General features: G+C 59.2%; 50 protein-coding genes, 1 tRNA gene and 1 pseudogene. 38 read left to right on the top strand and 14 right to left on the bottom strand.

Annotation, left to right across the window (positions count from 1 at the left end; genetic code table 11):
* Positions 1–50 precede the first annotated feature (50 nt).
* The 6 genes from LOM8899_RS20990 to adh all read left to right on the top strand — a co-directional run bounded on the left by LOM8899_RS20990 (position 51) and on the right by adh (position 7235).
* Positions 51–127, top strand: a tRNA-Met gene (locus LOM8899_RS20990).
* A 357-nt stretch (positions 128–484) separates the two neighbouring features.
* The gene (locus LOM8899_RS20985) at positions 485–991 is read left to right on the top strand and encodes a 2Fe-2S iron-sulfur cluster-binding protein (RefSeq protein WP_093994209.1); all 507 of its coding nucleotides are present in this window, start codon (positions 485–487) and stop codon (positions 989–991) included.
* Complete coding sequence (locus tag LOM8899_RS20980) at positions 988–1974, top strand: FAD binding domain-containing protein (RefSeq protein WP_093994208.1); 987 nt, start codon at positions 988–990, stop codon at positions 1972–1974. Before LOM8899_RS20985 ends, LOM8899_RS20980 begins: the two co-directional genes overlap by 4 nt.
* Entirely contained in the window at positions 1971–4160 is a 2190-nt protein-coding gene (locus tag LOM8899_RS20975; protein WP_093994207.1) for a xanthine dehydrogenase family protein molybdopterin-binding subunit, read from the top strand. Before LOM8899_RS20980 ends, LOM8899_RS20975 begins: the two co-directional genes overlap by 4 nt.
* A gap of 464 nt (positions 4161–4624) precedes the next feature.
* Complete coding sequence (locus tag LOM8899_RS20970; protein WP_211096245.1) at positions 4625–5584, top strand: helix-turn-helix domain-containing protein; 960 nt, start codon at positions 4625–4627, stop codon at positions 5582–5584.
* A gap of 127 nt (positions 5585–5711) precedes the next feature.
* Entirely contained in the window at positions 5712–7235 is a 1524-nt protein-coding gene (gene adh / locus LOM8899_RS20965; protein ID WP_093994206.1) for an aldehyde dehydrogenase, read from the top strand.
* Positions 7236–7367: 132 nt separating this feature from the next.
* Here adh and pcaG read toward each other — a convergent pair whose 3' ends face one another.
* From pcaG to pobA, 4 genes are read right to left on the bottom strand one after another with little or no spacing between them, the layout of a single operon-like run.
* On the bottom strand, positions 7368–7967 hold the full coding sequence (gene pcaG / locus LOM8899_RS20960) for a protocatechuate 3,4-dioxygenase subunit alpha (RefSeq protein ID WP_093994205.1): 600 nt from the start codon (positions 7965–7967) through the stop codon (positions 7368–7370).
* Between the two features lie 2 nt (positions 7968–7969).
* The gene (gene pcaH / locus LOM8899_RS20955; RefSeq protein WP_093994204.1) at positions 7970–8689 is read right to left on the bottom strand and encodes a protocatechuate 3,4-dioxygenase subunit beta; all 720 of its coding nucleotides are present in this window, start codon (positions 8687–8689) and stop codon (positions 7970–7972) included.
* Positions 8686–9069 (bottom strand): 4-carboxymuconolactone decarboxylase, encoded by a 384-nt coding sequence (gene pcaC, locus LOM8899_RS20950; protein WP_093994203.1) that lies wholly within the window; start codon positions 9067–9069, stop codon positions 8686–8688. Before pcaC ends, pcaH begins: the two co-directional genes overlap by 4 nt.
* A gap of 25 nt (positions 9070–9094) precedes the next feature.
* Complete coding sequence (gene pobA, locus LOM8899_RS20945; protein ID WP_093994202.1) at positions 9095–10264, bottom strand: 4-hydroxybenzoate 3-monooxygenase; 1170 nt, start codon at positions 10262–10264, stop codon at positions 9095–9097.
* Between the two features lie 93 nt (positions 10265–10357).
* Between pobA and pcaQ the strand changes: the two genes are divergently transcribed.
* Complete coding sequence (gene pcaQ, locus LOM8899_RS20940) at positions 10358–11275, top strand: pca operon transcription factor PcaQ (protein WP_093994201.1); 918 nt, start codon at positions 10358–10360, stop codon at positions 11273–11275.
* A gap of 176 nt (positions 11276–11451) precedes the next feature.
* Here the strand turns inward: pcaQ and LOM8899_RS20935 are convergent, their stop codons facing one another.
* The gene (locus tag LOM8899_RS20935) at positions 11452–12999 is read right to left on the bottom strand and encodes a YjbH domain-containing protein (RefSeq protein ID WP_133065083.1); all 1548 of its coding nucleotides are present in this window, start codon (positions 12997–12999) and stop codon (positions 11452–11454) included.
* 292 nt (positions 13000–13291) lie between these two features.
* Here LOM8899_RS20935 and paaA point away from each other — a divergent pair, with 292 nt between their 5' ends.
* The 5 genes from paaA to LOM8899_RS20910 are packed head-to-tail and all read left to right on the top strand — an operon-like array spanning position 13292 to position 16855.
* The gene (gene paaA / locus LOM8899_RS20930) at positions 13292–14269 is read left to right on the top strand and encodes a 1,2-phenylacetyl-CoA epoxidase subunit PaaA (protein WP_093994199.1); all 978 of its coding nucleotides are present in this window, start codon (positions 13292–13294) and stop codon (positions 14267–14269) included.
* Entirely contained in the window at positions 14266–14553 is a 288-nt protein-coding gene (gene paaB, locus LOM8899_RS20925) for a 1,2-phenylacetyl-CoA epoxidase subunit PaaB (protein ID WP_093994198.1), read from the top strand. The genes paaA and paaB overlap by 4 nt, the downstream gene beginning before the upstream one ends.
* A complete protein-coding gene (paaC, locus tag LOM8899_RS20920) occupies positions 14553–15314 on the top strand; it encodes a 1,2-phenylacetyl-CoA epoxidase subunit PaaC (RefSeq protein ID WP_093994197.1) in 762 nt (253 codons plus the stop codon). Before paaB ends, paaC begins: the two co-directional genes overlap by 1 nt.
* Before the next feature lies 1 nt (position 15315).
* The gene (gene paaD, locus LOM8899_RS20915; RefSeq protein WP_093994196.1) at positions 15316–15774 is read left to right on the top strand and encodes a 1,2-phenylacetyl-CoA epoxidase subunit PaaD; all 459 of its coding nucleotides are present in this window, start codon (positions 15316–15318) and stop codon (positions 15772–15774) included.
* 13 nt (positions 15775–15787) lie between these two features.
* Positions 15788–16855: a 2Fe-2S iron-sulfur cluster-binding protein gene (locus LOM8899_RS20910; protein WP_093994195.1), complete on the top strand. Its 1068-nt coding sequence runs from the start codon at positions 15788–15790 to the stop codon at positions 16853–16855.
* Here the strand turns inward: LOM8899_RS20910 and paaK are convergent.
* The 3 genes from paaK to paaG are packed head-to-tail and all read right to left on the bottom strand — an operon-like array spanning position 16852 to position 19402.
* Positions 16852–18162 (bottom strand): phenylacetate--CoA ligase PaaK, encoded by a 1311-nt coding sequence (gene paaK, locus LOM8899_RS20905; protein WP_093994194.1) that lies wholly within the window; start codon positions 18160–18162, stop codon positions 16852–16854. The genes LOM8899_RS20910 and paaK overlap by 4 nt on opposite strands.
* A 27-nt stretch (positions 18163–18189) precedes the next feature.
* Positions 18190–18615: a hydroxyphenylacetyl-CoA thioesterase PaaI gene (gene paaI / locus LOM8899_RS20900; protein WP_093994193.1), complete on the bottom strand. Its 426-nt coding sequence runs from the start codon at positions 18613–18615 to the stop codon at positions 18190–18192.
* Between the two features lies 1 nt (position 18616).
* Positions 18617–19402: a 2-(1,2-epoxy-1,2-dihydrophenyl)acetyl-CoA isomerase PaaG gene (paaG, locus tag LOM8899_RS20895; RefSeq protein ID WP_093994192.1), complete on the bottom strand. Its 786-nt coding sequence runs from the start codon at positions 19400–19402 to the stop codon at positions 18617–18619.
* Between the two features lie 95 nt (positions 19403–19497).
* Here paaG and paaZ point away from each other — a divergent pair, with 95 nt between their 5' ends.
* From paaZ to LOM8899_RS20865, 6 genes are all read left to right on the top strand, one after another.
* A complete protein-coding gene (gene paaZ, locus LOM8899_RS20890) occupies positions 19498–21534 on the top strand; it encodes a phenylacetic acid degradation bifunctional protein PaaZ (RefSeq protein WP_093994191.1) in 2037 nt (678 codons plus the stop codon).
* Between the two features lie 46 nt (positions 21535–21580).
* The gene (locus LOM8899_RS20885; RefSeq protein ID WP_093994190.1) at positions 21581–22348 is read left to right on the top strand and encodes a PaaX family transcriptional regulator C-terminal domain-containing protein; all 768 of its coding nucleotides are present in this window, start codon (positions 21581–21583) and stop codon (positions 22346–22348) included.
* Between the two features lie 205 nt (positions 22349–22553).
* Complete coding sequence (gene purU, locus LOM8899_RS20880; protein WP_093994189.1) at positions 22554–23438, top strand: formyltetrahydrofolate deformylase; 885 nt, start codon at positions 22554–22556, stop codon at positions 23436–23438.
* A gap of 173 nt (positions 23439–23611) precedes the next feature.
* Positions 23612–24586, top strand: coding sequence for a LysR family transcriptional regulator (locus LOM8899_RS20875; RefSeq protein WP_093994188.1), 975 nt, complete (start codon positions 23612–23614; stop codon positions 24584–24586).
* Positions 24587–24696: 110 nt separating this feature from the next.
* Entirely contained in the window at positions 24697–25524 is an 828-nt protein-coding gene (locus tag LOM8899_RS20870) for a DUF481 domain-containing protein (protein ID WP_093994187.1), read from the top strand.
* Positions 25525–25781: 257 nt separating this feature from the next.
* The gene (locus tag LOM8899_RS20865) at positions 25782–26021 is read left to right on the top strand and encodes an Lrp/AsnC family transcriptional regulator (protein WP_093994216.1); all 240 of its coding nucleotides are present in this window, start codon (positions 25782–25784) and stop codon (positions 26019–26021) included.
* A 7-nt stretch (positions 26022–26028) separates the two neighbouring features.
* Here the strand turns inward: LOM8899_RS20865 and kynU are convergent, their stop codons facing one another.
* Positions 26029–27219, bottom strand: coding sequence for a kynureninase (kynU, locus tag LOM8899_RS20860; RefSeq protein WP_211096244.1), 1191 nt, complete (start codon positions 27217–27219; stop codon positions 26029–26031).
* A gap of 397 nt (positions 27220–27616) precedes the next feature.
* Between kynU and LOM8899_RS20855 the strand changes: the two genes are divergently transcribed.
* From LOM8899_RS20855 to LOM8899_RS20790, 14 genes are all read left to right on the top strand, one after another.
* On the top strand, positions 27617–28624 hold the full coding sequence (locus tag LOM8899_RS20855; RefSeq protein WP_093994186.1) for an ABC transporter substrate-binding protein: 1008 nt from the start codon (positions 27617–27619) through the stop codon (positions 28622–28624).
* 56 nt (positions 28625–28680) lie between these two features.
* A complete protein-coding gene (locus tag LOM8899_RS20850) occupies positions 28681–29469 on the top strand; it encodes an ABC transporter ATP-binding protein (RefSeq protein WP_093994214.1) in 789 nt (262 codons plus the stop codon).
* Entirely contained in the window at positions 29469–30227 is a 759-nt protein-coding gene (locus tag LOM8899_RS20845; RefSeq protein ID WP_093994185.1) for an ABC transporter permease, read from the top strand. Before LOM8899_RS20850 ends, LOM8899_RS20845 begins: the two co-directional genes overlap by 1 nt.
* A gap of 218 nt (positions 30228–30445) precedes the next feature.
* On the top strand, positions 30446–31513 hold the full coding sequence (locus LOM8899_RS20840; protein ID WP_245820671.1) for a LacI family DNA-binding transcriptional regulator: 1068 nt from the start codon (positions 30446–30448) through the stop codon (positions 31511–31513).
* A 31-nt stretch (positions 31514–31544) separates the two neighbouring features.
* Positions 31545–32897 carry an ABC transporter substrate-binding protein gene (locus tag LOM8899_RS20835; protein ID WP_093994184.1) on the top strand — a complete coding sequence of 451 codons (1353 nt, stop codon included), beginning with the start codon at positions 31545–31547 and terminating at the stop codon, positions 32895–32897.
* 104 nt (positions 32898–33001) lie between these two features.
* Positions 33002–34246 (top strand): carbohydrate ABC transporter permease, encoded by a 1245-nt coding sequence (locus LOM8899_RS20830; RefSeq protein WP_093994183.1) that lies wholly within the window; start codon positions 33002–33004, stop codon positions 34244–34246.
* Complete coding sequence (locus LOM8899_RS20825) at positions 34243–35451, top strand: carbohydrate ABC transporter permease (RefSeq protein WP_093994182.1); 1209 nt, start codon at positions 34243–34245, stop codon at positions 35449–35451. The genes LOM8899_RS20830 and LOM8899_RS20825 overlap by 4 nt, the downstream gene beginning before the upstream one ends.
* Before the next feature lie 4 nt (positions 35452–35455).
* On the top strand, positions 35456–36715 hold the full coding sequence (locus tag LOM8899_RS20820; RefSeq protein WP_093994181.1) for an MGH1-like glycoside hydrolase domain-containing protein: 1260 nt from the start codon (positions 35456–35458) through the stop codon (positions 36713–36715).
* Positions 36715–37740 carry an ABC transporter ATP-binding protein gene (locus LOM8899_RS20815; protein WP_093994180.1) on the top strand — a complete coding sequence of 342 codons (1026 nt, stop codon included), beginning with the start codon at positions 36715–36717 and terminating at the stop codon, positions 37738–37740. The genes LOM8899_RS20820 and LOM8899_RS20815 overlap by 1 nt, the downstream gene beginning before the upstream one ends.
* 179 nt (positions 37741–37919) lie before the next feature.
* Positions 37920–39011 (top strand): HD domain-containing phosphohydrolase, encoded by a 1092-nt coding sequence (locus LOM8899_RS20810; RefSeq protein WP_245820669.1) that lies wholly within the window; start codon positions 37920–37922, stop codon positions 39009–39011.
* 7 nt (positions 39012–39018) lie between these two features.
* Positions 39019–39519 (top strand): putative pterin-binding protein, encoded by a 501-nt coding sequence (locus LOM8899_RS20805; protein WP_245820667.1) that lies wholly within the window; start codon positions 39019–39021, stop codon positions 39517–39519.
* 84 nt (positions 39520–39603) lie between these two features.
* Positions 39604–41700 carry a response regulator gene (locus tag LOM8899_RS20800; protein WP_093994178.1) on the top strand — a complete coding sequence of 699 codons (2097 nt, stop codon included), beginning with the start codon at positions 39604–39606 and terminating at the stop codon, positions 41698–41700.
* Positions 41701–41850: 150 nt separating this feature from the next.
* Positions 41851–43011, top strand: a complete 1161-nt coding sequence (locus LOM8899_RS20795; protein WP_245820665.1) for an HWE histidine kinase domain-containing protein — start codon at positions 41851–41853, stop codon at positions 43009–43011.
* A gap of 4 nt (positions 43012–43015) precedes the next feature.
* Positions 43016–43387 carry a response regulator gene (locus LOM8899_RS20790; RefSeq protein WP_093994176.1) on the top strand — a complete coding sequence of 124 codons (372 nt, stop codon included), beginning with the start codon at positions 43016–43018 and terminating at the stop codon, positions 43385–43387.
* Between the two features lie 130 nt (positions 43388–43517).
* Here the strand turns inward: LOM8899_RS20790 and LOM8899_RS20785 are convergent, their stop codons facing one another.
* From LOM8899_RS20785 to LOM8899_RS20770, 4 genes are all read right to left on the bottom strand, one after another.
* Positions 43518–44798 (bottom strand): TRAP transporter large permease, encoded by a 1281-nt coding sequence (locus LOM8899_RS20785; protein ID WP_093994175.1) that lies wholly within the window; start codon positions 44796–44798, stop codon positions 43518–43520.
* 3 nt (positions 44799–44801) lie between these two features.
* A complete protein-coding gene (locus LOM8899_RS20780; protein WP_245820663.1) occupies positions 44802–45416 on the bottom strand; it encodes a TRAP transporter small permease in 615 nt (204 codons plus the stop codon).
* Positions 45417–45433: 17 nt separating this feature from the next.
* Complete coding sequence (locus LOM8899_RS20775; RefSeq protein ID WP_093994174.1) at positions 45434–46426, bottom strand: TRAP transporter substrate-binding protein; 993 nt, start codon at positions 46424–46426, stop codon at positions 45434–45436.
* Positions 46427–46824: 398 nt separating this feature from the next.
* Entirely contained in the window at positions 46825–47487 is a 663-nt protein-coding gene (locus tag LOM8899_RS20770) for a GntR family transcriptional regulator (RefSeq protein WP_093994173.1), read from the bottom strand.
* Between the two features lie 86 nt (positions 47488–47573).
* Here LOM8899_RS20770 and LOM8899_RS20765 point away from each other — a divergent pair, with 86 nt between their 5' ends.
* From LOM8899_RS20765 to LOM8899_RS20740, 6 genes are all read left to right on the top strand, one after another.
* Positions 47574–48755: a mandelate racemase/muconate lactonizing enzyme family protein gene (locus LOM8899_RS20765; RefSeq protein ID WP_211096243.1), complete on the top strand. Its 1182-nt coding sequence runs from the start codon at positions 47574–47576 to the stop codon at positions 48753–48755.
* Between the two features lie 29 nt (positions 48756–48784).
* Complete coding sequence (locus tag LOM8899_RS20760) at positions 48785–50005, top strand: ABC transporter substrate-binding protein (RefSeq protein ID WP_093994172.1); 1221 nt, start codon at positions 48785–48787, stop codon at positions 50003–50005.
* 115 nt (positions 50006–50120) lie between these two features.
* The gene (locus tag LOM8899_RS20755) at positions 50121–50996 is read left to right on the top strand and encodes a carbohydrate ABC transporter permease (RefSeq protein WP_093994171.1); all 876 of its coding nucleotides are present in this window, start codon (positions 50121–50123) and stop codon (positions 50994–50996) included.
* Between the two features lie 19 nt (positions 50997–51015).
* Positions 51016–51849: a carbohydrate ABC transporter permease gene (locus LOM8899_RS20750; protein WP_093994170.1), complete on the top strand. Its 834-nt coding sequence runs from the start codon at positions 51016–51018 to the stop codon at positions 51847–51849.
* A 2-nt stretch (positions 51850–51851) separates the two neighbouring features.
* The gene (locus tag LOM8899_RS20745; protein WP_093994210.1) at positions 51852–52940 is read left to right on the top strand and encodes an ABC transporter ATP-binding protein; all 1089 of its coding nucleotides are present in this window, start codon (positions 51852–51854) and stop codon (positions 52938–52940) included.
* The gene (locus LOM8899_RS20740) at positions 52937–53266 is read left to right on the top strand and encodes an L-rhamnose mutarotase (protein WP_093994169.1); all 330 of its coding nucleotides are present in this window, start codon (positions 52937–52939) and stop codon (positions 53264–53266) included. The genes LOM8899_RS20745 and LOM8899_RS20740 overlap by 4 nt, the downstream gene beginning before the upstream one ends.
* A gap of 29 nt (positions 53267–53295) precedes the next feature.
* Here the strand turns inward: LOM8899_RS20740 and LOM8899_RS20735 are convergent.
* Positions 53296–53472, bottom strand: a pseudogene (locus LOM8899_RS20735) (transposase); the annotation flags it as partial.

Raw genomic sequence — 53472 nt, 5'->3', positions numbered from 1 at the left:
CGTTCAGAGCAAAATAAGCTCTGTTATTCTCTCTATCGATGACATCCTGTCGCGGGATGGAGCAGCCCGGTAGCTCGTCAGGCTCATAACCTGAAGGTCGCAGGTTCAAATCCTGCTCCCGCAACCAAAGCCTCGAAGCAGCCTCGGTTCAAAGCCGGGGCTTTTTGCTGTCAAAACCCCAGAAAAAACTAAGTCTGTGCTGCATCAAAAGCCAGAAAGACGCCCACTACGAGGGCACGAGCAGAAAAACGTGTGATCGGGCTCCAGAGGGTCAGCCGCTAAAGAGCGGTTTGCGGGATCGACAAGTGTGGCCGACACATTGTGCACGTCGCATTGATACACCTCCTCCAAATTGGGATGCACTCGAACCGGTGTCCGGGCAGGCACTAACCACGATTATCGCCTCACTATCATTCACAAGCACGGAACCATGGAGCCGCGCGCCGGTTAGTCCAGCGAGCTTGGCTATTTTGAGAGGTTTCCCGTGCAGACACATCTGACAATTAACGGCACGCAGCGACGATTGGACCTCGATCCAAGGACGACGTTGCTCGATGCTTTGCGTCATCATCTTGGTCTGACCGGTAGCAAGAAGGGCTGCGATCATGGTCAGTGTGGCGCATGCACTGTCATGGTCAACGGGAGACGGATCAATGCCTGTCTGACGCTTGCGTGCATGCATGACGGCGACGAGGTCACGACGATCGAAGGGATCGGCCAGCCGGACGACCTTAGCCCATTGCAGCAGGCGTTCGTCAGCGAAGACGGTTTCCAATGTGGCTATTGCACCCCCGGCCAGATCTGTTCGGCCACGGCGATGCTGCAAGAGATCAGCGATGGCTGGCCCAGTCATGTGACAAGCGACCTCGCGGGAGAGGCAGAGCTCACTTCTGACGAAATTTCGGAGCGGATGAGCGGTAATCTTTGCCGGTGCTCGGCCTATCCAAATATCGTGCAGGCGATCCACAAAGCCGCGGGGAAAAACGCATGAGACCTTTCGACTATAGACGCGCAGAGAGCATCGAGGCCGCGCCTCGCCAAGCCGCAGCCGGCGCCGCATTCATCGCCGGTGGCACCAATCTGCTGGATCTGATGAAACTCGAGGTCATGGCCCCTGAGACCTTGATCGACATCAACCGGCTTGAGCTCAACCAGATGGAGGACACTGCCGACAATGGCCTGCGCATCGGCGCGTTGGTGACCAACAGCGATCTTGCCAACGACCTTCGCGTCAGGCGCAACTGGCCGGTGCTCAGCCGCGCTCTGTTGTCGGGTGCGAGTGGCCAGTTGCGCAACAAGGCGACCACGGGGGGCAATTTGCTCCAACGGACCCGGTGCCACTATTTCCAAGACCGCACCATGCCCTGCAACAAACGCGAACCCGACTCCGGCTGTGCGGCGAGAGAGGGTGTCAATCGGGGCCTCGCCGTGCTGGGCACGTCTGAGCATTGCATCGCGACGCATCCCAGTGACATGGCCGTGGCCATGCGTGTGCTTGGGGCGGATGTGGAGACCCTGAAAGAGGACGGCACGACCCGTCGGCTCGATCTGGATGAACTCTACCTCCTCCCCGGCGACCGACCGGATCGCGAAACAGTGCTGGAGCCCGGGGAGCTGATCACCGCTGTCCTGCTGCCCCCGCCGATCGGCGGCCGTCAGACATACCGGAAGGTGCGCGATCGCGCGTCCTATGCGTTTGCCTTGGTGTCCGTTGCCGGGATTGTGGCCATGCAAGAAGGTCGCATCGCCGCGGCCAATCTGGCCTTTGGTGGTTTGGCTCCGAAACCCTGGCGAGATCCCGGAGTGGAGGACGTGCTCGTCGGCGAGACACCCTCCGAGGCGCTCTTCAACGAAGCAGCAGACATTTTGTTGTCCGAGGCTCAGGGCTTTGGCGGCAACGATTTCAAACTCCCACTCGCCCGCCGCACGCTCGTGTCGGTGGTGTCGGAGTTGACGCAGGAGACCCAATCATGACCGAGTATCTCAAGATGGATGCCCCGGCGACCGAGAGACGGCTGGACGATATGGCGCAAGGCCTCGTGGGTGCACCGCTCGACCGGCCAGAGGGGCCACTCAAAGTGACCGGTTCTGCAACCTACGCAGATGAATGGCAGATCGACGGCATGGTGCATGGCGTCATGGTCCGCGCGCCGGGCAACAGCGGTCGGGTTGTCCTGACCAACAGCGATGCCGTTGCAGAGATGCCCGGCGTTCTAGCGGTGATCCAGGACGACCGACTGCTGCGCAATCCCGCCCAAGGCACCGCCGACGCCGCCCCCATTCAAGGCGCCCGACACGCGGCCTATCATGGCCAGCTGATCGCCGTCGTGGTGGCCGAAACCTTTGAACAGGCCCGTCATGCGGCTCAGTCGCTGCAGGTGACGCTCGAGGATGCCGAGATGGTGCCTGTCGATCCGGCAACCGCCGCGACCGAGCCGCGGGAAAATCAGGCGTTGGATCAAGGTGATCTGGAAGCTGCCATGCAGCAGGCGGCCTGTCGCGTGGATGTGGTCTATACCACCCCATCGCATTCCAGCTCCGCGATGGAGCCGCACGCCTCGATCGCATCGTGGGACGGCGAGGAGTTGACCCTTCGCGGCAGTTATCAAATGCTGAAATACAATCGCAATGAGTTAGCGGATTCACTTGGTGTCCATCCTGACCGGGTCCGCATCGTTTCGCCCTATGTGGGCGGCGGTTTTGGCTCCAAACTGGGGCTGGCGCCGGAGGCCGTCGCCGCCTCCATCGCCGCGAAGCAACTGGGCCGGCCGGTCTCTGTGGCGCTGCAACGCCCGCAGGTCTACGAAGCCACGATGCGCCGGTCCGAAACCCGCCAGAGGGTGCGTCTGGCCGCCGATGCCGCCGGTCGTCTGATCGGCCTCGGCCACGATGCGCGGGTTTCGAACCTCCCCGGAGAGACCTTCGCCGAGCCGGTCCTGCAGGCTTCACATTTCCTGTATGCCGGGGCCAATCGCAAGATGTCGCTGGAATTGGCGCGCCTGCATCGGCTATGCGCCGGTTCGGTTCGGGCACCGGGCGAGGCGGTGGGCGTCACGGTTCTGGAAAACGCAATGGATGAACTTGCGCAGGAGATGGGAATCGACCCGGTCGAACTCCGACTGCGCAACATCCCCGACGAGGACCCGGAGAGCGGTAAGGCCTTTTCCTCCCGAAGATTCCGCGATGCGCTGGAAAGCGGGGCAGAGGCCTTTGGCTGGGCCGATCGCCCCGGTGTGAAGGAACGCCGTGAGGGCGAATGGCTGATCGGATATGGCATGGCGTCGGCGGCACGCATCAACGTGCTGAAGGAAAGCGAGGCCCGCGTGACCTTGTTGCCGGACGGCACAGCGCGGGTCGAGACCGATATGACCGATATCGGCACCGGCACCTATGCGATCCTCGGCCAGATTGCGGGAGAGATGCTCGGGCTGCCCTATGAGAAGGTCGATGTCCGCCTCGGCGATACCACTCTGCCACCGGCAGCCGGCTCTGGCGGCTCTTGGGGGGCGTCCTCCAGCGGGACTTCGGTCTACCTCGCCTGCGAAGCGATCCGCCGTCAACTGGCCGAGCGTCTCGATGTCAGCGAGCCGGACCTGATGCTGAAAGATGGTTGCGTCACCTATGCCAACCAGACCAAATCCCTGACCGAAGTGCTTGGGGGTGACGAGATCGCAAAGCTGGGACACGTCGTGCCTGGCGAGACCTCCAAGGCTGTCCGGCAGGCCACCTTTGGCGCCTACTTTGCCGAAGTGGCGGTGCATGCGGCCTCCGGCGAGACCCGCGTGCGTCGCATGCATGGCAGTTTCGCCGCTGGCCGCATTCTCAATGCCAAGACTGCGCGATCCCAGTGTCTTGGCGGCATGACTTTTGGCATTGGTATTGCGTTGACGGAGGAAATGGCCTTCGATCCGCGCGATGGGCATGTGACGAACAGCAACCTTGCCGAATACCACATCCCGGTGAACGCCGATGTGCCGCAGCTTACGGTCGAGCTGTTGGAGGAGCGCGATGACTGGGCAAGTCCGCTACAGGCCAAAGGCATCGGCGAGCTTGGCATCTGCGGCGCGGCGGCGGCGATCACCAATGCAATCTACAACGCCACTGGCGTGCGAGTTCGGGACTATCCGGCCACGTTGGACAAGGTCATTGCGGGGCTGTGACTGGTGGATGGGTCGGGCAGGCCCTGTATGCCGACCTGATACCGCCAATATTGACCGACCATTGCGACCGGCAATCTGGCGATGAGGTCCGGCTCAGGTGACACGGCGGCTTGACAGCTCTGTTTGGTGGTTTCTCAGTGGCGGTTTCCGACTGACCCGCGGTGCGCTTGTTGCTTTGCGGATCGGTCGGCCAAGCAGACACTCGAGCTGGGCATCATTAGCGATGGGGCGGACGCCGAGGATGCGTAAGCGGAAACCGTTTTACAGCGGACCCTTTGCGGCAGCGCCTTTGGCGCAGGTCGAGACGGCCTTGCCCACAGAGGCGGCAGTTTCGAACGACGGGGCTTTGTCTGGCGTTCGTCAAGTGGATCGGCGTGGGTGACAGGCACTCGTTGACGTGGTGTTGAAACACTCCGCACGACCACTATAGTCGAGAGACCCGGGGGGCGGAGCGAGGGCCGGTGATGTCTGACAAACGATCCCATACCGACAAGGTGCTAGAGGCGACGTATTCCTCGTCGGCAGCCGCATTGTCGCAGATCGCGGCGAGTTGGCATCGGTCCATCATGAAGCACGGCCTTACTCCGGACGAGCATCGCGCCCCGGAGCGGATCACACAATCCGAGCTGGATGAGCGCCGCAAAGTCCTCGACAAATTTCTCATGGTGGCTGCTCCGCGTCTGGATAGCCTCTTTTCGCTGGTGGGCCAGTCGGGCTGTGCCGTCCTGCTCACCGATGCGGATGGTGTGGTTCTGGATCAGCGCATGGCGGAAGCGGATGCACCCACCTTCGAAGCCTGGGGCCTCTGGGCCGGCACGGATTGGAGCGAGGAGCGCGAAGGCACCAACGGTATTGGCACATGCCTGACCGAACGACGCCGCGTGATCATCCATCAGGGAGAGCACTTCCACGCGCGCAACACCAATATGAGCTGCATCGATGCGCCGATCTATGGTGCGGACGGGCGCATCGTGGCGGCACTGGACGTGTCGTCCGCCCGTGCCGATCAGACGGAAGCGTTCAACCGGCTGATCGGGGCGCAGGTCGCACAGACGGCTCGGGCGATCGAAGAGGCCAACTTTCGCGCCGCCTATACATCTGCCCGGATCATCGTGGCCGAATGCGATGACGCGGAGGCCGCGAGCCTGTTGGCAGTCGACGACGACGACCTTGTCATCGGGGCAACCCGAGAGGCCCGCCGGACCTTCAACCTGGCGGGAACGGGCCCGCTCACCGCGCTTCCTGCGGCGGATATTCTCGGCCGTGAAGACGGGCCGACGGGGTTTGAGCGGGCGGAACGGGCTGCCGTGATTCGCGCTTTGGCACGGGCGGATGGCAACGTCTCGCAGGCGGCACGGCAGCTTGGGATCGGGCGAGCGACCCTTTATCGGCGGATGAAACGGCTCGGCCTCGACGAAAGCTGAGCAATCTGTCTCAGACCTGAGACACTTTCTCTCAACATTCGATTTCGGCCAGATGACGCAGCCGTTTCGTCGCGTCAGTTTCCTTCTCAATCCGGGTGGAGGACCCGGTGTCACAGGAGGACCCATCATGAAAGATCTCGCACATACCGAAGCCGGCACCTACACGTCGCCGTTCAAGACACGCTACGACAACTTCATTGGCGGCGCGTTTGTCGCCCCGGTGAACGGTCGGTATTTCGAAAACGTCACGCCGATCACCGGCGAAAAGATCAACGACTGCGCCAGATCCGATGCCGCTGATGTCGAGCTGGCGCTCGATGCCGCCCATGCCGCGAAGGCCGCTTGGGGTGCCACATCGTCGACGGAACGCGCCAACATCCTGCTCAAGGTTGCCGATGCCATCGAGGCGAACCTCGATCTGCTGGCAACGGCCGAAACATGGGACAACGGCAAGCCGATCCGCGAGACCACGGCCGCGGATATCCCGCTTTCTGCCGACCATTTCCGGTATTTCGCAGGCGTCTTGCGCGGTCAGGAAGGCTCCATGAGCGAAATCGACGCGGATACGGTGGCCTATCATTACCACGAACCGCTCGGCGTCGTGGGCCAGATCATCCCGTGGAACTTTTCGATCCTGATGGCGGCATGGAAGCTGGCACCTGCGCTGGCCGCCGGCAACTGCATCGTGATGAAGCCGGCAGAGCAGACCCCGGCCGCGATCATGGTCTTGGCAGAAATCCTCGCAGACATTCTGCCCGCCGGCGTCCTGAATATCGTCAATGGATATGGCTCTGAAGTGGGCGCTGCCTTGGCGACATCGAAACGCATCGCGAAGATCGCCTTTACCGGATCGACCGCAACCGGCCGCACCATCATGAAGGCCGCGACCGAGAACCTGATCCCGGTGACGCTGGAGCTTGGCGGCAAGAGCCCCAATCTGTTCTTCTCGGACGTGATGCGCGAAGACGATGCGTTTCTCGACAAAGCCGTCGAGGGCTTTGTCCTGTTTGCCTTTAACCAGGGCGAGGTCTGCACCTGCCCGTCGCGCGCGCTTATCCAGGAAGACATCTACGACGCGTTCATGGAGCGCGTGATCGCTCGGGTGAAGGCCATCAAGCACGGCGACCCACGTGATCCCGAAACCATGGTCGGCGCACAGGCCAGCAAGGCGCAGCAGGAGAAGATCCTGTCCTACTTCACCATTGGCCGCGAAGAAGGCGCCGAGGTTCTGATCGGCGGTGAGGCCGCTCAGTTCAACGGCGAGCTTGCTGGCGGCAACTACATTCAGCCGACGATCCTGAAAGGCCACAACAAGATGCGGGTCTTCCAGGAGGAGATCTTTGGCCCTGTGGTGTCTGTGACCACGTTCAAGGACGAGGCCGAAGCATTGGCGATTGCCAACGACACGATGTACGGCCTCGGGGCCGGGGTGTGGTCACGTGACATGAACACATGCTACCGGGTCGGCCGCGCGATCGAGGCTGGTCGCGTCTGGGTCAACAACTACCACGCTTACCCGGCTCATGCTGCCTTCGGTGGCTACAAGCAGTCGGGAATCGGTCGCGAGAACCACAAGATGATGCTGGATCACTACCAGCAAACCAAGAACCTCTTGGTGAGCTACAATCCCAACAAGCTCGGGTTCTTCTGAGCCGAGTGACGAAGGCCCCCGCGCGATGAGCGCGGGGGCCTTTTTACATGCCGTTGGTGAAACGTGCCGCGATTTGCATCGCTTTCAATCGCTCGAGTGCCGGGGGGCTTTCCCCGGCACCCGCATTTCCAATCACACGTCGAGAAACACCGTCTCGTTGTCGCCCTGCACCCGAATGTCGAACGTGTACGTGCTGCCATCGCGCGAGGCGATCATGGTGCTCCGCCGTTCTGGTGGACCCACGAGGTTGAGCACTTGATCCTCGGCGTTTGCGTCCGCTTCGTCCGAGAAATACATTCGGGTGCTGAGCCCGAGATTGATCCCTCGCGCCACGAGCCAAAGGCTGATGTGCGGTGCCATCAACTTGCCGTTGCGCCCCATGACGCGACCGGGTTTGACGGTCTCGAAGGTAAAGCGACCGGTATCGAAGTCCGAGATCGCACGACCCCAGCCGACAAAGCCCTCTTCGACGTCTCCGGCACCGGGATAGACGCCGTCGGCATTGGCCTGCCACGTCTCGATCAGGATGTCTTTGATCGGGGCACCGATCCCGTCGTAGACGATGCCTGTCACGGTGATCCGCTCGCCCTTGGCATTCGGGCCGGCGATGTCGTGCCCCAGCTCCTTGCGGTAGATGTCAAAGCCAGCCGCTCCCGGCGCCAGGCCGATGTGGACGTAGGGTCCAGCGGTTTGAGAGGCGGTTTCCTTGAGGTAATTGAGTGATTGCACCATGATCAGTTCCCCTCGGGCCGATTTTCAAAGAAGGTCGAGCGCTGGCCGCGCAGGACGATGTCGAATTTGTACGCGATGGTGTCGAGCGGAATGGTTTCGTTCAGATCGAGCGCGGCGACCAGTCCGTCGATGGCCCGCTGGTCGGGGATCGCATTGATGATGGCGCATTTGGGAATGAGCGGATCGCCTTCGAAATACATCTGAGTGATCAGCCGCTGAGCGAAGGCCGGGCCAAAGACCGAGATGTGGATATGCGCGGGCCGCCAGCTGTTGATCCAGTTCCGGAAGGGGTAGGCACCCGGCTTGATCGTCCGGAACATGTAGCGTCCTTCAGCATCGCTTAGGACCCGGCCGCAGCCCCCGAAGTTGGGGTCGATGGGCGCGAAGTAGGTGTCGTTCTTGTGCCGATAGCGGCCGCCGGCGTTGGCCTGCCAGACTTCGACCAGAGTGTGCGGAACAGGGCGGCCGTTTTCGTCGAGCACGCGCCCGTGCACGATGATCCGCTCTCCGATCGGATCGCCTGTCTTGGCATAATTGCGGATCAGGTCGCAGTCGATCGGGTCGATGACGTCGTGGCCGAAGCGTGGTGCGGTCAGCTCGCTTTGCGTCATTTCCAGTGACAACGGCGCCAGATTAGGCGACCGATTTACTGACGATTTGTAGTTTGGCGTGTAGGCAGGCGGCTGCCAGACGCGGTCGCGTTGAAAAAGTTCTGCGGTCATTGTCCGTTCCCTTCCATTTCGGCATAAGTCTTTTTGGCCAATTTGATGGCATGATTGGCAGCCGGCACGCCGGCGTAGATTGCCACATGTTGAAATGCTTCGATCACATCCTGCTTTGTCGCGCCGGTATTGGCGGTAGCCCGGATGTGCATTGGAATTTCTTCAAAGTTCTTGGTGGCGGCCAAGAGCGCCAGCGTCAGCATCGACCGGTCCCGCAGGGAGATTCCGTCCGAGGCCCAAACGGTGCCCCATGCGCTTTCCGTAATGAGAGATTGAAACGGCGTGTCGAAATCGCTCTTGGCGGCTTCGGCCCTGTCGACATGCGCGTCGCCGAGCACCTTGCGCCGAACGGCCATTCCGCTTGATTTCCGGTCTTGCATCTTTTGCTCCTTCGTAGAGGCGTGTTCAGTATGGCAGGCCGACGTAATTCTCGGCCATAGCCTTTTGCGCCGACGCATTCGTGCGCAGGAATTCCAGCTCGGCCACCTGCATCTTGATGTCGAATTCCGATTGATCCGGATAGCGATGCAGCAGCGAGGAGAACCACCAGCTGAAACGCTCGGCCTTCCAGACGCGGGCCAACGCCTTGGCGGAATAGCCGTCGATGCCGCTTGTGTCGCCGCTTTCGTAGAATTGCCTCAGCCCGTTGTAGAGGTAATGCACGTCGGAGGCGGCCGTGTTCAATCCCTTGGCCCCTGTAGGCGGCACGATATGCGCCGCGTCACCGCAGAGGAACAACCGCCCCCACCGCATCGGCTCTGTCACGAAGGATCGCAGCGGGGCGATGGATTTCTCGATGGTCGGGCCGGTAACAAGCGCCTCGGCGTATTTCTCGGGGATGCGCCGTTTGAGCTCTTCCCAGAAGGCGGTATCGGTCCAGTCACTGGGTTTGTCGGACAGCGAGCACTGGATATAGTAGCGGCTGAGATTTTCATTGCGCATGGAACACAGGGCAAAGCCGCGCTGCGATGTCGAATAGATCAATTCATGCGCTACGGGCGGTGTTTCGGACAGGACGCCGAGCCAGCCGAATGGGTAGACCTTTTCATATTCCCGACGCACGTCGAGCGGGATGGCTTGGCGGCTGACGCCGTGAAAGCCGTCGCAGCCGGCAATGAAATCGCAAGAGATCCGGCGCGTCTCGCCGCCTACGGTATAGCTGACCGAAGCATCATCCGTATCGGCGCCGTGGATCTGCACGTCGTCGACTTCGAATTCGATTAGACCGCCTGCTTCTTCGCGTGCTTTGTAGAGATCGCGCGTCACTTCGGTTTGACCGTAGACCATGACCGAGTGGCCCGTGTGTTCAGGGAAATCGATCCGGAATATCTCGTCGCCATAGGATATCAGGGTACCGTCGTGCGGGTAGCCTTCGGCCTCCATCCTGTCGGAAACGCCGGCTTCCTGCATCAGCGCGAGCAAGCCTCTTTCGAGAACGCCCGCCCGGATCCGGCTGAGCACGTAGGACTTGGTTTTGCGCTCCAGCACGATCGAAGAGATCCCGCGCACGTGCAGGAGCTGCGAGAGCAAAAGCCCCGACGGCCCTCCGCCGATGATGACCACCTGAGTTTCCAATTTGCATCCTCCCTTTGGCGTCGACTATTCAGCTTTCCAAATGGTAATGTAAAATGACATAATGATGCTTTTAGTTGCCCTTTTGGAAAGTTGATGGACCGAAGGATCAAATTCCGCCATTTGGAGGCCTTCGTGGCCATCGCCAGGGCCAAGAGACTGAACCGCGCGGCGGAGCAGTTAAACCTGACCCAGTCTGCGATTTCGAAGACCTTGAAGGACCTCGAAGACATTCTGGGGGTCACATTGATCCTGCGCGGTCGAGCGGGAGTGAGCCTTACGGATCAGGGTGAAATTTTTCTGCAATACGCAGAGCAGAGCACTGGTGCCTTGCGGCAGGGGCTGAACAGCATTGCCAAACTGGACGCCGGCGGTGCCGCGACCCTGCGCGTGGGTGTCTTGCCCAGCATTGCGGCGAGCGTGGTGCCATTGGCGACGGAACGCTTTCGCGCCCAATCTCCCGACACCGAGTTGAGTATCCAGGAAGGCGCTCATGCTACCCTGACCGACAGGCTCCGCGCGGGCGAGCTGGATCTGGTCGTCGGGCGCTTGGGCCGGCCGGACACAATGGTCAGCCTGTCCTTCTCTCAACTCTATTCTGAAACCGTCGTCGTCGTCGTCGCACCTGATCATCCGCTGATCCATGCGACCTCGCTCGACCAGTTGTCGGAGACTTTGGTCATTTATCCTCCCAAGGACGCGGCTGTGCGCCCGCTTCTGGCGCGGGCGATGATCGCGGCTGGCCTGCCGCTGTTTCAGAACCGCATCGAAAGCGTATCCGCCGCGTTCGGGAGGGCGATGGCCTTGGGGCCGTTGCGGGCGGCGTGGTTTATCTCGCGGGGGGTGGTGGCAGAGGAACTCGCGCAAGGAACTCTGATCGCCTTGCCCATCGACCTGAGATCGACGGAGGGCCCTGTCGGGATCATGGCAAGGTCAGAGGAACGTCCGTCGGCCGTTGCGCGCTTGTTCCGGCAAGCCCTGATCGAAGTGAGCGCCGCCCGGCCCGCTGGCTAGTCGGAAGGTCGTGCGATACGGGTCCTCGCAGGGTGATGCGCTCGAGTGTTTTCCGCCGGCTTGGGGGGCGGGCCGATCCGATTGAGCCTCAGATCATTCCTGTCGCGGCGCGAATTTCCTCGTCTGGTTCGACCAAGTCGGAGGAATGCGACCCGGTTTGAGCAATAAACCGCCGTTTACCAGCATCGCCGCTCATATTCCGCGTGACCGGCATTGAAGTAGTAGGCTCCGGTCAGAGACGGTATGGTCGTATCCGCCTCGGCGTAGCTGGCGAGGTTCGACCGAACCTGTGGCTGACCGCCGGAGTTGGCGACCGTCAGTTCGTCGAGGGTTCCCCCTAATTTCTGACGCAGGGTTCCGGAGAATTGAAGCCCCGGCGAGGGTGTGAACCGCCCGGTCAGATCGACGCCGATATCGGCCAGAAGGCCGCTCTCTGGCGATGATATGCTGGCTGAAACAGATGGCGTGATCGCATAATCGAACCGAGGGTAAGCGGTGTCCACCGGCGAAAGCTCATAGGCCGGGGTGCCGATGTCGGCCCTGATGAAACTCGTCCACGCTCCGTCGAGGTCATGTTCCAGCGCCTCGACGTCGCCTCGGTTCAGGCGCACGTTGCTGATCCGCAGCCCGTTCTCGACCAACACGATGTCAAAGACCTCTACGCGGGCCGGCATCGTCCGGCTAAGGGCGCGTGCGGTTCGGCCAATGGCGCGGGCGGCAACGGTATGGTCCCGGTTTTCGACTTCGACCCGAGCGGTTTGCCCCTCGATTTCGATGGCGTGCAGCGAAAGGCCCTGGCTCGTCAGGGCTAGGGAGAGATCGGACTGCATGTCGTTCTCAGGGCGCGTCAAGGGGCGAGTGCCTCGGACCTGAACTGGCAACGGCGCCGAGCCGATGCTCTGACCGACGGGCGGAGACCGTGGATCGAGCGCATAGGTGAACTGAACCCCGACCTCCGATCCATAGAGGTAGTGGGCTTTTGCTGTCAGAGCCTCGGACAGCGCATAGGACAAGCCGAAGTTGAACGGTGATGTGCGCTCGATACCCGTCGAGCCGGATGCCGCATAGTCGAGGGACGAATACTCTGCGATAAGCCGAAGCCGCTCCGTCGCCTGCCATTCGACGCCGCCGAAATGCGCCGCGTCGCCCCGGAAAGCGTCGCTGAGATCGACGTCATCGTTGCTGGTGCCACCCTTGCTGTCGCGTTCGTCGAAACTGTCGGAAAAGATCGAAAGTGGATTGCCAAAGCTGCCAGCCCCGGCAAGCCGCCCCCAGCCAAGCCCGGCCGTGATGCGGACATCCGTGCTGACGGTTTTGGATGCAGCGATGAATTCGGACCGATATCGGTCGCAGCCGATCAGATCATTGAAACCGATGACGACGGCCGGCCTCCGGGCTGTTTCATCCAGCAATCGGTACTGCAAGGACAGGCTCTGGTCGCTGGAACCACCGGACATGGGCTGTGTGTAGCGAAACGAGGCCGACAGCCGCGGGGTGACCTGAAACGACAGGGTCGCCTGCAGGTCATCGTTCATATACCCCAATCCGAGAGCGAGCTCACCGTCTTGGGCCAGCGTGGCGCTGGGCATTTCGATGAGCCCCGGCGTGCCGAAGGTGGAGTAGCCCTGTGCCAATTGCGGTTCCGCCCGCATCTCGGCGGGTGCCAAGGCAGGGCAGAGCAAGGCTGATATTCCGAGCACAAAAATGTGCTGACGATTACTCAAAATCTGATCCTCTTGGACCCAATACTGAATTGGATTGGTGCCACCCCGATGCAAATGCTAACTCGGTTTAGCCGTTACCCCGATGTGCCGCAATGCATGCCGGCCCAGCTGATGTGGATCAGGGCGGGATGAACTCGGATATGTTACCGCATATCTCGCAATGGAAAATTGTGTAACTTTTTATTGTCCGGTTTCCACGGGTCTGCTATGAATACGGATGACGTCTGGGGCGCATTGGTATTGCGCTGAGCGGGATGTCATCCGGACCGCTGAATTCAAAGGGGGCGAGCCTATGTATGCGCAAATGGTCAAGTCCGAGGCGACGCAGGACGACCCCGCGAAACTGGCCGCGTTTCAGGCGCGGATTGACGCGGGTGAGAAGGTCGAGCCAAAGGATTGGATGCCCGAGGGCTATCGCAAGACCCTGATCCGCCAGATCGGCCAGCACGCTCACTCCGAGATCGTCGGTCAGTTGCCAGAGGGCAATTGGATCACGCGCGCGCCGACACTGGAGCGCAAGGCGATCCTCTTGGCAAAGGTGCAGGATGAGGCCGGGCACGGCCTTTACCTTTACGGTGCAGCTGAAACGTTGGGTGTGTCCCGCGATGAAATGACCGAGATGCTTCTCGATGGTCGGATGAAGTATTCGTCGATCTTCAATTACCCGACCCTGACTTGGGCCGATATGGGGGCTGTCGGCTGGCTAGTCGACGGTGCGGCCATCATGAATCAGGTGCCATTGCAACGCACCAGCTTTGGGCCCTATGCCCGTGCGATGGTGCGGATCTGCAAGGAAGAGAGTTTCCACCAGCGCCAAGGCTTTGACATCATGATGAAGATGGCCGGTGGCACGCCCGCGCAGCGTCGGATGGCGCAGAATGCGCTCGACCGGTTCTGGTTCCCGGCGCTTATGATGTTTGGCCCGTCGGACAAGGACAGCGTCCATTCTGCACAATCCATGGCGTGGAAGATCAAGATGAATACCAATGACGAGCTGCGCCAGAAGTTCGTCGACCAGACTGTCCCGCAGGCAGAATACCTCGGCCTCACCGTGCCGGATGACACTTTGGCGTGGAACGAGGCCAAGGGCGGCTACGATTTCGCGGAGCCGGATTGGGCCGAGTTCTTTGACGTGCTCAAGGGCAATGGTCCCTGCAACGTGGACCGACTGGAGGCTCGCAACAAGGCTTGGGACGACGGTGCATGGGTGCGCGACGCGCTGATGGCCCATGCCGAGAAACACGCAAACCGGGAGGTTGCCGCAGAATGACCCGCAAGGAATGGCCCCTTTGGGAAGTATTCATCCGTGGTCAGCGCGGCCTGAGCCACCGCCATGTCGGTAGCCTGCATGCCGCGGACGCCGAGATGGCAGTGAAGAACGCCCGCGATGTCTATACCCGCCGCAACGAAGGCGTCAGCATCTGGGTGGTGGAGGCTGCCAAGATCACCGCCTCGGACCCCGCCGACAAAGAGGCCATGTATGATCCGGCGGAAAGCAAGGTGTATCGCCACCCGACCTTCTTTGACATCCCCGACGAGATAAAGGCGATGTGATGGACCAACAGACCGCAACCTTCGAATTTCTGTGCAGAATGGGCGACAATACCCTCGTGCTCGGTCATCGCGTGAGCGAGTGGTGCGGCAAGGCTCCGGTCTTGGAAGAAGATATCGCATTGGCGAATGTCGCTCTCGATCTCATCGGTCAGACGCAGATGTGGCTGGGGTTGGCTGCCGAGGTCGAAGGGGCCGGCCGGACTGCGGACGATCTTGCGATGCTGCGCGACGTCTGGGATTTTCGCAGCGCCTTGCTCGTCGAGCAGCCGAATGGCGACTTTGGTCAGACATTGATGCGCCAGTATCTGTTCGACCAATGGCACGTCGCGGTTTTGACGGCCCTGATGGAGTCTGCTGATCCGCGTGTTGCGGATATTGCAGCCAAGTCGGTGAAAGAAGCCCGCTATCACGTCGAAAGGAGTGCCGACCTTGTCATCCGCCTTGGCGATGGCACAGAGGAAAGCCACGGTCGGATGCAGGCCGCGCTGGATAAGCTGTGGCCGTTCTTTGGCGAATTGTTTGACGACGATCCGGTTGATGCGGCGATGGCCGAAGCCGGGATCGCGCCATTGCCGTCAGGTTTGAGGGCGGATGTCGATCAAGAGGTTGCTGCCGTCATGGCGCAGGCGACTCTGGTGATTCCAGCCGATCGCTTTGCCCACAGGGGTGGCAAGACCGGCATTCGTCACAGCGAACATTTGGGTCATATGTTGACACAAATGCAGTGGCTACAGCGCGCCTATCCCGGCGCGACGTGGTAGGATGCGGCCCGAGTTGGCTCAAATCTGGGATTGGCTCGATGCCGTCCCGGACCCAGAGATCCCGGTGATTTCGGTCGTCGACCTCGGTATCGTGCGCGATGTGGCTTGGCATGGCGACATGTTGGAGATCGCCGTGACGCCGACGTATTCCGGCTGCCCCGCAACGTCGGTGATCGCGATGGATATCGAAACGGCGCTGCGTAATCGCGGTGTTTCGGACATTCGGATCAAGACGCAGATCGCTCCTGCATGGACAACCGACTGGCTGTCGGAGAAGGGCAGGGCAAAGCTGGTCGAATACGGGATCGCACCGCCGCGTGCTGCCGGAGGGCCGGAAAGCTGCCCGCGCTGTGGCAGCAAATCCGTCAGCAAGGTCAGCCAATTTGGCTCGACCCCTTGCAAGGCCCATTGGCGGTGCGGCGATTGCCTCGAACCATTCGACTATTTCAAGTGCATCTAGGGGGATCGCCGCCGTGGCCAGATTTCAGACGCTGAAAGTCACCGAAGTCCGCAAGACCATCCGCGACGCGGTGGTGGTGACCCTGGAGCCTGCCAACGGCGAGCGTGTGGACTTCATTCAGGGCCAATACCTGACATTTCGCCGCGATTTTGACGGCACGGAGGTGCGTCGATCCTATTCGATCTGTGCGGGCCGGGATGACGGCGTGCTGCAGGTCGGAATAAAGAAGGTCGATGGCGGCGCGTTTTCGACCTGGGCCAACGAGGATCTCGCCCCCGGCGATCTGCTGGAGGCGATGCCGCCGCTGGGCAACTTCCATGTTCCATTGAACCCGGAACTGCCAAAGACCTACCTCGGCTTTGCGGGTGGTTCCGGGATCACACCGGTTCTGTCGATCATGAAGACGACATTGGCCGCGGAACCACAAAGCGTTTTCACCTTGGTCTATGCCAACCGTGCCCCTAACACGATCATGTTCCGCGAAGAGCTGGAGGCACTCAAGAACCGCTATATGGGCCGCCTGACCATCGTGCATGTGCTGGAAAGCGGCGCCGAAGAGATCGAGCTTTTCTCCGGACGCGTCGATCCGGAAAAATGCGCCGCATTGTTCCAGAGCTGGATTGATGTCGAGTCCGTGGATACGGCGTTCATCTGCGGCCCGGAACCTATGATGCTGGGTATCGCTTCTGCTCTTCGAGAGCATGGCCTGACCGACGATCAGATCAAGTTCGAGCTCTTTGCCAGTGGTCAGCCCGGACGTTTGGCGCGACCGGCCTTGAAGAAGGCAGTTGGCGAAGCGCCCAAGGCGACTTCAGTCACCATGACGATCGACGGTGTCAGCGCCGATTACCAGATCAACAAGGATCAAACGATCCTTGAGGGCGCCTTGGAAAACGCGATTGATGCTCCGTATTCATGCCGGGCAGGGGTGTGCTCGACCTGCCGGTGCCGGATCGTGGAAGGCGAGGTCGAGATGCTGACCAATCACGCGCTGGAGGACGGCGAGATCGATCGTGGCTTTGCCTTGGCTTGCCAGTCTTTTCCGCTGACGGACAGGGTCGTCGTCGAATTCGACCACTAGCCTTTGGGCCGGTTGTCCACCACCCGCCGCGCTTTGCCTTGAGACCGCTCCACCGTGCCGGGTAGGTGCACGATCACTTCGGCCGATACCCCGACGATGCCTTTGATCCGGACTGCGAGGGCATGGGCCGCCGCGGTCCGAGCATCCTCCGGCGCGGCGTCTGGCGTGGCCTCTACGTTGATCCGCATCGCGTCCATGTGCCCTGATTTGAAGAGTTCGATCTGGAAGTAGGGAGCGATCCCGTTGGCCGCCAGAACCTGCTCCTCGATCTGGGTGGGGAACACGTTGACCCCACGCAGGATGATCATGTCATCGCTGCGGCCGGTGATCTTTTCCATCCGACGCATCGAGCGGGCCGTACCGGGCAAGAGCCGGGTGAGATCGCGCGTCCGATACCGGATCATCGGCAAGCCTTCCTTGGTGAGCGTGGTGAACACCAACTCGCCGGTCTGACCGTCAGCAACAGGGTCACCGGAAACAGGGTCGATGATTTCGGGAAAGAAGTGATCCTCCCAGATATGCAGCCCGTCCTTTGTCTCGACGCATTCGTTGGCGACCCCCGGCCCCATGATCTCGGACAGGCCATAGATATCGACGGCGTGCATGTCGAAAGCATCCTCGATTTCGGCGCGCATCGCATTGGTCCAGGGCTCGGCGCCGAAAATCGCCGTGTCGAGGGAAGAGGCACGCGGATCGAGCCCCTGCCGCAGATATTCTTCAAGGATGTTCAGCATGTAGGAGGGGGTGACCATGATCGCCTGCGGTCGGAAATCCTCGATCAGGCTGACCTGCTTTTCGGTTTGCCCGCCCGACATCGGCACCACCGTCGCCCCTAGCCGTTCAATGCCGTAGTGCGCACCGAGGCCGCCCGTGAACAGGCCGTAGCCGTAGGCATTGTGCACCATGTCGCCCCGCTTGACCCCTGACGCTCGCAAGGACCGGGCCACGAGGTCTGCCCAATTCGAGATGTCTTGCGCGGTATAACCTACCACTGTTGGTTTGCCTGTGGTGCCGGAAGAGGCGTGCAGCCGGATGATCTGGTCTCGCGGCACTGCAAAAAGGCCGAAGGGGTAGTTGTCCCTCAAGTCGTTCTTCGTCGTGAAAGGGAAATTGGCGAGGTCTGACAGGCTCTTGAGGTCCGAGGGGTGGACGCCTGCCGCATCGAACCGTTGTTTGTACATCGGCACGTTGTCGTAGGCATGCCGGAGCGACCATTGGAGCCGTTGAAGCTGAAGTCCGGCGATCTCATCGCGGCTGGCGATTTCGATCGGGTCCAGATCCGCCTTGGCGGGTGTCAATGTCTTCATGGCCGGTCTCCTCCCCCTCCGGTTGGTCTATTCGTCGAAGTGCTGCCTGCGAATTGTGCGCGATAGGCCTCGAAATGTCGCAACCAGTTGCCCGTCCGGATTGGTGACAGCGACATCGTAGATCCCGCTGCGACCGCTCTTGGAAATCTCGGTGGCCGTCGCTGTCAGCGTCTCTCCCAGCTTGCCCGGCGCCGTGTAGGTGATCGAGTTGTGCTGCGCCAAGGTTGCTTGATTGCGGCTGTTGCAGGCAAAGGCAAAGGCGCTGTCGGCCAGAGCAAAGCTGATCCCGCCATGACAGACGCCGAGGCCGTTGCAGTGATGGGCTTCGACCTTCAGTTCGACAACGGCGTGCCCTTCGTCCACGTCGACGAGCCGCATGCCAAGCCATTGCGACGCCTTGTCATTGGCCCACATGGCTGCTGCGGATTTCAGGGCACGTTCCTTGGCGGTCATGTTAGCGGCCTTGGAATTTCGGTGCGCGCTTGCCGAGGAAAGCACTGACACCTTCGGCGTAATCCGCGCTTTCGCCGCAGGTCTTCATCATGTCGGCTTCGAGTTCGAGGTGATCGGTCAGGCTGTCAGTCGCAGCGGCCTGAATTGCCTGCTTCGTCAAACCCAAGCCCAATGTCGGGCCATTGGCGAGCTGGGCCGTCAGCGCCCGCGCTTCCTCCATTAGGTCCGCGTCGGGGATCGCTTTCCAGATCAGCCCCCAGTCGGCGGCCTTGGCCGCAGGCAAAGGCTCTCCGGTCAAGGCGAGACCCTTGGCCCGGGCCTCGCCGACCAAGTGCGGCAAGTTCCAGCTGCCGCCCGTGTCCGGGATCAACCCGACCTTTGAGAACGACTGAATGAACTTGGCGCTCTCGGCGGCCAGAACGATATCGCAGGCCAGTGCCAAGTTGGCCCCTGCTCCTGCGGCAACGCCGTTGACTGCGCAGACAATCGGAAACTTGGACGACCTGATCAGGCGCACCAACGGGGCATAGAAACTGCGGACGGTCTGTCCCAGATCAGGTGGCCCATCCATTTTCGATGGATCGCGGTCGCCAAGGTCTTGGCCCGCACAGAAGCCACGCCCGGCACCAGTGAGCAGAACCGCCCTGGTCCCGTCGGTCTGCGCGGACTCGAGAGCCGTGCGCAGGGCATGGTGCATCTCTTCGTTGAAACTATTCAGGCGATCCGGGCGGTTGAGCGTCAGTTCGACCCATTGGTCGTGGGCTTCCACGATGATTGAGTTACTCATTTTTCGCCCTGATGAATTTCCTGTAACTAATTCGTTGCATGGCGGCCAAGCCTGGTCAATAAATATTTAGCACAAACAAGAGGCGGGATCCCCGGATGACCATCAGTAACATCGAAAGCTTCGTCGTTGGCCGTTGGGTTGCTCCGGGCGAGGGGGCTCGCGAGATCGAGAATGCCGTGACCGGCGCAGTGATCGCTCGCGCCGGGAATGACGCGCTCGATGCGGCCGCGATGCTGGAGCATGCCCGCCGAAAAGGCGGAGCGGCGTTGCGCGCGATGACGTTTCACCAGAGGGCCGGCATGATCAAGGCCTTGGCTCTGGCACTGAATGAAAAGAAGCAGGCGCTTTATGACCTGTCGTTTGCCTCCGGCGGCACACAAGCCGACCATATGATCGATATTGACGGTGGGATCGGCACACTCTTCGTCTTTGCATCCAAGGGCCGCCGCGAGATGCCGAACGGGCATGTGTATCTGGATGGAGACACGGAGCAGCTCGGCAAGGCCGGCACGTTTCTGGGCCAGCATGTGTGCACGCCCCTGCAGGGGGCCGCGGTCCACATCAACGCGTTCAATTTTCCGGTTTGGGGAATGCTCGAAAAATTGGCGCCGACCTTGCTGGCGGGCATGCCGGTGATCGTGAAGCCCGCAACGGCGACCTGCTACGTGACCGAGCTGGCCGTACGGATCATGCTGGATGCCGATGTCTTGCCAGAAGGCGCGTTGCAGTTGGTAACCGGCGGGTTGGGCGACACGCTCGATCGTTTGACCTGTCAGGATGTCGTCAGTTTTACGGGCTCAGCCGATACCGCGCTGAAGCTGCGCTCAGCGCCCAATCTCTTGCAGAATTCGGTCCGCTTTATGGCCGAACAGGACAGCTTGAACGCATCCATCCTTGGGCCGGATGTGACGCCGGGAACGCCGGAGTTTGACCTGTTTGTCAAGGAAGTGCACCGGGAGATGACGGCGAAGGCAGGGCAGAAGTGCACCGCCGTCCGACGGATCATCGCGCCTTTAGCGCAGGTCGATGCCGTGATCGGCGCACTGTCCGACCGGTTGGCAAAGACCGTGATCGGCGACCCAAAGGCCGAAGGCACCCGGATGGGAGCTCTGGTGTCCAACAGCCAGAAGCGAGACGTTTTGTCTAAGGCGGCGCTGATTGGAGCGGAGGCGGAGCGTGTTTTCGGCGATCCAGACAACTTTGCCGTCAATGGCGCGGATGCCAATGCCGGAGCGTTCGTCCCGCCGATGCTGTTTCATTGCGCTGATCCGGACGCCGCCCTGCGGGTGCATGACACCGAGGCCTTTGGTCCGGTGTCGACCGTCATGGGATATCGGGATCTGGACCATGCGATTGCCTTGGCAAATCGCGGAGAGGGGAGCCTTGTCGCTTCTGTCATCACCCATGATCCGCAGGTCGCCCGCGCAGTCGTTCTTGGGGCCGGCGCGTTTCATGGCAGGCTCTATTTCAATGACCGCGTCAGCATGAAGGAAAGTACTGGCCACGGTTCTCCCATGCCGCACATGGTGCATGGGGGTCCGGGCCGCGCCGGGGGCGGCGAGGAACTGGGCGGCATTCGGGGCGCCATGCATTACATGCAGCGGACGGCCATTCAGGGCAGCCCGGACATGCTGACCGCGATTGGCGAGACGTGGGTGCCGGGATCGACACAGAGCGCACCGGAGGCCCATCCGTTCACCCGCACGTTCGAGAACCTGCAGCTTGGGGATACGCTGACGACCGCGTCGCGCGAGGTGTCGCTGGAGGATATTGAAACCTTTGCCAATTTCACCGGCGACACCTTCTATGCTCACATGGATCAGGCCGCTGCCGAGCGAAATCCTTTCTTTCCCGGCCGGGTTGCGCATGGATATCTGCTGATCAGCTTCGCTGCCGGATTGTTCGTCGAGCCTGCCGAGGGCCCTGTTCTGGCCAATTCGGGCCTCGAGAACCTGCGCTTTCTCAAACCGGTCGAGCCGGGCGACAGCATCAAGGTCGAGTTGACCGTCAAGAAGAAGACCCCGCGCAATACGGAGTATGGAGAAGTGCGCTGGCATGTTTCGATGACAAATCAGGCCGATGAGCTGGTGGCGGTCTATGATTTGCTGACCATGAACGCATATGGCACATAGCAGCCGACACAGAGCCTGACCTGCCGATAAACAGCGAGTGACCGCCATGACTGATCGTTTCGAAACGGCGGTTGATCTTTTGATCGGGGAGAAGCCGCCGAAGGTCTGGTCACTCTTGATTACGGTCTTTGGCGAGCTTGCCCAAGGTGAGGATCAAGAAATCAGCGGTCTGCTGCTCAGCCGGTTGACCAAGATGATGCGTGTCAGGCCAGAAGCCAATCGCGTCGCGCTGCACCGCTTGCGCAAGGATGGCTGGCTCGAAAGCCGGAAATCCGGTCGCAACAGCTATTACGCACTGACCGCACGGGGCAGGGCAGAGACGGCGTCGGCCAGCCCGAGAATCTACGGCGAAAAGGCGAGCGCCGATCTGGCATGGCTCTGGCTGATCGGACCAACCACACTTGCAGATGAGGACAGCCGGGCCTGCACGTTTGTGTCTTCCGATATTGCGTTGGCGACCAGACCCGCGCAGGGACCGGACGTAGCCAGTTTGCCAGTTCACGAGGTTGCGGCCCTGCCGGATTGGATCAAGGCGCAGCTCTGTACCGAGGCGTTGCTGGCTTTGGGCGCCGACGTTCGAGACGCATTCTCGGAGGTTGTGGCTATGGAGCTGCAGGGGGCCGTATTGGATGCCACTCAGATTGCAGTCTTGCGGGTGCTGATCGTGCACGGTTGGCGACGCATTATTCTGCGAACGCCGGAACTGCCTGACGAACTGCTGCCGGATCGGTTGGAGTTGAGGCTTATCCGCGATCTCAAGTCGGAATTGCTGCGTTGCCTTCCATCCGACGGGCTGGCCGCACTGGAGGGGTGACTCGTCGTCGTTCGCGACGATCGGGTGCCTTGGCATGCTGCCATTCTTGCGCCAAGTAGGGGCGGAGCCGCTTTTGCTCCATGCTGCGTCGTCGGCGTGCAGGACAGATTTGGCCGAACAAGACCAACAATGCCGTAAGTGACTCCCCTCCCTTATCCAACCGCGCCTGCCAGGGCCGGGACTGGCTGATCCAAGAAGAGACCAGATGACAAAATTCGCCCTTAACGTCAGTTGCGCATCGACGCGCGGGATCGTCGCCGCGATTGCAAACTATTTGGCAGATCACGGATGCAACATCACCGACAGTTCGCAATACGACGATCTGGAGACCGGTCGGTTCTTCATGCGCGTCAGCTTTACCAGCGAGGCGGGCCAAGAGCTTTCTACGTTGCATGACGGTTTCGCGTCAGTGGCGGGAGAATTCGGCATGGACTACGATTTCCATGACGAGGCGGCCCGCATGAAGGTCGTCATCATGGTGTCGCGATTTGGCCATTGCCTGAACGACTTGCTGTATCGCGTCCGGATCGGCGCGTTGCCGATCGATATTGTGGCTGTGATTTCAAACCACATGGATTATCAGAAGGTCGTGGTGAACCAGGATATTCCATTCCACTGCATCAAGGTGACCAAGACCAACAAACCCATGGCTGAGGCCCAGATCATGGATGTCGTCCGCGAGACCGGTGCCGACCTAATCGTTCTTGCGCGGTATATGCAGATCCTTTCGGACGACATGTGCCGGGAAATGTCGGGCCGGATCATCAATATCCATCACTCGTTTCTGCCCAGCTTCAAGGGCGCCAATCCCTACAAGCAGGCATTTGAGAGAGGCGTGAAGCTGATCGGCGCCACGTCACATTATGTGACGGCCGATCTCGACGAAGGCCCGATCATCGAGCAGGACACGGTCCGCGTCACGCACGCGCAATCCGCGGCCGACTATGTCAGCCTTGGCCGCGATGTCGAAGCGCAGGTTCTGGCACGCGCCGTTCACGCGCACATTCACCGCCGTGTCTTCCTCAATGGCAACAAGACCGTGGTTTTCCCTGCTTCACCGGGCTCATACGCATCCGAGCGCATGGGCTAAGGTTCGCCATCGGTCCCTCATGAATGCCGGCCTGCCGCCGCGAAGTGGCAGGCCTCTGCAGCTTTGTGGCGCTGGGCATTCGCCGAATGCTCTTCTCCTGAGAGCGCAATTCACCACAATTGTCATTGACGTGAGTATTGCTTATTGACGAGGGCATCTGAGAGGAGGCCCCCGTGGATATCACTTTGCTAAAGACATTTATGGAGGTGGCTGCCAGCGGATCATTCGTCGCGTCAGCTGATCGCCTCTTCGTGACGCAATCAGCCGTCTCATTGCGGATCAAGCGGCTGGAGGACGAGCTTGGCAAGCCGCTCTTTACCCGAAACCGGTCGGGGGCAGATCTGACGGCGGCCGGGCGTGAGTTCGAGAAATACGCCTTGTCGCTGATCCGGGTTTGGGAGGAAGCCAAACAGCAGGTGGCCATACCTGAAGGCTATACCAAGAGCGTGACCATCGGTGCGCAATACTCGCTTTGGCCGAGGCTTGGGTTTCGTTGGGTCGACGCCCTTCAAAACGACATGACGGAGCTCAACGTCAGGGCCGAACTGGGTATGCCTGATCGATTGACGCGATTTCTGGTCGAGGGGATCATGCAGGTTGGCCTGATGTACATGCCGCAACTGCGCCCCGGTCTCTCTGCAGAGGCGATTCTGGAAGAAGAGCTCGTCATGGTCGCGACCTTCGATGACGGCGACATAGACAATATTTTTGACGACTACGTTTTCATTGACTGGGGGCCGGAGTTCGTGGGCGCACACGCGCTGGCGTTGCCGGAGTTGACTAATCCTGGCCTGACCTTCTCGCTTGAGGCCATGGTGGCCGAATACGTGGTCAACCGCAAAGCGGCGGCCTATCTGCCGGCCCGATATATCAAGAAGTATCTGGATTCCGGACAAATGCACCTTGTCCCGGACGCGCCCCGATTTCCCTATCCGGTCTGGGCAGTATGGCGAGATGACCTAGATGAAGACATACGGGCTGCCGCCGCGCGTTCGCTGCGAAGCGTTTGTGACGGCGCCGATGCAGACAGAATTGCCGTGATCGCGGCGCTGGCCGAGATCAGCGAAGACGACGTCGAGGTCCTTGGAGACTCCACGGGCACGGAGACCTATTTCCTTAAAGGTAACGAAAAGTCGTCTAAAGGGTAAGTATTTTGAATTTAACTTATTGATCATCTGGGGCTAAGACCTATCTGAAGCAAGTATGCTTCCGCGTCCTATCGAAGATGCGGGTTACTTAACTTGGGAAAGGAAAACCCATGCAAATGAATCTCATTCTCGCCGCTGCCGTTGCGAGCATCGTCGCTTCTGGCGCCGTTGCGCAGACGTCGGCTTTTGACAATCAGGGCGCCGCAGCAGATGCGCTGGACGATCTTGAAGAAGACATCAGCGACGCTGCAGACCGCGACATCGGTGCATTCGGAACAGAGGGCCGCGAAGTCGGCACCTACGGCTCCATCGCGTTGAACGCGACTGCCACGAGCGACGAAACCAATGTCGGTGCCGGCCTCCGTTGGGGCACGTTTGACGGCGTCAACGGCTTCGACATGTCGTTCAGCTATGCCTACAGCGCAGACGAAAACGGTGACGCGACCGAGAACCAACTGCTCGCTGGCCTCGACTATCGCCGCAACTTCGGCTCGTCGTTCTTTGGCTATGCCCAGACCGACATCGCCATCGACCGTCTGACCACGACTGCCGGTGACTACAAACAGGACTACTTCGTCGGCGCCGGTGTAGGTTACCGCATCTACAACACGCCCGATTTCCAGTGGTCGGTCCAGGCCGGTCCCGGCTATCGCTATGCCGAAGTGGTTGGCGGCGACGATGTCAACGAAGTGGCTGGTAGCCTGTCGAACAACATGTACTACAGCCTGTCTGACACCATCTACGCAACCAACGACACCGACGTGATCTATTCGGAGTCCGCGACGACCGTGGCCAACGACTTTGCAATCAACGTTGCAATGAGCGACACGCTGACGCTGCGCACCAGCTATGCGACGCAGTTCAACGATGCGACCGACGACTCCTTCAGTGATGCGGCCAACACCTTTGGTCTGTCGGTGGTCTATAACTTCAACTAGCTCGCGGATTGCATTCCCAAGCAGGTGTGCCACCAGCATACCTGAGCGACGTTGAAATCGAGAGAGCGGAGCAATCCGCTCTCTCTTTGCGTTTGGGCGCCGTTGATTGCGAGGGTGCAGGCTGCCCAAGGCGGTGCGAGTTCGACGTTTGATTTGTCATGACGCGGTTGAGAGCTTAGACCTTCATGGCAGATGCGGCATGCCGGTATGGCTTTCAGGCTGGCCAAGCATCTGACCCATCGCAAGAAAGAGCCAAGATGACCACCTGTGTATTCATCCAGATACGATGCAAGCCCGGAACCACGTACGAGGTGGCCGACGCGATCGCGTTGCGCGAGATTCACTCAGAATTGTATTCGACCAGCGGTGAATACGATTTGCTGATCAAGCTCTACATCCCGGACGGCATGGACGTGGGCAAGTATATCAATGACGAGCTCCTCGACATCCCGAATATCGAGCGCACGTTGACGACCCTCACCTTCCGCGCCTTCTAGTGCCGGTTCAGGTGACCCGCCCTTTCTGATGATATTCGGGTTGGTCCCATAGCCGATTGTCGAGGACGTCGGCGATGATCCGGACGGCTTCGCGGACGTCGGTTTCGTCGATATACAGTGGCGTAAAGCCAAACCGCATGATGTTCGGTGCCCGGAAATCACCGATCACTCCGCGCGCGATCAGTGCCTGCATCGCGGCATAACCGTCTTCGAAGGCGAAGGAGACCTGGCTGCCGCGCTGGGCCGCGTCTCTGGGGCTCGCGAGCCTGAGCGACGGGCACTTCGCCTCGACTTCCGCGATGAACAGGTCGCAGAGCCGGACAGAGGCGGATCTGAGTTCTGTCATATCCACGTCGTCCCAGATTTTGAGCGCGACTTCGAGAGCTGTCATCTGGATGACGGGCGGCGTTCCGACCCGCATTCGTTCGATGTCCGGTGCAGGGCGGTATGTCGGCTCGAAAGCGAAGGGCGCATCGTGCCCCAACCATCCGGCCAGGGCCGGTTGTATGTCGGCCACGATATCCGGCCGGGCATAGATGAATGCCGGCGCACCAGGTCCGCCGTTGAGGTATTTATAGGTGCAGCCCACGGCAAATTCCGCGCCGCAGCCGGCGATGTCGACCGGAACCGCCCCGGCGCTGTGCGCCAGATCCCACAACATGACCGCCCCTGCTGCATGAGCTGCAGCCGTGATACCTGCCATATCGTGCATCCGCCCCGTCCGGTAATCCACCTGAGTGATCATGGCGACAGCGATTTCGTCGGTCATGGCGCTTTCGACTTCTTCGGGGGCAACGACCCGCAATTCAAAGCCGTTGTCGAGCTGCTGTATCAACCCTTGGGCCATGTAGAGATCGGATGGGAAGTTGCCACTGTCTGAGAGAATGACGCGCCGGTCCGGGCGCATTTTCAACGCAGCGGACAATGCTTGGAAGACCTTGACCGACAGTGTGTCGCCCATGGTGACCGAGCCCTCGGGTGCTCCGATCAGCCGTCCCACCATGTTTCCGACCCGCGCGGGTTGCGCCATCCATTCGTCGATGTTCCAACCTTTGATCAGATGTGCGCCCCATTCGTCCTGCACCATGGACTGAAGCCGCTCTCCCACGCCCTTGGGAAGCGCCCCCAACGAATTGCCGTCGAGATAGATGATCCCGTCTGGCAAGTGAAAACTGTCTTTCATCGGGAGTTTGGTCATACGGCACCTAGGTTGGGTCAGAGTTCATTGGGCAGGTCGAAGTTGGTCAGCAGACGTCGGGCGGGTGTGATCGTCGATGGGTCATCTCTCGCTTCAGAGTGGGCCCGCCGTGTGTTGACTTGCGCGTTCTCGTTCACCCCCGATTGATGGTCTTTGGCCGCGGAATCTTCAACCAGTTAGTCCGGAAGAGCCGTGACCCTCGTCGGGCCTTTGTCCGGTCTAGACCGTGATGCGGATTGCGACTTGGCTGAATTGATGTGCAACGCAATGCGAAGCGGTCGTTTTTTGGGCAATGGCGACTTGCGGTTCCCGAATTTCCACCGCCTGAAATGCTGTACATGTTCAATTCGCGGTCGGTTGCCTAGCGTTTCGGAGATACTTCTCTGGGGACCATCACATGATATTTCACACGACTATCGCGGCCATTACAGCGGCGCTGATCGCGGCGCCCGCCTTGGCTCAGACCGATCTTCCCTTCGCTCTGGATTGGAAATTCGAGGGTCCTGCTGCCCCCTATTTTCACGCGCTCGATGCGGGCTATTTCGCCGATGCCGGGTTGAACGTGACGATCAGCGAGGGCGCCGGATCGCTCGATGCAATCCCGAAGGTCGCCACGGGAGCATTTCCAATCGGTTTTGCCGATATCAACTCGCTGATGCGATTTCTCGATCAGAACCCGGATGCGCCCGTCACGGCCGTGATGATGATCTACGACAAGCCGCCATTCGCCGTCGTCGGGCGTGCCTCGCTCGGCATTGCGTCGCCGGCGGATCTGGAGGGCAAGATCCTCGGCGCGCCACCGCCGGACGGGGCTTGGGCGCAGTTTCCGATTTTTGCAGCCGAAACCGGGCTCGACGTGGCCTCCATTACGGTAGAACCCGTCGGCTTTCCGACCCGTGAGCCGATGTTGGCCGAGGGCCAAGTGGATGCGATCACGGGGTTCTCCTTTTCGTCGACCCTTAACCTGATCCGTCTCGGCGTTCCGGTCGAGGACATCACTGTCCTGCTCATGGCGGATCATGGTGTCGATCTCTATGGCAACGCGATCATCGTGAATACGGATTTCGCGGCCGAGAACGCCGAACTCATCACTGGATTCCTCAGCGCTGTTGCGATGGGCTGGAAGGATGCGATCGCATCCCCTGACGCCGCCATCGAAGCGTTGATGGCGCGCAACCCGGCAGCGGATGCTGCGCTCGAAACCGAGCGACTGCAAATGGCGATCGACGCGAACGTACTGACGGATTTCGTCGTCGAAAATGGCATCGGCTCTATTGACGCCGACCGCATGGCTAGTGCCATCGAGCAGACCAAATCCGTGTACGAGTTCCAGGCCGAGCCGGATGCGTCTCTCTATTTCGATCCGAGCTTTCTGCCTACAGATGGCAGCCTGATGCTCCAATAAATGGTCCGGGTCACCGCCAACTCTGGCGGTGGCTCGCCCCCTTCGAGGCTGGTGTGATCGAAAACCTCATTGAAATCAAAGGTGTCAAGCACGCCTATGCCACCGCCAGCGGGCCTTTGCCGGTGCTTGATGGCTTGGACGTTTCCGTTCCCGAGGGCAGTTTCGCCGCTGTCGTGGGGCCGTCGGGTTGCGGAAAGTCGACGCTCACTCGACTGGTCGCCGGGTTGATGAAGCCGGATGAGGGCGAGGTGTGGCTTCATGGTGAGCGGGTCAGAGGGCCGCGCAAGACCGTCGGCATGGCCTTTCAGAACCCCGTTCTTCTCGAATGGCGGACGATCATCGACAACGTTATCCTCCCGCTTGAGATCGTCGCCCCGCGCATGTCACGTGCGGACCGGATCGCGCGGGCCATGGAACTTCTCGAAATGGTCGGATTGACTGGGTTCGAGAACAAGCGCCCCTCCGAATTGTCCGGGGGTATGCGGCAGCGGGCGTCTCTGTGCCGCTCGCTGGTTCACAAGCCCGATGTCCTGATCATGGACGAGCCCTTCGGAGCACTGGACAATTTCACCCGAGAGGACCTGTGGCAGACGATGCGGGACTTGCGCCGTGCGGAGCCGTTCACGACCATTCTGATCACCCATGACCTGACGGAGAGTGTGTTTCTCGGTGACCAAGTCATCGTCTTGTCCGGCCGTCCCGCCCGGACGCAATATGTCATGCAGGTGGATTTGCCGGATGACCGGACGCTGGACGTGCTTTACACGCCCCCCGTTGCCGACATGCTCCATATCCTGCGCGACCAGATCAAGATCGCCCAGGGGCGCGACGTCGAGGTGCATTGATGCTAGGCAAGATCGTCGTACCCATCGTCGCCGTCTTGGTTTTTCTAGGGCTCTGGGAGGCTTTGGTCTGGGTCAACAATTGGCCAAACTACAAGATGGCGTCGCCCTCGGATCTGCCTCCGGCATTCTGGAAGTACAAAGAGTTGTTCCTCGTCATGGGGTGGCAAACTCTTTGGAGGACGGTGGTGGGGCTGTTCATCGCGGTTGTGGTCGGCACGGCGCTGGGCATGGTCATCGGGTTTTCGCGGATCGCCCGCGAGGCGCTCTACCCGCTTTTGATCGGCTTCAATGCGATTCCGAAGGCCACGCTCGTTCCGGTCATTTCGCTGATTTTCATAGGGCAACACGATTTCAACACGATCCTCATGGCCTTTACGATCTCATTCTTTCCGATCGCGGTTTCGGTGGGGATCGGCCTGTCGACGTTGGAGCCGGAATATCGCGATATTCTGCGCGCTCTTGGGGCGACGCGGTTCACCATCTTTCGCAAGATCGCGTTGCCCAAGACATTGCCGGAGTTCTTTGGGGCGCTCAAGGTTGCGGCCACATTGGCATTTATCGGGACCAATCTCGTCGAGATCGTGAGCCCACATGGTCGCGGCCTTGGTGCGCTGTTCAAATCCGGCGAAACCAACGGGGATTATCCTCTGATGTTTGCGGTTCTGATCGCGCTCGCATTTCTTGGCATCATTTTGTACTACGCCGTGGTTTTCCTCGAACGGATCTTTGCTGGATGGGCGGAGCGGGAGGCGACCTGAGCCCGGATTTCAAGGCGCCGGGACGTGCGTGGAACTGGTTCTCACCAGGTCCAGGTTAGAGGCGTTCGGATCATTCGAAGCTTATCCCTGATAACGCCAATGAGGCGTCAGGTCGGTGGATCGTCGTGATCGTCACGGGGTCCGCTGCTGCTTCAACGCATTTTTTTGTTGCGGAAACCGGTTTCGGAACGCAGGGTTGCCTCCGGAGGACTACCGAATTGGGCACTACTGAAGAAAAGCCGCGCGGCAGGGACGCAGGTGCCCGGGTCACGATTTCTGATGTTGCCGGCGCGCTTGGATTGACGAAATCCACGGTCTCGCGCGCCATGAACAGCTATCCCGATATCTCCGAGGCGACCCGCCTGCGGGTGCGTCGCATGGCCGAAAAGATGAACTATCATCCGCTGAGCCATGCCCAAGCGATCAAGACCGGGCGCACTCGATCCTTGGGGCTCGTCCTGCAATTCTCGGACCACGACTCGCATCGTCCGTTCCTTGCGGAGTTTCTGGCGGGCCTGTCCGCCGGAGCAAGCGCCGAGCATTGGACCCTGACGGTCGCGGCCGCCGATAGTGATGCGTCGATGATCGAGACCTTCCGCGAAATGTTGCGTGACGGAAAGGCGGACGGATTCGTCTTGCCGCGCGCGATGACGGAGGATCCGCGGGTTAAGTTCCTATCGAGTGCAGCAGTGCCTTTCGTCCTCTATGGGCGACACGCGACGGCCAAGGGCGCCGCTTGGTATGATATTCTGGGCGAGCAGGCGATGCAGGACGCCGTCGCTCATCTTGCCAAACTGGGTCATCGTCGGATCGGTTTCATCAATGGAGGGGCGCAATATTGCTATGCCCCTCTGCGTTTGGCGGGATTCCGAGAGGGTATGCGGGACGCCGGTTTGCCGGTCGACGAGGATCTGATCGAGAGCAATGCCGTCACGCTTGCGGATGGCGAGCGGGCCGGAGATCGCCTTCTGACGCGCCCAAACCCACCGACTGCAATCGTCTGTGCCGTCGATTTCGCGGCACTTGGTGTGTATCGCGCCGCTGCCGGAAGGGGATTGGTCATTGGTCGGGATCTGTCTGTCATCGGATATGACGGCATCCCCGAAGGCGCCTATGCCATGCCGCCGCTGACTACCTTTACCGTTGATAATCGGGCCGCTGGCGAACGGTTGGCAAAGCTTCTGATCCGCCGGGTTCGCGGGGAGGATCCAGAGCTGCTGAGAGAAACCACGACTGCCACCTTCGTTGAGCGCGGATCAACCGCGCCTTTTCGTGGCTCAATCTAGACTATTCGAAAATCTCATTGGGAGGACTATCATGACACTGAAATACAAAGCATTATTGCGTGCCGGAACGGCGGCTGCGGTATGCCTGTCGGCACTGGCGGCTCAGGCAGAGGAACTGCGGTTCTGGACCACGGAAGAGCAGCCGGAGCGTCTGGCTCGTCAGGAAGAGATGGCAGCGGCCTTTGCGGAAAGCACAGGGCACACCGTTCAGGTCATTCCCGTGTCGGAGAACGATCTTGGCACGCGAGCAACGGCTGCTTTCGCGGCTGGGGATCTGCCGGATGTCATTTATCATACGCTGCAATACGCGGCACCTTGGGCCGAGGCTGGTATCCTCGATAGCGATGCTGCAACAGATGTAATCGAGGAGCTCGGCGCCGATACCTTCGCCCCCGGTGCGCTGAACATGGCGGCAATGGACGGCGGATATGTCTCCGTCCCGGTAGATGGCTGGACCCAGATGATCGTCTACCGCGCCGACCTGTTCGAAGCCGCTGGCTTGGAGCCGCCAAATACATATGCCAACGTGCTTGCCGCTGTCGACGCCCTTCATAACCCTCCGGAAATGTATGGATTTGTCGCTGCGACCAAGATCGACGAGAACTTCATGAGCCAGGTTCTGGAACATATTTTCCTTGCCAACGGCGTGTCGCCTGTCGGCCCTGACGGCGTGATCCCGCTGGACGAGGCCGCAACCATCGAGGTCCTGGAATTCTACAAGGCAATTGCGGAGGCCTCTCCTCCGGGCGATCTGTATTGGGACCAGTCGCGCAGCCTCTATTTCAGCGGCAATGCTGCGATGATTATCTGGTCGCCGTTCATCCTCGATGAATTGGCCGGCTTGCGCGATAGCGCTCCACCGACGATCAACGATGATCCGACGTCGACGGATCTGGCGGCGGCAACCGGTATCGTCACCAACTTCGCAGGCCCGTCGAACCCCGATGGTGCAGCATGGGGCGACGTCCGTTACTTTGGCATCACCTCTGATGCGTCGACGGACGCTGCGATGGAGTTCGTGGCGTATTCCATGAACGAGGGTTACGGAGCGACCCTTGCCATTGCGCCGGAGGGCAAGTTCCCCGTGCGTCGCGGTACGGCCGAAAACCCAACCGAGTTTGCCGATCTCTGGGCAACGCTCGATGTGGGTGTCGATCGTCGTGCACCGTTGGGCGATCTATACGACGCTGCCATGATCGAAGAGATCGTGGCTGGCTTGGATGTCGCCCAGCGTTGGGGCGTGGACGAAGGGCAGCTCTCCGCCGCCTCGGCCATAATCAACAGCCAAGTGATCAACCGTCTGGTCCGTGAGTATATCGACGGTGAGAGGGATGCCGCTGCGACCGTTGCTGCGCTAAACGACGCGATTGCCGCCGTCGAGTAACCTCAAAGGAGGCGGGGCGCTCATTGGTGAGTGCCCCGCAACCGCCATGCCTGCTGGCCATGTTACTTGCCTAGCACTCCACAGAGAACGGAGCTGATCACACAATGGCTGACGCAGTCCCTCCTTCGGGCACAGGGCCCTTGGCCAAGCGCGAGGCCCGGCTGGCATGGGGCCTTTTGGCGCCGACGATCACGGCCGTGGCCCTTGTGGTCATTCTTCCGCTTCTGGCGATTTTCTGGATATCGGTCAAACCCGTCAAGCTCGCGGATCTGCGCGCCCCGGAGGTGGTCTTGCGCGAGGATTTGCGTGGGGGGCCGGAGGTCGCCGGCGACGAGGCAACCATCCGATACAGGTTGCGGAATTCGTCACAGGACCAGCCCATTCTGGCGGTGTCGTTTTCAGATGTGATCCCGATTGGTTTGGTGGTCCAGTCCGTCGACGAGCGTTGCACATTGGATGGCCGTAATCTGACATGCGCCTTTGGTGATTGGGAGCCGGGCTATCGGGAGACGCTGACCTTCCCGGTTCTTGTCGAGCAGTCCTATCTGGATAGCGGTCAGTCGCCTCAGGATAGCGAGGCGACTATCGAGGGTCGATCGTCGAATGTGCTGACCAACGACAGCTTCACCCTTGAAAACTTCGCGCGTATTTTCAACGGCGAAGAATTTTTCGAAGTCCTTTGGGTGACCTTGTTTTATACCGTCTTCGGCACGATCGGAGCTCTTCTGGTCGGCTTGTTTGCCGCCCTGCTGCTGAACAAGTCATTCCGGGGGCAAGGTATTCTCCGTGGCCTTTACCTCTTTCCTTATGTCGCCCCGGTGATCGCCGTCGCCTTTGCTTGGTTGATCCTCTTCGATCCGTTTTCAGGTTCGGCCAATGCGTTGCTCATTCAGATGGGGGTGACGCAGCAAGCGATCAATTTCTTTGGAGACCGACCGCTGGCGCTGATCATGGTCACGGTCTTTGAAATCTGGCGCTACTTCCCACTGTCCTTTCTTTTCATCCTGGCCCGTATGCAGAGTATCGACACCGACATGTATGAGGCGGCTGATATGGATGGTGCCAGTCCATTTCAGCAGTTCTGGTATCTGAGCGTGCCGCAGCTGCTTGGCATCCTGAGTGTTCTGTTCCTGCTGCGGTTCATTTGGACCTTCAACAAATTCGACGACATCTTCCTTTTGACCGGCGGCAATGCCGGCACGCGCACGCTGACGGTCAATGTCTATGAGCAGGCGTTCGCCATCTCGAATATCGGGGCCGGAGCCGCTGTGGCCGTGGTGATTTTTGGCTGTCTGCTCGTGTTTTCGCTGTTTTTCCTCAAGTTCATCAGCCGGGAGGAAGGCCTATGATCCGCCGTGGCAACGTGACTGGTCCGGTTCTTGGTGCGCTGTGGATGATTGTCCTTTCCGTGACCGTGGCTGTGGCCATGTCATTCGCGACGGGGCAGGCGTTTCGGCCGAGCATCGCCCTGTCGATTGTCTGGGGCGCGATTGCCGGCGGTGCCTTGGTGACTGTTGGCCGTGGTCGCAGCGTCCGTCTTGGCATTCTCGCCGCACTCGTGATCGGGGGGGCGCTGGGCTTTGGTCCGGTTCTGGTCGGACCGGAAACGAGTCTTGCGTCACGACTGTTCGGCTCTGCCATGCTTGCCGTGAGCTTTGCATCGTCGCTGCCCTCCATCCTGGAAGAGGTCAAGCCGGGCATCTTGAACAGGCATGAGTTTGAAGGTGCGGTGATCCGGTTCCTGACCGGATTTGGATACATCTTCTTCACCGCAATCGTGATGATCCCGTTTTACGTCATGGTGATGACCAGCCTGAAGAACCAGTCCGAGCTGATCCAGAATCCACTGGATTTCTCGATCGACCTGTCAAAAGGAGCGGAGTTGTTCAGATCTTACGATGAGCTGTTCACTCAGTTCAATTTCGGCACGTATCTCTTCAACTCCTTTTTCATATCGGTGCTGACCGTCTTCATCACATTGGCTTTCGCCATTCCCGGAGCCTATGCCGTGGCGCGGCTGAGATTCACGGGTCGAGCGGCATTCTCCCGGTCGATCTTGCTGATCTACATGGTCCCGATGATCGTGCTTGCCCTGCCGATCTATATCGCCTTCTCGATGACCGGGCTGCGCAATTCGTTCTGGGGCATCGTGATGATCTATCCGGTAACCACGATCCCGGTCGCGCTCTATATGCTGCAAGGCTATTTCCGCGGATTGCCGTCCGAGGTTGAAGAGGCCGGGCTGATGGACGGGCTGTCGCGATTGGCGGTGATCTGGAAGATCACGCTGCCACTGTCCTTGCCGGCGCTCGCATCGGTCTCGCTGTATGTCTTCATGATTGCGTGGAATGAATTCCTGTTGGCCTTCATGCTTTTGGACGATCCATCCAAGTTCACGTTGACCCGCGGCATTGCCTCGCTGAACTCCTCCGAAATTCCGCGGCAGCATCTGATGGCGGGATCGGTGGTGGCGACTGTTCCCATCATGGCCCTGTTTCTGGGCCTCGAAAAGTTCATGACCAAAGGTCTGACCGCAGGTTCGGTCAAAGGATAGTGCAATGACATCACTCGACGAACAGGCCCGCGCCATTCTGAGAAAAAACGATCGGGGCGGCTATACGGTGCCGACGGACGGCCTTTATCCATACCAGTGGAATTGGGACAGCGCCTTTGCTGCATGGGGCTTTGCGACGTTCGACCCGCCAAGGGCATGGGCCGAACTCGAAACGCTCATGGCATCTCAATGGGACGACGGAATGGTCCCGCACATCATCTTTCACAAGGTCGACCCTGGCTACTTTCCGGGGCCGGACGTGTGGGCAACGCACCGATCGCCACCCACGTCGGGCATTTCTCAGCCCCCTGTCGCTGCGACTTTGGCACGATTGATCTGGGAGATGGACACCGAAGGCGGACACTCTCACATGGCGGCGCTCTTCCCGAAGCTGCTCCGCTGGCACCGCTGGTGGCATGAGACACGCTGCACGTATGGTCCCGCTGCCATAACGCATCCTTGGGAAAGTGGGCGCGACAATTGCCCCGACTGGGATATCGGGATGGAAGGAGTCGATGGCTCTCGCGCAGGCGACTACACCCGCCGCGATACCGGGCATGTCGACCCGTCGATGCGCCCCCGGAAAGCGGAGTATGATCGCTACATTGCTATAGTCCAGTTCGGCGTCGAGGTGGGTTGGGATCAGGCCCGCATTGTGGCCGAGGGCCCGTTCCTGATGGCGGATCCGGGCATCACGTTCATCCTGTTGCGCGCCCATGAAGACCTTGCAGCGATTGGCCGCGCATTGAACGAGGATGTCACCGAAATCGAAGCTTGGGCCGCGCAACTGCGTTCGGCCTTGCCAACGATTTGGAACCCGGCCCTGGGCGCATATGATGCAAAGAACCTGCGCACTGGGGAATTTGCCAATGTGCTCGGATCGGGTGCGTTTCTGGCCTATCTGGCCGATGCCTCCAACCCCGAGTTGGAAGCGCATCTCATGCGGGTCTGGGACGCAGTGACCTACGGGATACCGTCAGCGGACCCGGAGGCCGAGGTTTTTGATCCACGCCGATATTGGCGCGGCCCAACCTGGCCGGTGGTAAACGCCTTGATGGCCATCGGCTTCCGGGATGCTGGCCGACATGACCTTGATGCGCGGCTCCGCCGTGAAACCGTCGAACTCATCCAGAAAAACGGTTTTGCCGAGTATTTTGATCCGAATGACGCAACGCCATGTGGCGGGGCCAATTTCACCTGGACCGCTGCTATTTGGCTGACGTGGGCAGGGCTTGGGCTGGAAAAAGCGAAAGGGGCTGCGTGATGTCGTCAATCGAGCTGAAAGCCGTCGAGAAATGGTTTGGCAATATTCAGGTGATCAAAGGTGTTGATCTCGCCATCGAAGAGGGCGAGTTCGTTATCTTTGTCGGCCCTTCGGGCTGCGGCAAATCCACATTGCTCAGGATGATCGCGGGTTTGGAAGAGACCTCACGCGGTCAGATCATGATCGGCGATCGCGACGCCACGGCAGAGCCTCCGAGCAAACGCGGGCTGGCGATGGTGTTCCAGTCCTATGCGCTCTATCCCCATATGTCGGTGCGGGACAACGTCGGGTTTCCGCTAAAATCGGCTGGGATGACCAAGGATGTCATAGACGCCAAGGTCGGCGAGGCGGCGCGTGTCTTGAAGCTCGAGTCCTATCTCGACCGCCGCCCCAAGGATCTGTCCGGCGGTCAACGTCAGCGTGTCGCCATTGGGCGATCCATCGTGCGCGACCCGACTGCGTTTCTGTTTGATGAACCGCTGTCGAACCTCGATGCGGCACTTCGGGTCGAGATGCGCTACGAGATCGCCAAACTCCATCAGACGCTGAAATCCACGATGATCTATGTGACACATGATCAGGTCGAGGCCATGACTCTGGCGGACAGAATCGTCGTTTTGGAGTTTGGCAAGATCGCGCAGGTGGGCAGTCCGCGCGAGCTCTATGAGCGGCCAGCAAACCTGTTTGTTGCGCAGTTCATCGGTTCTCCTCGAATGAACGTCATGCCGGCAGGCGGGGCCCCCAAAGCAGAACCGCCGCCAGTCGCGCAGTCTTTGGGCATACGGCCTGAGCACATCGAGTTGGTTGAAGCCGGTCAGGGCCATATCGATGGCACCGTCGATGTTCTGGAATACCTCGGCGCCGACACATTCATAATCATGGCGTGCGGCAACGCCGGCCAAGTCACTGTTCGGGTGAGTGGGGACACGGATTGGCGTCCGGGCATGTCCGCTGGTCTACGCTTCGACGCGAGACACCTTCACTTCTTCGACAAGGATGGCCTGGCCGTCTCGGCTTCCGGCTAGGCACACCGGTTTATCGCAGGTGTGCACCTTGGGCGATAGATCGGCAGTCGCGAATTGGCCTTGGGTAAAGAAAGCCGGGCCAATTCCAATCCTGTCAAATCCAATGGGATAAATCCAAATACCATTCATCCGTATTTAACCGACGCCCCCTAGTTTCTTCACGATGATGCAAGCGGGACTTGCCATTTCTTGATGAGACTGTGGCGAGGAAAGCCGTGCGGATTTGTGTTGTAGACGACGAACTGATTAGCCTGAACATCATCCGAGCCGTTCTCGCTCGAGTGGACAGCTACGACGTCGAGAGTTTTTCGAGTCCCCTCAAGGCGCTAGCGCGCTGCAAGGAGGCTACCTTCGATCTGGTATTGATCGATTATCGCATGATCGAAATGAACGGGATCGAGTGCGTTTCAAAACTGCGCTGTTTGGCCGAATACGAACATGTCCCAATCATCATGCTGACCGCGGATAATGAACGGGAATTGCGGCTTGCTGCCGTGCGCGCCGGCGCGACCGACTTTGTCAACAAGCCCTTCGATCCAGAAGAGCTCCGCGTTCGTGTTCGCAATCTCTTGTCCCTTCGAGAGGCGCAGGTCGCGCTTTTGGATCGAGCAAAACACCTCGACTATGAGGTGAAATACATCACGCGGAAACTGGCCGAACGGGAAGAAGAGTTGATATGGCGCCTGTCACGAGCCATCGATACGAGGGATGGATCGACCGGTCAACACATCTCACGCGTTGCGATACTCGCGCAGATCATAGCCAGAAATCTTGGCATGAGTCCGGATTACTGTCGGACAATCTATCTCGCTACGCCACTACATGACACCGGCAAGATCGGCATCAGCGATGCGGTGTTGAACAAGGCGGGCCGATTGACCGAACAGGAAATGGCAGAGATCCGGAGGCACACCGAGATCGGCGCCAATATCCTTCAGGACGGGGAAAGCGACCTGTTGAAAATGGCGCATGAGATTGCGCTCTTTCATCACGAGAAGTGGGATGGCTCCGGCTATGGCCATGGATTGTCTGGCGAGGAGATTCCACTGTCCGGCCGGATCGTCGCGGTTGCCGACGTTTTTGATGCGCTTTGCTCGGAGCGCATCTACAAACCGGCTTGGCCATTTGAGGAAGCACGCGCCGAGATTGCGAGGCAATCCGGCAAGCACTTCGATCCGAAATGCGTCGCCGCATTTGATGCCGGGATCGCCGAGATCCGCAAGGCCTATTCCCAAGACGCAAAATCCTTCGAGACGTCGGTCCAAAACTGAGGAGATAATGATGATACGAATTTTTGCTGCAGTGTTCGCTCTGTTCGGACAGATTGCCTGTGCTGATGGCCTGCCAGCACCCGAAGGTCCTGTCATTTTGACCGTCACGGGCGATATCACCCGCACGAACGGCGACGGTATTGCAGAGTTCGACCGAGAAATGCTCGACAATCTGGCGCAACGAGCGACGACGGCAACGACGCCGTGGCTCGAAGGCCCCCACACTTTCAGCGGACCGATGGGCACGGCCATACTCGATGCCGTTGGTGCGCAAGGTGAGACCATTCAAGTCGTCGCGCTCAACGATTATTCTGCCGATGTGCCGGTTCAGGACTTGAGGGACTTCGACGTCATTTTCGCAACCGCCATTGACGGAGAGATCCTGACCGTTCGTGACAAGGGGCCATTGTTCCTGATCTATCCGTTCGACGAGAACCCCGATCTATTCAATGAGGTATACTTCGGTCGGTCCGTCTGGCAAATCACACAGATCAACGTCCAGAATTAGGTGCGAAGATCACTCTCAAATCGGCTCACGACCCGCGCAATCGGGCGTGTCACCACGATCTTGATCGGGTTGGGGGTGGTTCTCATGGGAGCCACCGTTTACCTTTTCTTCAGCCTTCAGGATCGACAGAAGGCGATGGCCGAAAGCGTCCGGGAGGATGCAATGTGGGCTGTGTTCCAAACCCACCGTGAGGCATCTCGGATGGTCGAGGCGATCCTTCTGGCGCAACCTTCGCCATCAGAAGCGTCGCTCGCCAAGGTCAGTCTGAACTTCGATCTCGTGTATAGCCGCATTACACTTCTGGAGGCGGGGATATTCGATGCGTCTTTCAAAGGCTCGGAGGAGTTGCAGTCCCAGGCCGATGCGTTAAAGGCGACGCTTCTTGAGATGGCGCAAACCATGGACGCGCTGGTTGCGGATAGATCGGCATTTGCCGACGCTTTGCCTGACTTGTTGGACTTCGCGCGCGAAATCCAGTCCATGAGCAATACTCTGGTTATTCTGACCAATGAGCGCCTGGGTGTCGCCCGTGCATCTGACCGCGCGAGCAAGATAGTGAATTATGGCTATCTGGCTGTCGTGGTCGCAATCACCGGGGCGGTGTTTGTCTTGATCATGGCGCTTCAGTTTGCGCAGCTGAAGATCATTTCACATACCCAAAGCCGACTGAAAGACCTCTCGGCGCGTAACGCCAAGAGCGCAAAGGCAGCACTTGCCGCCAGCGAAGCAAAGTCTCTTTTTCTGGCAACGATGAGCCACGAGATCCGAACGCCGCTGAACGGGATTATTGGCGCCGTCGACCTGTTGATCGACAGTGACCTCACCCCCGAACAGGCGAGCCGAACCCTCACGATCCGCCGGTCCGGCAATATGCTCTTGGATGTCATCAACGACATTCTGGATTTTTCGAATTTGGATGCCAACGGGGTGACTTTCCAGAACGCACCACTGTCGCTGCCTGAATTCGCAGAAGTCTTGACGGATGTCTTTCAGCAACGAGTAACTGATGCCAAGCTGGATTTCAGGATTGATGTACCGCCATTGATCGTGGCGACCGACGATGTACGGCTGCGTCAAGTCATGATGAACCTCGTGGGCAATGCTATCAAGTTTACGGCGTCAGGCTTCATCGAGGTGCGGGCCGAAGTCCGAGAGGAAACCATTCTGCGGATTGAGGTTGCGGACAGCGGGATCGGCATTCCGAAAGAACTACAGCACAAATTGTTTCTGAATTTCAGTCAGATAGACGGTTCGGCATCGCGCAGTTTCGGAGGGACTGGTCTGGGACTTGCCATTTCGAAGCGGATCGTCACCGGGTTGGGCGGGCGCATCGGCGTCGAAAGCATGGCGGGGCAGGGAAGCACGTTCTGGCTTGAGCTTCCGGTTGATGTGATCGGAGAAGCACCAAAGCCGCAGTGCGGCTTGTCTCAGGTGAAGCCACAGCAGTCCGATCGCTACGATACGAGAATTCTTCTGGTCGAGGACAACCCGATCAATCGCGACGTTGCCAAAGCTCTTCTGGAGCGCTTTGGCGCAGTCGTGAGCACGGCTCAGAACGGACAGGAGGCGCTTGATCTGTTGGCCGCGGAGCATTTCGATTTGATTATTATGGATTTGCGGATGCCTGTCATGGATGGGATGGCGGCGACTGCCAAACTGCGAGAGCGGGGCGACGCGACGACGATCGTCGGTCTGACGGCGAATGCATTCGAAGAAGACCGACAACGCTGTCTGGACGTCGGCATGAATGGTTTCGTCGCAAAGCCGGTGACACGAGACAAGATCGCGACCATTCTCGCGGAGTATGCACTGCCTGCTCAAGGAGATGCACCAACGAGCCTGTTGGATGAAGATCAGTTGGCCCCCGTGCTTGAAGATTTGGGGCCTGAACTTTTCGTCGATCTACTTCGACAGCTGGAAAGTGATGTCGAGGCGCTGTTGGCAAAATTCGAGATCGAAGACGTCGGTGACAACCAGATGGCCCTCGATGATGCACTTCATACTTTGAAGGGCGCTGCGTCGACGCTGGGATTGAGGCGCGTTGGCGCGGAGGCACAATCCATGCGCACGTCCGATAGCAGGGAGCCTGAGCGTTTCGAGAAGTTCGCAGAGCTGGTCCGGGTCAGCGTGTCCGCGGCGACAGACGTCATAATGAGTGGACGACCGGGTGCGGCGAGCTGAAGGCAACTGATCTCCCTTCAGGAAGCACATCGACAGTCGCGGTTTCCGTTTCGCGACCGTCAATGACGGGCTGGTCTCGCTCACCACTTACCCTGTCGCCAAGTCATTTGACGTGCGCTCGCCGTCAACTTGGTGAGCGATTTCTGCATCTTGTATTGGACAACTCAAATCCTTGGCCTAACTGTAGCAAGCCGCAGGGTGATCCACGTAGGAATGATAATGTCGTTGAAGCCCACTGATGAGATGGCGAACGAGTTGCTGCGTATGCAGGAAGAGTTGGCCACCGGAAATTCCGGGTCGAAAGCGTCCTCCGCAAATGCGCGAAAAGCATCGCAAAGGCTGAGCTTTCTTGAAGCAATGATGGAAACTGTGCCGGTTGGCGTCGTGCTCGCCGACGCGGACGGTCAGATAATTTACGGAAACAGTCATGTCGAAAGGATGGTTCGCCATCCGATCCTGCATTCAGGCGACGTCGAATCCTATGGTGAGTGGGTTTCTTTCCACGAGGATGGGCGACCGGTTCAAAGCCACGAATATCCATTGTCGAGAGTGATCCGTGACAACGAGGAGCACGCCGAAATCGATGTGCATTACCAACGAGGTGATGGAACGAGGTTCTGGCTGCGCATCATCGGTGAGCCTGTAAGGAATGCCGAGGGCGAACGCATTGGGGCGACCGTCGCCTTGATCGATATCGACGAGGAACGCCGCCTGCGCGAGGCGCAGAATATTCTGATTGCCGAACTGAACCACCGGGTCAAGAATGCGTTCAGCGTCGTGAAGTCGATTGTCAGCCAATCCCTTCGCAAACTCAGCAGTCAAAAAGGCTTGCGCGAGACGATCGACCAAAGGCTCAATGCCTATGCGACGGCCCATTCAAAACTGGTTGGGACCAGTTGGGATCGGGCCGCCATTGGCGAGGTTGCGGCCGATGTGCTCGGCCCCATCGGTGGCGGCAGAATTGAGATGTCCGGCCCCGATGTCGAAATGCTGTCCCGTCAAGCGCTCTCGTTCTCCATGGCCTTCTACGAGCTTGCCACGAATGCGGTCAAATATGGCGCCTTGTCCGTCCCCGAAGGCCGCGTCAATTTGTCATGGGAACTTAACCAAGGCGACGGGGGTTCGTCTTTGGAAATCCATTGGATCGAGACGGGCGGCCCGACCCCTGACGAACCTACGGAAAAGGGCTTCGGAAGCTTTATCACCGGTCGCGCTCTGGAGATGGAAACGGGCGGAAAAGTCGAGACGGCCTACACGCCTGACGGATACGTATGGCACCTGAAAATGCCGCAGAACATGGAAGAACAATAAGTCTATGACTGATACGCCGAAGAATATTTTCATCGTGGAAGACGAGGTCGTAGTGGCCTTTGAGATGACTGATATCCTGGAGGATATCGGCTTCACGGTGGTGGGTCCGAGCATTCATCTGGAAGATGCCAAAGAGAAGGCGCGCGACGGTGATATCGATATTGCGTTTCTCGATGTGAACTTGGGTCGCAACAAGACGTCCAAACCGGTGGCCGACATCCTTCGTGAACGTGGCATCCCATTCGTCTACATCACGGCTTACGACCCGGAACAGATCAGCTTTCTAGGGCCGGACGATCGCGTAGTGAAAAAGCCGGTGAGCAGCCAGAAGCTGATCGAGACCCTTCGTCGTGTCTATCCGAATTTGGAAACCTGAGCACTGATTGGCGATGCCGGTCGGACCCTAACCATTAGTCACCCATTTGGTTGTCGCGCAATTGGTGTCATGGAACAAGCCCGTCGCTGATTTGCATTTCAGCGACGGGCTTGTTTTTGCGGGATTGGTATTAGCCCAGTAGGGAAGGTAGCCACAGGGATACGGCTGGCACATATGTTACCAAGATCAGAGCGGCCAGAATGGCCAGATAAAACGGCCAGATCGATTTCAAAGCTTCCTCGATCTTGATCCGTCCCACAGCACAGCCAACGAAGAGACATGTTCCGACAGGCGGTGTGCAAAGCCCCAGACCGAGGTTCACCAGCATCATGATGCCGAATTGTGTCGGGTCCATCCCCAAACCTGTTGCGATGGGCAGGAAGATGGGCGTGCAGATCAGGATGAGTGCAGCCATATCCATGATCATGCCCAGTAGGAGCAGGATGACGTTGATCATCAGGAGTATGACGATCGGATTGTCCGAGATCGAGACCAGCAGTCCGCTAAGCTTGGTCGGCACCTGATACAAAGCTAGAAGATAGGCGAATGAGGAGGCGAAGGCGATCAGGATCATGACCATCGCCGTCGTCCGAACAGCGCCCGTCACGGCCAGAACGAAGGACTCCCAACTCAGTGAGCGATAGTAGAATTTGGTGAGTAGCAATGCGTAGAGCGCACCAAACGCACCGGACTCAGTGACGGTGAACACGCCCGACAACGTGCCGCCCACAATGATCACGGCAGTGATGAACCCAGGGATGGCGTCGGCGGCGGAACGACCTACTTCGCGCCAGCCTGGAAATGGTTCCGCTGGATATTTGTGCTTGATGGACAGGATATAGGCAGCGACGGCCAAGCTGAGACACATGAGTATGCCCGGGATGACACCGGCAAGGAAAAGCTTTGAGATCGAAATGCCCCCACCTGCCGCAACTGCAAAGATGATCATGTTATGGCTTGGAGGTATGACGATACCGGCAATGGACGAGGTGACCGTCACGTTGACCGCGAAATCCGGTCGATAGCCCCGTTCCTTCATCACTGGGATCAACAAGGATCCGAGGGCCGAGATGTCTGCCACCGCGGAACCCGATATTCCACCGAACAACATCGATGAGAAGATATTGACCATAGCCAACCCGCCTTTGAGGTGGCCTACGAGCGCTGCGGCGAGCTTGACGAGTCTCGCGGCGATACCGCCGTGAAGCATGATCTCGCCCGCGAATACGAAGAAGGGGATGGCCAGCAACGAGAAGACCGACACTCCGGCGGTTGCGCGCTGGAATGTGATAAGCATCGGGAAGCCCTCGAACCAGAAGGCCGAGGCAGCGGCGATCCCCATCGCGAACGCCACCGGCATGCCGACCACCACGAGGAGGCCGAACACGAGCAAAAGGATCATCAGTCCCATATATCAGATTTCCAACTCTTGAGTGACTGGTTGCCAGTCAGAGAAAGTGAGGATCCTCAAGACGCCGCGTGCTCCGGCAAAGAGAGTCACGAGCGCCCCGCAGGATGTGATCGCAAGGGTACGGAAGCTTTCGGGTATGTCGAGCATGGGCAGAAGTGTGTCCCAGCCGAATTGCATGAGGGTAATGCCCGCGATCAACATCACGATGCCAAACGCCGCGAGCGCGAAATCCGTCGCGATGAGCAGGACCTTTTGAATCACGAAAGGCATCATGTCTCGGAACAGGCTCACGCCGAGGTGAGTGTCTTCCTTGATACCGGCGGCCGCTCCCAGGAAGGCCACATAGCAAATCAGCAGTAGTGCGAGTTGTTCGACCCAGGTCGGCGTGGCGTTCAGAACATACCGGCCGAAAACCAACCATCCAAACGTGGCAATAAGGACCACCAATGCCACGGCGGCGACAAAGATGCAGGCGGCGCGAATGAGATCGAGCGCGGCCTCCAGTTTCTCGAATCTCGAAGATTGCCCCACGATCCGGGTCTCCTCATTATCGGCGTTGCGTCTGCAAAGTAGCGAAGAACCGAAATCGTTGTCCCGCCTGTGGATCAGGCGGGACAACTCTTTTTGGTGCCGCGTTATTCGGCGTTGCGGATCATGTTTACCAGATCTGCCAGGTCGGGGTTGTCGGCAAGGAACTGATCGTAGACGGGGGCCATGGCCTCTTGGAAAGGAGCCTTGTCTTCGATGGTGTTGACAATCGTGCCGCCGGCCTGAACGATTTCCATGCTCGCAGCCTCGCGTGCCTGCCAGAGTTCACGCTGCAAGAGCGCACTGGCGTGACCGGCTTCCTTCAGGATCGTCTGCTGCTCGGGTGTCAGCGTTTCCCAGGTCTTGAGGCTCATGCACAAGCATTCCGGGATGATGAGGTGCTCGGTCAGTGAGTAATACTGAGCGACTTCGAAGTGACTGGTCGACTCGTAGGATGGCGGGTTGTTTTCCGCGCCATCGACAACGCCGGTCTTGATGGATTGGTAAACCTCTGCAAAGGCCATGGGCGTTGCGTTGCCGTCCATTGCCTCGACCATACCAACAAAGAGATCGTTGCTCATCACGCGGACCTTGAGGCCCTCAACGTCGGCAGGCGTGTTGATCGGGCGCACCGAGTTGTAGAACGAGCGCGCACCGGCGTCATACCATCCCAGAGGCACGATCCCTTTCTCGATCATGCCCGCGCCGATCGCTTCACCCACTTCGCCGTCCATCAGCTCGTACATCTGCGGAATGGAGCTGAAGATAAACGGAAGCGATACCACGTTCGTCTCGGGGATGGATTGCCCCATCGGGCCGAGGCTGAATTCGCCGAAGTCGATGACGCCGAGGCGGATCTGTTCGATCGCATCGGGCTGACTGCCGAGAACGCCGTTGTGATAGATCTGCCCGGTGATTTCGCCGCCGGTACGTTCGGTCACTTCCTCCATGAACGATTCCATAGCGATGGAAACAGGGTAGTCTTCGACGTGGATATTCCAGCCGCGTAGTTCGACAGCCGAAGCCGTGCTGGCCGCGAGAACCAGCGAGCCGCCGATCGCAGCGCATGCAAAGGTCTTGCGAATGCTCGTGTGTAACATCTTTCGATCCCTCCCGATCGTTAAACGGGTCCGGCGCTTGCCTTATGCAGCTTCCACCAAACCAAATTTGATGGCTCCTCATCTTGAGATGCCACGAAATCAACCTCGAAAGGTCAATTGGTATACTAGTATCTCGCGCTACGATATCTGTCAAACCCTGTTGGATTCTGACTCGCCATTCTTGCCAAGCACGGAACTGTTCGGCTCAATAGCGCCCGTCGAGGTTGGTGGCATTGGCCGATTATCCGAACGTTTCGGCTCGCAGCGGAATGTGCCAATGGAGCGGACGCCGCGACAGCCGGTTTGCCTGCGAGGTCGCAAGGGCGGACAAGGCAAGTTCTGATCGCGTGTTCAGATCCGAATCGAGCGCAGGTTTCGGTAAAAGATCCTTGGCGCCGTTAGTCGAGCCCCAGATTCCGATGCATTGCGTTGCTGAGGTGCTGCGCAATAGCCGCCTCTGCTGCGTCGGGATCACGTGCCAAGCAGGCGTCGATCACCGCAATATGTTCGGTCAGGGACTTCAGGGCGGCGCGCGGGAAGACGGCGCCCTTGTCCTTGACGATCCGCGCCATGAGTTGCAGGCGTCGGTAGCTCGCATCGACAAGCTCGTTGCCAAGAGATGCGACGACCGGGGTGTGAAAAGACTCTTCTATAGTCGAGAGCTCTGTTGCTACGTTGGCATTCGTTTCTGAGGTTGAGATCGCCTCACAGCTTTCCTTGTGGAGCGCCAACAGCCTTCGGAGTTGTGCCTCCGGGGCCGAGATTGCAAATGTTCGGGTGGCCGCTTTTTCGATAATGAGACGAAACTGAAAGGTTGATCGGACCAGTTCCGCAGAAGGCCGTATCACCTCGATCCCCGAGCGTGGATGCACGATGACGATGCCATCTGCTTCCAGCACCTTGAGTGCATCTCTGACCGGCCCAACGGGCACTCCTGTGAGGTTGACGAGGTCCGTTTGGCTAACGCGGGCGCCCATGGGCACCTTTGAGTCAAAGAGCGCCTGCAAGATGCGCTCATACGCTAGATCGGATAGCAGAGGAGTGGAGTCGCGCAGCTTCATGCCACTTTGTAATTCACCACTTGCTATAAAGCAATAGATGTGCTGCAGTAACTGATATATCAGATTTTAGATTTGACAGGATCAGAATGGGCGCGCAACGTAAATCCAGCACCTCGCGGGGATTGACTATAACGGACTGGCGTCTGACCCGATTTCAGGTCCGCCGGGATCGCGTGATTGGTGATAGTCAGGTTGCATTCGACGCGTTTCACGCAGTCGCTCTGGAGTTGACGGACGGCAGCGGGCGCACCGGACTGGGCTTTGCTCATACGATGTGGGATCCGATGCCGCCGCTGGCTGTCATGGAGGCGACATTTGCGGCCCATGTCTGGCCAGGCCTCGATGGAATGGTTCCAGCGGCGCTGGTTCATCGGATCGAGCGTCCTCGCGGCGGAGCCCAGCGGGACGCGACTTACGGATTTGGTGAAGCAATGCAGATTGCACTGTGGGATCTGGCGGCGCAGCAAGCCGGTTTGCCGCTTTCGGAATACCTTGGCGGATCAAAGCGGAGTGCCCCGGTATACGCGAGTGGGCTCGATTTTCACTTGTCCGACGCGGAATTCACGTCGTTCTTCGCGAGGGCATCGTCGCTCGGCTTCTCGGCATTCAAGATCAAGCTCGGCCATGCCGAAGCGGCATGGGATCTGAATCGGCTGGACTTGCTTAGGGACGTGGTCGGGCCGGACGCGACGGTTATGGTCGACGCCAACGAAGGGTGGTCGCCCAAGGATGCGAGTCATCGACTCGAGTTGTTTCGCAAAGCGGGGCACGACATCTATTGGGTCGAGGACCCGATCCTTCGGACGGATATCGAGGGTCTGAAAGCGCTCTCTGCCGCGCACCCTTGGACGTTGATCAATTCAGGCGAGTACCTCGACGTCTCGGGAAGGGCGCGTCTACTCATGGCCCGTGCCACCGACATCATCAATGTGCACGGCCGGATCTCGGAAGTCATGCACATAGGATGGTTGGCGGCGGAGTTGGGCATTCCCGTCGCCTTGGGCAACACGACGCTGGAGACCGGCGTGCACGCAGCTTGCGCGTTGCCGGAGGTGCCGTGGCTCGAATATTCGTTTCAAAACTATGACTTCCTGGTCGACGAGCCGTTCGGGATTCAGGAGGGCAGAATCCACGTGCCGGACCGACCGGGGCTGGGTCTGACCCTTAGCGAAACGGCAAGGCGCGACTGGGCCGCGCCTGAGGTGCTGTCCTCGGAGGAGATGCGAAGAGCACCTGATTGCAGAATGTTCCAGAAACTCAGCGCCTAGCGGCGGATCACATCAAGGGGAGGAACCCGATGAAACTCAAACTAGCTTTGTTGGCGTCGACAATCGTGACAGGCTCTGCCGCAATGGCGCAGGAACTGACGGTCTGGGACTGGAAATACTCGGACCCGGTTACGGCGGCCTATTATGACAGCGCCCGAGAGGCATTCGAGCAAATGCATCCCGGCGTCACAGTGAACTTCGTCGCGCAGCCGCACGATCAATACTATACCTTGCTTGGGACAGCCCTCGCATCAGGGGAGGGGCCGGACGTCGTATTGCTGCATGGCGGTTCACAGACAACATCTCGTGGAGCCGACCTGGCTGACCTGTCAGGCATGAGCGAGGGCTTCTCCGGCGTTGATGCCTTCTCCGCAGATGGGGCGACATACGCATTGCCGCTCACGATTCAGGGGTTCGTGGTCTATTATAACCGGGCGCTCTATGAGCAGGCTGGATTGGACCCGGATGCGCCGCCCGCCAATTGGGAGGCGTTGACCTCTGTTTGCGATGCTATCATCGCTGAAGGCAGCGTTCCCTGCTTTGCGATGGGCAATAAGGAAGGGTTTGGCGGCGAGTTTCACGTGACCCTCGCGACGGCCAATTCCTTTACGGCTGACGACTATACGGCCTGGGCTGCGGGCGAAATGCCTTGGACGGACCCAAAGGCACGCGCGATTGTCGATCTCTGGGTGCAGATGAACGAGGGCGGCTGGTTCTCGCGGGGCGCCAACTCGACCGCCAAGTTCATGGACGAATACGAGATGTTCATGCGAGGGGAGGCCGCGCATACTGTCGGATTGCTTTCGGATGTCGCTCACTGGAAGCAGTTCGACGACTTCCTTATGCCTGAGAACCTCGGTGCGTTTGCGTTCCCGACACCTGGAGCCGACCACGCAGCTTTGCCGTTCGCAGGCGGCATCGGATGGGCCGTGACCGCGCAGAGCGACGAGCAGGACCTTGCCAAAGATCTCGTTCAGATCTTGACGGATGGGGATCGGGAAGCGATCTTCGCAGTCGACACCGGCGCGCTGCCGGCCAGCAATGCCGTCGATACCTCCACCCTCTCTTCGCCGACCTTGTCGGTTATCCTCACGCTGATGCAAGAGCATCCGGCGGGGATGTCTCATGCGATCATGAACCAGGCTGTGCTGGAGGAATGGAAGCGGCAGAGTCAGGTTCTTCTCAATGGCGACATCACCGCAGATGAAGCCATCGAGGCCATGGAGCTTGCGCGACAGAGCAACATGTAGCCACGTTGATCAGGCCCCTCTGCGATGCACCAGCGCGCGGAGGGGTCTTAGAAGCCGCTGTGCTTTCGGAAACTATTCCCGGAGGCGCCGAGGCAACAGGGTCAAGGGGGTCAGGATGTCGGCACAAAGGCGAAAAGCAATTGGATCAAAAGCGGAACGGCGTTTCGCCGCACTGTTCCTTTTACCGTCGCTCCTCTTATTGCTGATCTTCCGGATCATTCCGCTGTTTTGGGGATTCACCCTGTCGTTCAGTGAGAACGGTGAGTGGATAGGAGCAGACAACTATGTCCGCGCCGTTGGCGATACCAATTTCAGGGACTCCATCGTCAATACCCTTTTGTTGCTGGCAACACTGCCGATCTGGGTCATGCTTCCGATGCTTTTGGCTATTTTGATCCATCAAGGTGTTCCCGGCGGAAAGCTTTACCGCGCCGTCTATTTTCTTCCCGCGGTTCTTTCTTCGGTGATCGTTGGTGCGATCTTCAACATCGTCCTGCGGTATGACGGGTCGTTGAATGCTGCACTGAAGGTCATCGGCATCGATGCCGTCGACTGGCTGGGCTCGTCTAGCACCGCGCTCGGCTCGCTCATTGCGGTGCAGCTTTGGTCGACCTTCGGCATGTCGGTCCTGATTTTTCTGTCAGGGCTCTCGACGGTGCCCGATGATATAGTCGAGGCTGCCCGAATTGACGGAGCGCGATTCTGGCAGCGGCTCTTCCTGATCGTCATCCCTTCGCTGCGGCCCATCATCGAATTCGTCGCGGTTGTTACGACCATTGGTGTTCTGACCTCGATGTTTGGCCTGATCTATGTGCTGACTGGCGGTGGCCCCGGAACATCAACCACCTTGCCGGAATTCTTGATATGGCTGGAGCAGGGGCGATTGAACCGGCCGGGCTATGCAGCGGCAATCTCGATGTTCCTGTTCAGTATGATGGCCGGCGTTGCCTACTTGCAAATCCGTATAATGAGCCGAAATGCAAATGTTTAGCGCGGGGAGTGCCTAAGCCATGGCCACGGTGGGAAGACGCGAGCGAAAGATACTCTGGGCGGCCTCGGTCCCGATGGCACTGCTGGCCCTATCGTGTATCTATCCGCTCTGGTTTGCGATCAATAATGCCCTGAAGGACAACCGGGGATACATTCTGGACCGGTTTGGATGGGTCAATGATCCGACCTTCGAAAACTTCGTCACGGCGTGGGGCCGGGCTCGCTTCTCAGAATATTTTCTAAATTCGGTAGTCGTAACCGGTGGGGCCGTCGCGGTTCTGCTGATCACGGCATCGCTTGCCGGGTTTGCGCTCGCCGTGCTGCGCTTTCCCTATCGACGACTGGTCTTCATCGTGATCCTAGCCAGTATGATGATCCCTGTGCAGGTCGTGCTCGTACCCTTCTACAAGACCATCATCGGCCTGGGACTGCTTAACACACGTATCGGGTTGATCCTGTCTTACACGGCCTTCTTCCTACCGTTCAGCGTCTACCTCATGGCGGCATTCTACGCGGCACTTCCGCGAGAACTTACCGAAGCGGCGCGTGTGGATGGGGCGAGGTTTTGGCAGGTCTGGTGGTTTGTCATGCTGCCGCTTGGCACCCCGGCGCTGATCACGTTGGGGATCCTGAACACATTGTATTGTTGGAACGATGTTCTGATTTCCCTTCTGGTCCTCCAGCGCGAACGGACATTGATGGTCGGGATCACCGCGCTGAGGGGCGAGTATTCCACGAACGTGCCGCTCCTGGCTGCCGGGATCGTTCTGGCTGCGGCGCCTATTGTTCTGATTTACCTTGTTTTTCAGCGCCGTATTGTGGCCGGAATTGCCGCCGGCGCCGTGAAAGGATGAATATGTCTGCCTCAATTCAGCCGAAATCGGCCGACCCTGAACTAACGCTGATCTCGGTCACGAAGAGCTTTGGTGGGCATGACGTGATCCGGGGGATTGATCTGACGATCGAGAAGGGCGAGTTGGTCGTTTTCGTCGGTCCATCCGGTTGTGGAAAGTCGACGCTTCTGCGGATGATTGCCGGACTGGAGAACGTCACGTCGGGCGAGGTCACGATCGCAGGCAAGACCGTGACCGACGAAGAGCCGTATGACCGCGGCATCGCCATGGTTTTCCAGTCTTACGCGCTTTATCCGCATATGACAGTGGCCGAGAACATGGGCTTCGCGCTTCGGCTGCAACGCATTCCGAAGGAGGAGCGGAGGAAGGCTGTCGAGAAAGCGGCGCGCATCCTGCAAATCGAACCGCTCCTCGATCGCAAGCCCGCACAATTGTCCGGGGGGCAGCGCCAGCGTGTTGCGATCGGTCGGGCAATCGTACGCGAGCCGCGGGTCTTTTTATTCGACGAACCGCTTTCCAATCTCGATGCTGAGTTGAGGGTGCAGACCCGGATAGAAATTGCCCGTTTGCATCAATCTCTCGGCGCGACGATGATCTACGTGACCCATGACCAGACCGAGGCCATGACGCTCGCGGACCGGATCGTTGTTCTTCGCGCCGGCAAGGTCGAGCAGGTGGGGCGGCCAACAGACCTTTACGACGATCCCGACAACACGTTCGTGGCCGGCTTTATTGGAAGCCCCCGGATGAATGTTCTGCCCGGACAAGTCATCGCCGAAGATCGCGTGAAACTTGCTGGGGTCGAAATCGCGATGTCGGGACTGAGCGAAAAACTGGCTCCCGGTGAAGACATCCAGATTGGCATTCGCCCGGAACACTTTATGGAGGGCACAGGGCCCCGAGTGGACTTGACCATCGAGGTGGTCGAACAGCTGGGGTCGACCGCATTCATACATGGGAGCTTGGGGCAGGGTTTGCCTGTCGTCGTGGAGGCTCGATCTGCGCGGCCGGCAGTGGGAGATACCGTCTCGGTGACATTCGATGCCGACAAGACTTGCCTGTTCAGGTCGACCGGAGAGCGTATTCGATGAAGCGATTTGGGGCAATAATCGGCCTCACGGACGAGACGCGGGATCGCTATATTGAGCTGCATCGAGAGAGCTGGCCGGGCGTTTCGGCGGCACTAGGGCGCGCAAACATCCGCAACTACTCTATCTTCCTGCGGGAACCTGAAAATCTTCTGTTCGGATACTTTGAATATGTCGGCGACGACTTCGCGGCGGATCAAGCGAAGTTGGCAGAAGATCCGATCACCAGCGAGTGGCAGCGAATTGTGGCCCCACTGCAGCGCCCACTCACACCTCGCAAAGACGGAGAGTGGTGGGCCGAGATGCCCGAGATATTTCATCTGGACTGAACATATCTAGGGCTCAGGCTCATTGATCTTCAAAGCCAGAACATGACGGTTTCCGCGAGTGCGACGGCGGACAGGAAGGTCTTGGCGCATCTGTCATAGCAGGTTGCGACTCTGCGCCAGTCTTTTAGGCGACCGAACATGATCTCGATGCAGTTGCGGTGGCGATAGCGCCGTTTTGTCGTAGCGAACAGCTTTGCGGCGTGACT

Source organism: Flavimaricola marinus, from assembly GCF_900184895.1.
In the GTDB taxonomy this organism is placed as follows: Bacteria; Pseudomonadota; Alphaproteobacteria; order Rhodobacterales; family Rhodobacteraceae; genus Flavimaricola; species Flavimaricola marinus.
Note: the sequence above shows the minus strand (reverse complement) of the source record. Positions and strands in the feature narration are given on the sequence as shown.

Bases quoted from the DNA above. Each gene is read 5' to 3' on its own strand.
- pcaC (WP_093994203.1), bottom strand. From the start codon at position 9,069: ATGCAAGACCGGAAATCAAGCGGAATGGCCGTTCGGCGCAAGGTGCTC.
- paaA (WP_093994199.1), top strand. From the start codon at position 13,292: ATGTATGCGCAAATGGTCAAGTCCGAGGCGACGCAGGACGACCCCGCG.
- pcaG (WP_093994205.1), bottom strand. From the start codon at position 7,967: ATGGTGCAATCACTCAATTACCTCAAGGAAACCGCCTCTCAAACCGCT.
- paaK (WP_093994194.1), bottom strand. From the start codon at position 18,162: ATGAAGACATTGACACCCGCCAAGGCGGATCTGGACCCGATCGAAATC.
- paaB (WP_093994198.1), top strand. From the start codon at position 14,266: ATGACCCGCAAGGAATGGCCCCTTTGGGAAGTATTCATCCGTGGTCAG.
- LOM8899_RS20740 (WP_093994169.1), top strand. From the start codon at position 52,937: ATGAAGCGATTTGGGGCAATAATCGGCCTCACGGACGAGACGCGGGAT.
- paaI (WP_093994193.1), bottom strand. From the start codon at position 18,615: ATGACCGCCAAGGAACGTGCCCTGAAATCCGCAGCAGCCATGTGGGCC.
- LOM8899_RS20835 (WP_093994184.1), top strand. From the start codon at position 31,545: ATGACACTGAAATACAAAGCATTATTGCGTGCCGGAACGGCGGCTGCG.
- LOM8899_RS20800 (WP_093994178.1), top strand. From the start codon at position 39,604: ATGGGAGCCACCGTTTACCTTTTCTTCAGCCTTCAGGATCGACAGAAG.
- LOM8899_RS20980 (WP_093994208.1), top strand. From the start codon at position 988: ATGAGACCTTTCGACTATAGACGCGCAGAGAGCATCGAGGCCGCGCCT.
- LOM8899_RS20970 (WP_211096245.1), top strand. From the start codon at position 4,625: ATGTCTGACAAACGATCCCATACCGACAAGGTGCTAGAGGCGACGTAT.
- LOM8899_RS20975 (WP_093994207.1), top strand. From the start codon at position 1,971: ATGACCGAGTATCTCAAGATGGATGCCCCGGCGACCGAGAGACGGCTG.
- LOM8899_RS20765 (WP_211096243.1), top strand. From the start codon at position 47,574: ATGGGCGCGCAACGTAAATCCAGCACCTCGCGGGGATTGACTATAACG.
- LOM8899_RS20815 (WP_093994180.1), top strand. From the start codon at position 36,715: ATGTCGTCAATCGAGCTGAAAGCCGTCGAGAAATGGTTTGGCAATATT.
- LOM8899_RS20865 (WP_093994216.1), top strand. From the start codon at position 25,782: ATGACCACCTGTGTATTCATCCAGATACGATGCAAGCCCGGAACCACG.
- LOM8899_RS20760 (WP_093994172.1), top strand. From the start codon at position 48,785: ATGAAACTCAAACTAGCTTTGTTGGCGTCGACAATCGTGACAGGCTCT.
- LOM8899_RS20770 (WP_093994173.1), bottom strand. From the start codon at position 47,487: ATGAAGCTGCGCGACTCCACTCCTCTGCTATCCGATCTAGCGTATGAG.
- purU (WP_093994189.1), top strand. From the start codon at position 22,554: ATGACAAAATTCGCCCTTAACGTCAGTTGCGCATCGACGCGCGGGATC.
- pcaQ (WP_093994201.1), top strand. From the start codon at position 10,358: ATGGACCGAAGGATCAAATTCCGCCATTTGGAGGCCTTCGTGGCCATC.
- LOM8899_RS20790 (WP_093994176.1), top strand. From the start codon at position 43,016: ATGACTGATACGCCGAAGAATATTTTCATCGTGGAAGACGAGGTCGTA.
- LOM8899_RS20755 (WP_093994171.1), top strand. From the start codon at position 50,121: ATGTCGGCACAAAGGCGAAAAGCAATTGGATCAAAAGCGGAACGGCGT.
- LOM8899_RS20870 (WP_093994187.1), top strand. From the start codon at position 24,697: ATGCAAATGAATCTCATTCTCGCCGCTGCCGTTGCGAGCATCGTCGCT.
- LOM8899_RS20785 (WP_093994175.1), bottom strand. From the start codon at position 44,798: ATGGGACTGATGATCCTTTTGCTCGTGTTCGGCCTCCTCGTGGTGGTC.
- LOM8899_RS20775 (WP_093994174.1), bottom strand. From the start codon at position 46,426: ATGTTACACACGAGCATTCGCAAGACCTTTGCATGCGCTGCGATCGGC.
- paaZ (WP_093994191.1), top strand. From the start codon at position 19,498: ATGACCATCAGTAACATCGAAAGCTTCGTCGTTGGCCGTTGGGTTGCT.
- LOM8899_RS20750 (WP_093994170.1), top strand. From the start codon at position 51,016: ATGGCCACGGTGGGAAGACGCGAGCGAAAGATACTCTGGGCGGCCTCG.
- LOM8899_RS20830 (WP_093994183.1), top strand. From the start codon at position 33,002: ATGGCTGACGCAGTCCCTCCTTCGGGCACAGGGCCCTTGGCCAAGCGC.
- LOM8899_RS20745 (WP_093994210.1), top strand. From the start codon at position 51,852: ATGTCTGCCTCAATTCAGCCGAAATCGGCCGACCCTGAACTAACGCTG.
- paaG (WP_093994192.1), bottom strand. From the start codon at position 19,402: ATGAGTAACTCAATCATCGTGGAAGCCCACGACCAATGGGTCGAACTG.
- adh (WP_093994206.1), top strand. From the start codon at position 5,712: ATGAAAGATCTCGCACATACCGAAGCCGGCACCTACACGTCGCCGTTC.
- paaC (WP_093994197.1), top strand. From the start codon at position 14,553: ATGGACCAACAGACCGCAACCTTCGAATTTCTGTGCAGAATGGGCGAC.
- LOM8899_RS20845 (WP_093994185.1), top strand. From the start codon at position 29,469: ATGCTAGGCAAGATCGTCGTACCCATCGTCGCCGTCTTGGTTTTTCTA.
- kynU (WP_211096244.1), bottom strand. From the start codon at position 27,219: ATGACCAAACTCCCGATGAAAGACAGTTTTCACTTGCCAGACGGGATC.
- paaD (WP_093994196.1), top strand. From the start codon at position 15,316: ATGCGGCCCGAGTTGGCTCAAATCTGGGATTGGCTCGATGCCGTCCCG.
- LOM8899_RS20825 (WP_093994182.1), top strand. From the start codon at position 34,243: ATGATCCGCCGTGGCAACGTGACTGGTCCGGTTCTTGGTGCGCTGTGG.
- LOM8899_RS20805 (WP_245820667.1), top strand. From the start codon at position 39,019: ATGATGATACGAATTTTTGCTGCAGTGTTCGCTCTGTTCGGACAGATT.
- LOM8899_RS20885 (WP_093994190.1), top strand. From the start codon at position 21,581: ATGACTGATCGTTTCGAAACGGCGGTTGATCTTTTGATCGGGGAGAAG.
- LOM8899_RS20855 (WP_093994186.1), top strand. From the start codon at position 27,617: ATGATATTTCACACGACTATCGCGGCCATTACAGCGGCGCTGATCGCG.
- LOM8899_RS20820 (WP_093994181.1), top strand. From the start codon at position 35,456: ATGACATCACTCGACGAACAGGCCCGCGCCATTCTGAGAAAAAACGAT.
- pcaH (WP_093994204.1), bottom strand. From the start codon at position 8,689: ATGACCGCAGAACTTTTTCAACGCGACCGCGTCTGGCAGCCGCCTGCC.